This window comes from Bradyrhizobium sp. GW821-FHT12B03 (genome assembly GCF_058807535.1).
On the sequence record NZ_JBXAQU010000011.1, the window covers coordinates 56689 to 111887 of the forward strand.

The 55199-nt window shown below is 64.6% G+C and carries 56 protein-coding genes, 2 tRNA genes and 1 pseudogene (1 of these 59 running past the window's edge); 27 read left to right on the plus strand and 32 right to left on the minus strand.

What is annotated here, in order from left to right:
* Positions 1-256: 256 nt before the first annotated feature.
* The 3 genes from AC1RUR_RS21275 to AC1RUR_RS21285 form a co-directional block, all read right to left on the minus strand.
* On the minus strand, positions 257-892 hold the full coding sequence (locus AC1RUR_RS21275; RefSeq protein ID WP_492847507.1) for an ATP-dependent Clp protease proteolytic subunit: 636 nt from the start codon (positions 890-892) through the stop codon (positions 257-259).
* Positions 893-1275: 383 nt separating this feature from the next.
* Positions 1276-2637, minus strand: coding sequence for a trigger factor (gene tig, locus AC1RUR_RS21280; RefSeq protein ID WP_492847509.1), 1362 nt, complete (start codon positions 2635-2637; stop codon positions 1276-1278).
* 178 nt (positions 2638-2815) lie between these two features.
* Positions 2816-2900, minus strand: a tRNA-Leu gene (locus tag AC1RUR_RS21285).
* Positions 2901-3055: 155 nt separating this feature from the next.
* On the opposite strand from AC1RUR_RS21285, the gene AC1RUR_RS21290 reads away from it, so the two are divergent.
* Positions 3056-4372 (plus strand): multicopper oxidase family protein, encoded by a 1317-nt coding sequence (locus AC1RUR_RS21290; protein ID WP_492847863.1) that lies wholly within the window; start codon positions 3056-3058, stop codon positions 4370-4372.
* A 9-nt stretch (positions 4373-4381) separates the two neighbouring features.
* Here AC1RUR_RS21290 and AC1RUR_RS21295 read toward each other — a convergent pair whose 3' ends face one another.
* From AC1RUR_RS21295 to AC1RUR_RS21310, 4 genes and pseudogenes are all read right to left on the minus strand, one after another.
* Entirely contained in the window at positions 4382-4669 is a 288-nt protein-coding gene (locus AC1RUR_RS21295; RefSeq protein ID WP_492847511.1) for an addiction module antidote protein, read from the minus strand.
* A gap of 1 nt (position 4670) precedes the next feature.
* Positions 4671-4964, minus strand: a pseudogene (locus AC1RUR_RS21300) (type II toxin-antitoxin system RelE/ParE family toxin); the annotation flags it as partial.
* A gap of 42 nt (positions 4965-5006) precedes the next feature.
* Positions 5007-5441 carry a GNAT family N-acetyltransferase gene (locus AC1RUR_RS21305; RefSeq protein WP_492847513.1) on the minus strand — a complete coding sequence of 145 codons (435 nt, stop codon included), beginning with the start codon at positions 5439-5441 and terminating at the stop codon, positions 5007-5009.
* Entirely contained in the window at positions 5441-6940 is a 1500-nt protein-coding gene (locus AC1RUR_RS21310; RefSeq protein ID WP_492847515.1) for an NAD(P)H-hydrate dehydratase, read from the minus strand. The genes AC1RUR_RS21305 and AC1RUR_RS21310 overlap by 1 nt, the downstream gene beginning before the upstream one ends.
* Positions 6941-7320: 380 nt before the next feature.
* Here AC1RUR_RS21310 and AC1RUR_RS21315 point away from each other — a divergent pair, with 380 nt between their 5' ends.
* The gene (locus AC1RUR_RS21315) at positions 7321-7659 is read left to right on the plus strand and encodes a P-II family nitrogen regulator (protein WP_007603495.1); all 339 of its coding nucleotides are present in this window, start codon (positions 7321-7323) and stop codon (positions 7657-7659) included.
* A 151-nt stretch (positions 7660-7810) separates the two neighbouring features.
* On the plus strand, positions 7811-9220 hold the full coding sequence (gene glnA, locus AC1RUR_RS21320) for a type I glutamate--ammonia ligase (protein ID WP_492847517.1): 1410 nt from the start codon (positions 7811-7813) through the stop codon (positions 9218-9220).
* A 69-nt stretch (positions 9221-9289) separates the two neighbouring features.
* On the opposite strand, the gene AC1RUR_RS21325 is transcribed toward glnA, so the two are convergent.
* Positions 9290-9553, minus strand: coding sequence for a tautomerase family protein (locus AC1RUR_RS21325; RefSeq protein ID WP_492847519.1), 264 nt, complete (start codon positions 9551-9553; stop codon positions 9290-9292).
* A gap of 152 nt (positions 9554-9705) precedes the next feature.
* Between AC1RUR_RS21325 and AC1RUR_RS21330 the strand changes: the two genes are divergently transcribed.
* The 3 genes from AC1RUR_RS21330 to AC1RUR_RS21340 all read left to right on the plus strand — a co-directional run bounded on the left by AC1RUR_RS21330 (position 9706) and on the right by AC1RUR_RS21340 (position 12213).
* Positions 9706-10683 carry a GlxA family transcriptional regulator gene (locus AC1RUR_RS21330; RefSeq protein WP_492847521.1) on the plus strand — a complete coding sequence of 326 codons (978 nt, stop codon included), beginning with the start codon at positions 9706-9708 and terminating at the stop codon, positions 10681-10683.
* Between the two features lie 314 nt (positions 10684-10997).
* Positions 10998-11555 (plus strand): cytochrome b, encoded by a 558-nt coding sequence (locus AC1RUR_RS21335; RefSeq protein WP_492847523.1) that lies wholly within the window; start codon positions 10998-11000, stop codon positions 11553-11555.
* 247 nt (positions 11556-11802) lie between these two features.
* Positions 11803-12213 (plus strand): EF-hand domain-containing protein, encoded by a 411-nt coding sequence (locus AC1RUR_RS21340; RefSeq protein ID WP_492847525.1) that lies wholly within the window; start codon positions 11803-11805, stop codon positions 12211-12213.
* Positions 12214-12307: 94 nt separating this feature from the next.
* Here AC1RUR_RS21340 and AC1RUR_RS21345 read toward each other — a convergent pair whose 3' ends face one another.
* Positions 12308-13081, minus strand: a complete 774-nt coding sequence (locus AC1RUR_RS21345) for a gamma-glutamyl-gamma-aminobutyrate hydrolase family protein (RefSeq protein ID WP_492847527.1) — start codon at positions 13079-13081, stop codon at positions 12308-12310.
* 255 nt (positions 13082-13336) lie between these two features.
* Between AC1RUR_RS21345 and AC1RUR_RS21350 the strand changes: the two genes are divergently transcribed.
* Positions 13337-14485, plus strand: coding sequence for an AI-2E family transporter (locus AC1RUR_RS21350; RefSeq protein WP_492847528.1), 1149 nt, complete (start codon positions 13337-13339; stop codon positions 14483-14485).
* Between the two features lie 6 nt (positions 14486-14491).
* Here the strand turns inward: AC1RUR_RS21350 and AC1RUR_RS21355 are convergent, their stop codons facing one another.
* The 6 genes from AC1RUR_RS21355 to AC1RUR_RS21380 form a co-directional block, all read right to left on the minus strand.
* On the minus strand, positions 14492-14788 hold the full coding sequence (locus tag AC1RUR_RS21355) for an antibiotic biosynthesis monooxygenase family protein (RefSeq protein WP_492847530.1): 297 nt from the start codon (positions 14786-14788) through the stop codon (positions 14492-14494).
* A 101-nt stretch (positions 14789-14889) separates the two neighbouring features.
* On the minus strand, positions 14890-15126 hold the full coding sequence (locus tag AC1RUR_RS21360; RefSeq protein WP_492847532.1) for a hypothetical protein: 237 nt from the start codon (positions 15124-15126) through the stop codon (positions 14890-14892).
* A gap of 59 nt (positions 15127-15185) precedes the next feature.
* The gene (locus AC1RUR_RS21365) at positions 15186-16406 is read right to left on the minus strand and encodes a GGDEF domain-containing protein (protein WP_492847533.1); all 1221 of its coding nucleotides are present in this window, start codon (positions 16404-16406) and stop codon (positions 15186-15188) included.
* A 229-nt stretch (positions 16407-16635) separates the two neighbouring features.
* On the minus strand, positions 16636-17115 hold the full coding sequence (gene rpsI / locus AC1RUR_RS21370) for a 30S ribosomal protein S9 (RefSeq protein WP_007611021.1): 480 nt from the start codon (positions 17113-17115) through the stop codon (positions 16636-16638).
* Position 17116: 1 nt separating this feature from the next.
* On the minus strand, positions 17117-17581 hold the full coding sequence (gene rplM, locus AC1RUR_RS21375) for a 50S ribosomal protein L13 (protein ID WP_008137961.1): 465 nt from the start codon (positions 17579-17581) through the stop codon (positions 17117-17119).
* A gap of 159 nt (positions 17582-17740) precedes the next feature.
* Positions 17741-18169: a PaaI family thioesterase gene (locus AC1RUR_RS21380; RefSeq protein WP_492847535.1), complete on the minus strand. Its 429-nt coding sequence runs from the start codon at positions 18167-18169 to the stop codon at positions 17741-17743.
* A gap of 86 nt (positions 18170-18255) precedes the next feature.
* Between AC1RUR_RS21380 and AC1RUR_RS21385 the strand changes: the two genes are divergently transcribed.
* The 4 genes from AC1RUR_RS21385 to AC1RUR_RS21400 all read left to right on the plus strand — a co-directional run bounded on the left by AC1RUR_RS21385 (position 18256) and on the right by AC1RUR_RS21400 (position 21564).
* Positions 18256-19080 carry an enoyl-CoA hydratase gene (locus AC1RUR_RS21385; RefSeq protein ID WP_492847537.1) on the plus strand — a complete coding sequence of 275 codons (825 nt, stop codon included), beginning with the start codon at positions 18256-18258 and terminating at the stop codon, positions 19078-19080.
* A gap of 19 nt (positions 19081-19099) precedes the next feature.
* Positions 19100-19684, plus strand: coding sequence for a CoA-binding protein (locus AC1RUR_RS21390; RefSeq protein WP_492847539.1), 585 nt, complete (start codon positions 19100-19102; stop codon positions 19682-19684).
* Between the two features lie 138 nt (positions 19685-19822).
* Positions 19823-21103, plus strand: coding sequence for an O-acetylhomoserine aminocarboxypropyltransferase (locus AC1RUR_RS21395; RefSeq protein WP_492847541.1), 1281 nt, complete (start codon positions 19823-19825; stop codon positions 21101-21103).
* A gap of 116 nt (positions 21104-21219) precedes the next feature.
* Positions 21220-21564: a hypothetical protein gene (locus tag AC1RUR_RS21400; protein WP_492847543.1), complete on the plus strand. Its 345-nt coding sequence runs from the start codon at positions 21220-21222 to the stop codon at positions 21562-21564.
* Positions 21565-21583: 19 nt separating this feature from the next.
* Here AC1RUR_RS21400 and AC1RUR_RS21405 read toward each other — a convergent pair whose 3' ends face one another.
* A complete protein-coding gene (locus AC1RUR_RS21405) occupies positions 21584-22666 on the minus strand; it encodes a COX15/CtaA family protein (protein WP_492847545.1) in 1083 nt (360 codons plus the stop codon).
* Positions 22667-22774: 108 nt separating this feature from the next.
* Here AC1RUR_RS21405 and AC1RUR_RS21410 point away from each other — a divergent pair, with 108 nt between their 5' ends.
* On the plus strand, positions 22775-22993 hold the full coding sequence (locus AC1RUR_RS21410) for a DUF2842 domain-containing protein (protein ID WP_492847547.1): 219 nt from the start codon (positions 22775-22777) through the stop codon (positions 22991-22993).
* A 5-nt stretch (positions 22994-22998) separates the two neighbouring features.
* On the opposite strand, the gene AC1RUR_RS21415 is transcribed toward AC1RUR_RS21410, so the two are convergent.
* Positions 22999-24039, minus strand: a complete 1041-nt coding sequence (locus AC1RUR_RS21415) for a polysaccharide deacetylase family protein (protein ID WP_492847549.1) — start codon at positions 24037-24039, stop codon at positions 22999-23001.
* A gap of 130 nt (positions 24040-24169) precedes the next feature.
* On the opposite strand from AC1RUR_RS21415, the gene AC1RUR_RS21420 reads away from it, so the two are divergent.
* Positions 24170-25351 (plus strand): GNAT family N-acetyltransferase, encoded by a 1182-nt coding sequence (locus AC1RUR_RS21420; RefSeq protein WP_492847551.1) that lies wholly within the window; start codon positions 24170-24172, stop codon positions 25349-25351.
* A gap of 80 nt (positions 25352-25431) precedes the next feature.
* Here the strand turns inward: AC1RUR_RS21420 and AC1RUR_RS21425 are convergent, their stop codons facing one another.
* The gene (locus AC1RUR_RS21425; RefSeq protein WP_492847553.1) at positions 25432-27705 is read right to left on the minus strand and encodes a GumC family protein; all 2274 of its coding nucleotides are present in this window, start codon (positions 27703-27705) and stop codon (positions 25432-25434) included.
* Between the two features lie 200 nt (positions 27706-27905).
* Between AC1RUR_RS21425 and AC1RUR_RS21430 the strand changes: the two genes are divergently transcribed.
* From AC1RUR_RS21430 to AC1RUR_RS21440, 3 genes are all read left to right on the plus strand, one after another.
* Positions 27906-29039: a glycosyltransferase family 4 protein gene (locus AC1RUR_RS21430; RefSeq protein ID WP_492847555.1), complete on the plus strand. Its 1134-nt coding sequence runs from the start codon at positions 27906-27908 to the stop codon at positions 29037-29039.
* Between the two features lie 120 nt (positions 29040-29159).
* Positions 29160-30710, plus strand: coding sequence for an undecaprenyl-phosphate glucose phosphotransferase (locus tag AC1RUR_RS21435; protein ID WP_492847557.1), 1551 nt, complete (start codon positions 29160-29162; stop codon positions 30708-30710).
* A gap of 155 nt (positions 30711-30865) precedes the next feature.
* Complete coding sequence (locus AC1RUR_RS21440; protein ID WP_492847559.1) at positions 30866-32119, plus strand: O-antigen ligase family protein; 1254 nt, start codon at positions 30866-30868, stop codon at positions 32117-32119.
* Here AC1RUR_RS21440 and AC1RUR_RS21445 read toward each other — a convergent pair.
* A complete protein-coding gene (locus AC1RUR_RS21445; RefSeq protein ID WP_492847865.1) occupies positions 32094-32564 on the minus strand; it encodes a MarR family transcriptional regulator in 471 nt (156 codons plus the stop codon). The genes AC1RUR_RS21440 and AC1RUR_RS21445 overlap by 26 nt on opposite strands.
* Positions 32565-32711: 147 nt before the next feature.
* Here AC1RUR_RS21445 and AC1RUR_RS21450 point away from each other — a divergent pair, with 147 nt between their 5' ends.
* Positions 32712-33908: an FAD-dependent monooxygenase gene (locus AC1RUR_RS21450; RefSeq protein WP_492847561.1), complete on the plus strand. Its 1197-nt coding sequence runs from the start codon at positions 32712-32714 to the stop codon at positions 33906-33908.
* A gap of 153 nt (positions 33909-34061) precedes the next feature.
* Here the strand turns inward: AC1RUR_RS21450 and AC1RUR_RS21455 are convergent, their stop codons facing one another.
* From AC1RUR_RS21455 to AC1RUR_RS21465, 3 genes are all read right to left on the minus strand, one after another.
* Complete coding sequence (locus AC1RUR_RS21455; RefSeq protein WP_492847563.1) at positions 34062-35240, minus strand: saccharopine dehydrogenase family protein; 1179 nt, start codon at positions 35238-35240, stop codon at positions 34062-34064.
* 9 nt (positions 35241-35249) lie between these two features.
* On the minus strand, positions 35250-36032 hold the full coding sequence (locus AC1RUR_RS21460) for a DUF169 domain-containing protein (protein ID WP_492847565.1): 783 nt from the start codon (positions 36030-36032) through the stop codon (positions 35250-35252).
* Between the two features lie 61 nt (positions 36033-36093).
* On the minus strand, positions 36094-36888 hold the full coding sequence (locus AC1RUR_RS21465; RefSeq protein ID WP_492847867.1) for a YdcF family protein: 795 nt from the start codon (positions 36886-36888) through the stop codon (positions 36094-36096).
* 137 nt (positions 36889-37025) lie between these two features.
* On the opposite strand from AC1RUR_RS21465, the gene AC1RUR_RS21470 reads away from it, so the two are divergent.
* The 3 genes from AC1RUR_RS21470 to AC1RUR_RS21480 all read left to right on the plus strand — a co-directional run bounded on the left by AC1RUR_RS21470 (position 37026) and on the right by AC1RUR_RS21480 (position 38926).
* Complete coding sequence (locus tag AC1RUR_RS21470) at positions 37026-37967, plus strand: acetamidase/formamidase family protein (protein WP_492847567.1); 942 nt, start codon at positions 37026-37028, stop codon at positions 37965-37967.
* 200 nt (positions 37968-38167) lie between these two features.
* Positions 38168-38365 carry a hypothetical protein gene (locus AC1RUR_RS21475; RefSeq protein ID WP_007603456.1) on the plus strand — a complete coding sequence of 66 codons (198 nt, stop codon included), beginning with the start codon at positions 38168-38170 and terminating at the stop codon, positions 38363-38365.
* Positions 38366-38437: 72 nt separating this feature from the next.
* Positions 38438-38926, plus strand: a complete 489-nt coding sequence (locus AC1RUR_RS21480) for a GcrA family cell cycle regulator (RefSeq protein ID WP_492847569.1) — start codon at positions 38438-38440, stop codon at positions 38924-38926.
* A 268-nt stretch (positions 38927-39194) separates the two neighbouring features.
* Here AC1RUR_RS21480 and AC1RUR_RS21485 read toward each other — a convergent pair whose 3' ends face one another.
* The gene (locus tag AC1RUR_RS21485) at positions 39195-40751 is read right to left on the minus strand and encodes a porin (protein ID WP_492847571.1); all 1557 of its coding nucleotides are present in this window, start codon (positions 40749-40751) and stop codon (positions 39195-39197) included.
* 406 nt (positions 40752-41157) lie between these two features.
* On the opposite strand from AC1RUR_RS21485, the gene AC1RUR_RS21490 reads away from it, so the two are divergent.
* The gene (locus AC1RUR_RS21490; RefSeq protein ID WP_492847573.1) at positions 41158-41664 is read left to right on the plus strand and encodes a MarR family winged helix-turn-helix transcriptional regulator; all 507 of its coding nucleotides are present in this window, start codon (positions 41158-41160) and stop codon (positions 41662-41664) included.
* 15 nt (positions 41665-41679) lie between these two features.
* Here the strand turns inward: AC1RUR_RS21490 and AC1RUR_RS21495 are convergent, their stop codons facing one another.
* Together AC1RUR_RS21495 and AC1RUR_RS21500 are read right to left on the minus strand one after the other, a co-directional pair.
* Positions 41680-42795: an alpha/beta hydrolase family protein gene (locus tag AC1RUR_RS21495; RefSeq protein ID WP_492847575.1), complete on the minus strand. Its 1116-nt coding sequence runs from the start codon at positions 42793-42795 to the stop codon at positions 41680-41682.
* A 298-nt stretch (positions 42796-43093) separates the two neighbouring features.
* On the minus strand, positions 43094-44065 hold the full coding sequence (locus tag AC1RUR_RS21500) for an SDR family NAD(P)-dependent oxidoreductase (protein WP_492847869.1): 972 nt from the start codon (positions 44063-44065) through the stop codon (positions 43094-43096).
* A gap of 497 nt (positions 44066-44562) precedes the next feature.
* Here AC1RUR_RS21500 and AC1RUR_RS21505 point away from each other — a divergent pair, with 497 nt between their 5' ends.
* The gene (locus tag AC1RUR_RS21505) at positions 44563-44730 is read left to right on the plus strand and encodes a hypothetical protein (RefSeq protein WP_231088410.1); all 168 of its coding nucleotides are present in this window, start codon (positions 44563-44565) and stop codon (positions 44728-44730) included.
* Between the two features lie 344 nt (positions 44731-45074).
* Complete coding sequence (locus AC1RUR_RS21510) at positions 45075-45845, plus strand: EAL domain-containing protein (protein WP_492847578.1); 771 nt, start codon at positions 45075-45077, stop codon at positions 45843-45845.
* 106 nt (positions 45846-45951) lie between these two features.
* Here AC1RUR_RS21510 and AC1RUR_RS21515 read toward each other — a convergent pair whose 3' ends face one another.
* The gene (locus AC1RUR_RS21515) at positions 45952-46926 is read right to left on the minus strand and encodes an alpha/beta hydrolase fold domain-containing protein (RefSeq protein ID WP_492847580.1); all 975 of its coding nucleotides are present in this window, start codon (positions 46924-46926) and stop codon (positions 45952-45954) included.
* A gap of 120 nt (positions 46927-47046) precedes the next feature.
* Between AC1RUR_RS21515 and AC1RUR_RS21520 the strand changes: the two genes are divergently transcribed.
* A complete protein-coding gene (locus AC1RUR_RS21520) occupies positions 47047-47670 on the plus strand; it encodes a TetR/AcrR family transcriptional regulator (RefSeq protein ID WP_492847582.1) in 624 nt (207 codons plus the stop codon).
* A gap of 26 nt (positions 47671-47696) precedes the next feature.
* On the opposite strand, the gene AC1RUR_RS21525 is transcribed toward AC1RUR_RS21520, so the two are convergent.
* Both AC1RUR_RS21525 and AC1RUR_RS21530 read right to left on the minus strand, forming a co-directional pair.
* Positions 47697-48557: an RES family NAD+ phosphorylase gene (locus AC1RUR_RS21525; protein ID WP_492847584.1), complete on the minus strand. Its 861-nt coding sequence runs from the start codon at positions 48555-48557 to the stop codon at positions 47697-47699.
* Between the two features lie 193 nt (positions 48558-48750).
* Positions 48751-49503, minus strand: coding sequence for a GntR family transcriptional regulator (locus tag AC1RUR_RS21530; RefSeq protein WP_492847586.1), 753 nt, complete (start codon positions 49501-49503; stop codon positions 48751-48753).
* 124 nt (positions 49504-49627) lie between these two features.
* On the opposite strand from AC1RUR_RS21530, the gene AC1RUR_RS21535 reads away from it, so the two are divergent.
* From AC1RUR_RS21535 to AC1RUR_RS21545, 3 genes are read left to right on the plus strand one after another with little or no spacing between them, the layout of a single operon-like run.
* Entirely contained in the window at positions 49628-51016 is a 1389-nt protein-coding gene (locus AC1RUR_RS21535; RefSeq protein WP_492847588.1) for an MFS transporter, read from the plus strand.
* On the plus strand, positions 51013-52122 hold the full coding sequence (locus AC1RUR_RS21540; protein ID WP_492847590.1) for an FAD-dependent oxidoreductase: 1110 nt from the start codon (positions 51013-51015) through the stop codon (positions 52120-52122). The genes AC1RUR_RS21535 and AC1RUR_RS21540 overlap by 4 nt, the downstream gene beginning before the upstream one ends.
* A complete protein-coding gene (locus AC1RUR_RS21545) occupies positions 52119-52646 on the plus strand; it encodes a hypothetical protein (protein ID WP_492847592.1) in 528 nt (175 codons plus the stop codon). Before AC1RUR_RS21540 ends, AC1RUR_RS21545 begins: the two co-directional genes overlap by 4 nt.
* Before the next feature lie 352 nt (positions 52647-52998).
* On the opposite strand, the gene AC1RUR_RS21550 is transcribed toward AC1RUR_RS21545, so the two are convergent.
* From AC1RUR_RS21550 to AC1RUR_RS21565, 4 genes are all read right to left on the minus strand, one after another.
* A tRNA-Pro gene (locus AC1RUR_RS21550) sits at positions 52999-53076 on the minus strand.
* Positions 53077-53187: 111 nt separating this feature from the next.
* Positions 53188-53766, minus strand: coding sequence for a MerR family transcriptional regulator (locus tag AC1RUR_RS21555; protein WP_492847594.1), 579 nt, complete (start codon positions 53764-53766; stop codon positions 53188-53190).
* Between the two features lie 24 nt (positions 53767-53790).
* Positions 53791-54132 carry an integration host factor subunit alpha gene (locus AC1RUR_RS21560; RefSeq protein WP_492847596.1) on the minus strand — a complete coding sequence of 114 codons (342 nt, stop codon included), beginning with the start codon at positions 54130-54132 and terminating at the stop codon, positions 53791-53793.
* Between the two features lie 134 nt (positions 54133-54266).
* A protein-coding gene (locus tag AC1RUR_RS21565) for a beta-ketoacyl-ACP synthase III (protein WP_492847598.1) crosses the window boundary here: on the minus strand, positions 54267-55199 show its 3' portion. 48 nt of this gene lie beyond the right edge of the window; only the last 933 of its 981 coding nucleotides appear in the window; its start codon lies off the right edge, out of view — the gene reads right to left on this strand; the stop codon is at positions 54267-54269.

Sequence of the window (55199 nt, forward strand, 5' to 3'; positions counted from 1 at the left end):
GACTATCAAGAATTCGCTAATCGGGGGTCGCCGGCTACCCGTGACAATACCGTGATTTCAGGTCTTGGCACGGGCGAAGTGATCGAAATCACCCCGGCGTTGCTGGATTGCCACGAAAAACAAGCACGAAAGCGGAACTTTCTGCCTGTCGCAGGGCGCAAAACAGCGTTTTGCGACGCGTCCACGAGGCCTAAACGTGAACGCGCCCCGGAAGGTCCAGGCGACCCCTGGGGATCGCCGTCACAGACCAGTAGTGCTACGGGGTCTTGGCTGCCGCCGGCTCTTCGGCGCGCTTGTCGATGACCCTGTCGACCAGGCCGAACTCCTTGGCGTCGTTGGCGGTCAGGAACTTGTCGCGTTCCAGCGCGTCCTCGATCGTCTTGTAGGTCTGGCCGGTGTGCTTCACGTAGATCTCATTGAGCCGCTTCTTCAGGTTCAGGATTTCCTGGGCGTGCAGCATAATGTCGGTGGCCTGCCCCTGGAAGCCGCCGGAGGGCTGATGCACCATGATGCGCGCGTTCGGCAGCGAGAAGCGCATGTCCTTCTCGCCGGCGGCGAGCAGCAGCGAGCCCATCGAGGCGGCCTGGCCCGTGCACAGCGTCGAGACCGGCGGGCGGATGAACTGCATGGTGTCGTAGATCGCAAGGCCCGACGTCACCACGCCGCCCGGCGAGTTGATGTACATCGAGATTTCCTTCTTCGGATTTTCCGCTTCAAGGAACAGGAGCTGCGCGACGACCAGCGTCGACATGCCGTCCTCGACCGGTCCGGTCAGGAAAATGATGCGCTCTTTCAGCAGGCGCGAGAAGATGTCGTAGGCGCGCTCGCCACGGTTGGTCTGCTCGACCACCATGGGCACGAGGTTCATGTAGGTTTCAACCGGATCGCGCATGAGTCACCTAGGGTTTTCGGAGGCGGACATCGCCAGACTTGGCTGCCAGTTTGGCTGGGTTCGAAGGCCGATGGACGCCCGTGATGCAGGAAGTTGGTAGCGGTAGAAGATTGGTACAGGGTGTACCGACAGATATAGCCCAATTCGCGCCAGACAAGTGCGGAGCGAATTAAGGCTTAATCCACCGGGCACTTGAAGCTGATTCTCGCAAAGAGGCCCAGCCAGCCACATGGCTAGCCGGGCCCTTCCACTGATCATCCTTAATGGAAGACTGCCTCGGAGCCCCGTTCCGATGAAATCGGAACGGGGCTCCGGATTCTAGTTTTGACGCGATTTCTTGACGCGAACCGGTAGCCACTTCGCTCGAAAACGCTCTAGAGCCTTCAGGCCGCGGTCTTTTCCGCCTCGTCGTCCTTGTAGAGGTCCTCGCGCGAAACCTTCTTCTCGGTCACGTTGGCGAGCTCGAGGATGAAGTCGACGACCTTGTCCTCATAGATCGGTGCACGGAGCTGGGCCAGCGCCTGGGCGTTGCTGCGGTAGTAGTCCCAGACTTCCTTCTCGCGGCCGGGCATCGAGCGCGCGCGCTCGATCACGGCGCGACCGACCTCGTCGTCGGTCACGGTGATCTTGTTCTTCTCGCCGATCTCGGAGAGCACGAGGCCGAGACGCACGCGGCGGTCGGCGATCTTGCGGTATTCTTCCTTGGCGGCGTCTTCAGTGGTGTCCTCGTCGGCAAAGGTCTTGGCCGCGGAGTCCATCTCGGCCTTGACCGAGTTCCACATCAGATTGAACTCCTCGTCGACGAGCGAGGGCGGCGCCTCGAAGCGATGCGCTTCGTCGAGACGGTCGAGCAGCGCGCGCTTGACGCGCTGGCGCGTCGCAGTCGCGAACTCGGCAACCAGACGCTCGCGCGCGGCTTCCTTCAGCTTGTCCAGCGATTCGAGGCCGAGCGTCTTGGCGAACTCGTCGTCGATCGCGACATCCTGCGGCGCCTCGATCGAGGTCGCGGTCGTCTCGAACTCGGCGGGCTGGCCGGCGAGCTTGTCGTTCATGTAGTTCTTGGGGAACGACACTTTCAGCGTGCGCGTCTCGCCCGCGCCGATCCCGGTGAGCTGCTCCTCGAAGCCGGGAATGAAGGTGTTGGAGCCGATCACGACCTGGATGCCCTCGCCGGTGCCGCCTTCGAAGACGTCGCCGTTGATGGTGCCCTTGAAGTTGATCGTGACGCGGTCGCCGGACTCGGCCTTGGCGCCCTCGGCCTTGGCGGCGTAGCCGCGATTGCTGTCGGCGATGCGCTTGATCGCCTCGTCGACGTCGGAATCGGTGACGTCAGCCACGGGCTTCTCGACCTGGAAGGTCTTGAAGTCGGCCAGCGCGATCGACGGCACCACCTCGATCGCGACCGTGTAGGTCAGATCGGTCTTGCCGCTCAGCAGCTCCTCGACCTCGGCCTGCTCGCTCGGCATGGTGATCTTCGGCTCGGTCGCAAGGCGGAAGCCGCGCTCGGAGAACAGCTGCGTGTTGGTGTCGCGGATGGTCTGGTCGATGGTCTCGGCCATCACCGAGCGGCCGTAGACCTTCTTCAGGTGAGCGACCGGCACCTTGCCGGGACGGAAGCCGTTGATGCGGACCTTGTCCTTGAGGTCGACGAGCTTGGCACCAGCCTTGGCGTCGAGATCAGACGCGGGAACGCTGATCTTGAACTCGTGCTTCAAACCTTCCGAGAGGGTTTCTGTGACCTGCATGGCGTCCAATCTTCTTCCCGTTCGGTCCCGGCACGCATGCGTCGGGACGCTGTCATTAATCGATCCGGCGCGAGGCAAACGCCTCAACGCCGGTGGTTCATCAGAGCCCTGCTCCAGACGGAAAAACATCCGTGCGGCGCGAGGCCCTTCGGTAATCCGTGCAAACGCTGAAAGCGCTTGGTGCGGGCGGAGGGACTCGAACCCCCACAACTTTCGTCACTGGAACCTAAATCCAGCGCGTCTACCAGTTCCGCCACGCCCGCGTGAATTTGCATCAAGACCGGCCGCGATGCCGCGGGCGGCCGGGCTTATAGCATGTGCCTGACTGTTCGCAGCAAAAAAATGGCTTGATGGAGGCAGGCTTCAAGTAGGCACGATGGCTGGACTTATCCAGCGCGGCGTGGTCCGGATCGGCCTCATGAAACCGCGGATTTTTGCCCCTGATCGGCGCGAGGTTCTGGCCGGACTTCTGACCGGTCTTGGCGCCTCGGCGGCCGGGTTGATGGCGGGCGGCGCAGGCCCGCTCGTGACCGCCCAGCTCGCCCTCCAGGCACGGGCAGTAACCCTGGCTCTCAGGCCGGGTCAGCCGGCTACACCAATTTGGGAGCTGGCTGCCGTAAGCCATATCGGAGACGTCCGTCTCAAGCGTTTCGACCGCTGCGAGGTGGTGTTCCGGAACAACCTGCCTGTGCCACTTGCGCCAGTCTGGTACGGCCTGATTGCCCCGGCTACGGCCGACCCGCTGCGGGGCCGTGCGCCGGCGGCGCCGGACACAACAGAAATATCAACGATTTCAATACCAAATGCGGGAACCCTGCTGGCCGACTTTCGGCTCTTCGAGGACGGCCAGAAGCAGCCCGCGCGCCCGCTCCCGATCATCGCCGCCGAGTCCGGCCGGGTTGCCGTCGATCGCGACGTGATCGTCTTGATCGAGGAATGGCACCTGCGGCCGGATGGCTCCGCCGTTCCGCCGGGCCAAGACCCAAAGGAAACAAAGCCGCTCTATACGATCAACGGACAGACTTCATTCGAACTCTCAGCTTCGGCCGGCGAGCGGCTGCGGCTGCGCTTTATCAACGCCTCCCAACGTTCTGTTCTCGCGATCAAATTGGAAGGTCACGAGGTCCTGATGATGGCGCTGGATGGGCAGCCGGCCGAGCCGTTCCCGGCACGTAACGGTGCCCTGGTCCTCGCCCCAGGCGCACGGGCCGACGCCTTCGTGGATGCTGCCACATCGGCCCCTTTCCTGCTGCATGACGGCAAGGAGGCGCGCCAGATCGGGAACCTCGCGATATCAGGCAAACTGGAGCGGCGCGCGCCATTGTTGCCGCCACAGCCGCTCCCTCCGAACGATCTGCCCGAGAAGCTCGATCTGAAAGGCGCCCTGCGGTTCGATGTCGCGCTCGGTGCTCCCGAGACCGGCTGGGCGCGGCCTGCGAATTTCTCCACCGCCTCCACCCCCGCCTTCCGCGCGAGGACCGGCCGCACCGTCGTGCTGGCCCTCAGGAACCCCGCTCCAGTCACCACCGTCTTCCATCTGCATGGCCACCATTTCCGCCTGCTCGACAAGCTCGACGACGGTTGGAAGCCCTACTGGCTCGACACGCTCGCGATCGAGCCAGGCCAGACCCAGCGCATCGCGTTCGCGGCGACATCACCCGGACGCTGGCTGCTCGAATCCGTCGTGACCGACTGGGCCGCGCCGCGGCTGGTGCGCTGGTATGGGGTGGAGTGAGATTGCCGGCTAGGCGTGCGGCTTGGCCGTCAATTCGATTCCGAGAGCCTTCATCACCGCGATCGTCGTTTTGAGCGTCGGATTGCCGTTGGCACTGAACGAGCGATAGAGCTGCTCGCGAGAAAGACCTGTCTCCTTGGCGATCTGCGTCATTCCCTTGGTGCGAGCGACGACGCCAAGCGCGTGGGCGATATAAGCGGCGTCCTCCGTCTTGAAGGCCTCTTCCATGAAGACGGCAATGGCCGCGCCGGACTGAAGGTCCTCGGCTGGATCATAAGTCGTCAGCTTCTCGGCCATGTCACTCGCTCCACATCGCGGCAAGGCTCTTTGCCGCCTTGATGTCTTTCGCCTGCGTGCTCTTGTCCCCACCGCACAGCAAAACGATGATCGTGTTGCCCCGCTTCTGAAAATAGATGCGGTAGCCGGGGCCGTAATGGATACGCAGATCACTTACTCCATCGCCCACCGGCTCCACATCGCCGGGGTGCCCTTGAGCCAACCGATCCAAGCGAGACGCGATCAGCGCTCTGGCGCGCTCATCCCGGAGACGCGATCGCCACTTCCGAAACGTCTCAGTCTGCTTGAGCTCGACCGCGTGTAGTTTTTAGACGACAATCGGCAGCGGATCAAGTGGTCAGCGCGTCCAGACGTAGCGGGCGTCCGGCTCTTTCTCCTCATTTCGCGCCCCATCCGTCTGCTCGACCAACGTAAAGCCGCGAGCTTCATAGAAGCGCCGCGCCGGCGCGTTGCGCTGGAAGGTCCAGAGCTCCAGCCGCTCGCAGGCACGCTTGGCGATGTCGAGCAGCTCGGTGCCGACGCCGCGGCCCTGGACTGCGGGAAGGACATAGAGCTGCTCGATCCAGCCTGCGCGGAAGGCGATGATGCCGCTCAATTCGTCATCGTCGAAGCGACCCCACACGTGGCACGCCGGAAAGACACGCTCGCGGTGGAACCAGTGGTCCTCCTCCGGCGTGTGCAGCCCAACCAGCCACGGCATCGCCTGGTCGAACGCAAGCCGATGGACCTGCGCAGCCGCGCCCATGTCGGCGAGCGCGAGTTGCCTCAGCACTAATACTCGACCCCGAGCGCATGATAGATCCGCCGGTGCACGGCCGGCAGCGTTTCGGTCAGGTCCTCCGCGATCAGGCCCGGCCCTGCCTCGCTTGCCGCCTCGCCATGCATCCAGACGGCGATGCTGGCGGCTTCGAAAGCCGGCACGCCTTGCGCCAGAAGCCCCGCGATGATGCCGGAGAGCACGTCGCCGGCGCCCGCTGTGGCGAGCCAGGGCGGCGCGTTGGCGGCAATGGTGACGCGACCGTCGGGCGCAGCGATGGTGGTGTCCGGCCCCTTCAGCAGCACGACAGCGCCGCAGCGTTCGGCGGCAGCGCGCACGCGCTCCAGCTTGGAGCGGCCGGGGTGCTTGTTGCTGAGATCGGAGAACAGGCGCGGAAACTCGCCCTCGTGCGGCGTCAGCACCACCGCACTGTCCTGCGAGGACTTGATCGATTCGAACAGGCGCTCCGGGATCGCGGCAAAGCTCGTCAATGCGTCGGCGTCCAGCACCAGATGCCGCTGCGCGCTCAGCGCCGTGTGGACGAGATCGCAGGTGCGATCACCGACGCCCGCGCCGGGGCCGACGATGCAGGTGTTGTAGCGCTTGTCGCCGAGCAGCTCGCCAAACTCGATCGCGGTATCGACGGGGCGAACCATCACCGCCGTGAGCGCGGCTGCATTGATCGCGAGCGCATCGCGCGGGCTCGCCAACGTCACGAGGCCCGCGCCGGCGCGCAACGCGCCGCGCGCGGCGAGCCGCGCGGCACCGGTCGCCGCCGCATCGCCCGAGACCGCCAGCACATGCCCGCGTGCATATTTGTGGCCGTCAATCCGCGGCACCGGAAAGGCCGCGCACCAGAAATCCGGATCGTTCTCGAAGATCTGCGGCCTGATCTCGTCCAGCACCTGTGCGTCGATACCGATTTCGGCAACGCGCACGCGGCCGCAATGCATCCGTCCCGGCAGCAGCAGGTGCGCCGGCTTCTTGCGGAAGAAGGTGACGGTCTCGGTGGCATTCACGGCAACGCCCAGCACGGCCGCGCTGGTGCCGTTGATGCCGCTCGGCAGGTCGACGGCGAGCACCAAGGCGCCGTTGGCATTGATCGCCTCGATCATCGCGCGCGCCTCGCCGTCAACGGGGCGGCTGAGGCCCGCGCCGAACAGCGCATCGATGATCAGCGCCGGCTTTCCGATCGCCTGCGGATTGAACGGGAGCACCGGGTGCTTCCAGCCGCGCGCGGCGGAGGCCGCGTCGCCCTGGAGCTGATCGCGCTCGCACATCAGGATCACCGAGACCTCGCGCCCCTGGGCGGCGAGCTCGGCGGCCGCGACAAAACCGTCACCGCCATTGTTGCCGGGGCCGGCCACGATCAGGATCGGCCCCTGCTCCACCAGCGCGTTGGCGGCCTCAGCGACCGACTGGCCCGCACTCAGCATCAGCTTGAAGCCGGGCGTGCCGGCCGCGATCGAGAGCTGGTCGGCGCGTTGCATTTCGGCGTTGGTCAGAACTTCCATGCCACTTCCCTGTACAAACGCCTCTTCAACAGGCATCTTCCGTGCCGATCCGACCTTGGGAACATCGATCTGCACACAGATTGAACCATTTGCCTATTTCGTAGCCTTCGGTATTTTGAGCCCGTCGGCTCCACCTATCAGAGATGCTCGTTAAAAGGCTGATAACGCTCCAATAATCAGGGCATTTGCAACTTGGCATAGACCCTGCTTTCGAGGAAGCCGCTTCGGTTCGTCGTGCTCACTGACGTCTATCAGGGTGTGGCCGGCCGTGGGTGCCGGGCTGGTCAGGGATCCCGGCATAGCGAAGACAAGATCGTGCGTGAGAAAAGCGCATCCTGACGAAGACGTTGCTATTTGATCGAAATGCCGGGAGGCGCGCAGTGAAGAAAATCGAAGCCATCATCAAGCCGTTCAAGCTCGACGAGGTGAAGGAAGCGCTTCAGGAAGTCGGCCTTCAGGGCATTACCGTCACCGAAGCCAAGGGCTTTGGCCGGCAAAAGGGTCACGCCGAACTCTACCGCGGCGCAGAATACATCGTCGACTTCCTGCCGAAGGTCAAAATCGAGATCGTGATCGGCGACGATCTGGTCGAGCGTGCCATCGACGCGATCCGTCGCGCCGCACAGACCGGGCGCATCGGCGATGGCAAGATTTTCGTCTCCAACATCGAAGAGGCGATCCGCATCCGAACCGGCGAATCCGGGCTGGACGCTATCTGAGCCGGGTGCTATCCCGAATCTTGCGACACTCTGAAAGAAAAAAGGCTGCTTCGGCGGCCTGATTTCGTTTGTGCGGTTGCGCCAAACTCGCCGAAAGCGAGAACGAATCTGCTCATCTGGAAACCGACCCGCAGAGCCAAAAGGGGTATGCATGAAGACCGCCAAAGACGTCCTGAAATCGATCAAGGACAACGACGTCAAATACGTCGACCTGCGCTTCACCGATCCGCGCGGCAAGTGGCAGCATGTCACGTTCGACGTCGGCATGATCGATGAGGACATTTTCGCCGAAGGAACGATGTTCGACGGCTCCTCGATCGCCGGCTGGAAGGCGATCAACGAGTCCGACATGTGCCTGATGCCCGATCCGGTGACCGCGACGATCGATCCGTTCTTCGCCGAGACCACCATGGTCATCACCTGCGACGTGCTCGAGCCGACCACGGGCGAGCCCTACAACCGCGACCCCCGCGGCATCGCCAAGAAGGCGGAAGCCATGGTGAAGTCGATGGGCGTGGGCGACAGCGTGTTCGTCGGCCCCGAAGCCGAGTTCTTCGTGTTCGACGACGTGCGCTATTCGGCCAACCCCTACAACACCGGTTTCCGGCTCGACTCCTCGGAGCTGCCGATCAACTCCGACACCGAATATGAAGGCGGCAATCTCGGCCACCGCGTCCGCACCAAGGGCGGCTACTTCCCCGTCCCCCCGCAGGACTCGGTGCAGGACATGCGCTCGGAAATGCTCGGCGCCATGGCCAAGATGGGCGTCAAGGTCGAGAAGCACCATCACGAGGTCGCATCCGCCCAGCACGAGCTCGGCATGAAGTTCGACACGCTGACGCTGATGGCCGACCACATGCAGATCTACAAGTACTGCATCCACCAGGTCGCGCACATCTACGGCAAGACCGCCACCTTCATGCCGAAGCCGGTCTATGGCGACAACGGCTCGGGCATGCACGTGCACCAGTCGATCTGGAAGGACGGCAAGCCGGTGTTCGCCGGCAACAAATACGCCGACCTGTCGGAGACCTGCCTCCACTACATCGGCGGCATCATCAAGCACGCCAAGGCGATCAACGCCTTCACCAACCCGTCGACCAACTCCTACAAGCGTCTGGTCCCGGGCTATGAGGCTCCCGTGCTGCTCGCCTACTCCGCGCGCAACCGCTCGGCCTCGTGCCGCATCCCCTACACCGCTTCGCCGAAGGCCAAGCGCGTCGAGGTGCGCTTCCCCGATCCGATGGCCAATCCCTATCTGGGCTTCGCCGCGATGCTGATGGCCGGCCTCGATGGAATCAAGAACAAGATCGATCCGGGTCCGGCGATGGACAAGGACCTCTACGACCTGCCGAAGGAAGAGCTGAAGCAGATCCCGACCGTCTGCGGTTCGCTCCGCGAGGCGCTGGAAAACCTCGACAAGGACCGCGGCTTCCTCAAGGCCGGCGGCGTGTTCGACGACGACTTCATCGACGCTTATATCGAGCTGAAGATGACCGAAGTCGCCCGCTTCGAGATGACCCCGCACCCGGTCGAGTTCGAGATGTACTATTCGGGCTAAGCGGCCCGCACAGTCCGCAAGAAGTAAAAGGCGCTCCGAAAGGGGCGCCTTTTCGTTTTGGGCGCGAACCTACATCTTCGGCCTCGCAACCCGCACCCCATCCGCTCCGATCGCGCCGAACGTACCGGCGATGATCTCAGCTGTCGGCTGCAGGCCGCCGAGCGACCAGTGCGAGGGGTCCTGCTCCTCGATCCTGACCCAGACGTTGCGGCGGAAGTCCGGGCTGCCCTGCCCTTCGACCTCGACCATCAGGTCGGTGACGCGTTCGAGCAGCGTCTTCTTCTGCGCGGCGTCCAGGATGCCGCGGACAGTGGAAATGGTGATGTAAGGCATGTCTTTCTCCAATCATGTCGTGTGACGACGGAGCGAATTTGGACCTGATGCCGCCGACAAGGCAGTGGCAGATAAGCCAGAGATCGGGCAATTTCCGCCACGCATCGCCGGCGCCGATCGGATAGGATCGCCGGCGGTTGCCCGGAGATCCCATGAAGCTCGCAGTTCTGGCGCTGGAAGGTTGCATGCATTCGGCGATCGCCGGAATCGCCGACGTGCTGTCGCTCGCCAATCACGTGATGCGGCAGAGCGGCGCGAAATCCCGCTTCACCTGGCAGACGCTGTCACTGGACGGCAAGGCCGTGCGCGCCGGCGGCGGCCAGATGGTGGCGGTCGACGGCGCGATCGGCAAACGCACGAGCTTCGATGCGATCCTCGTCCCCGGCAACCTCGTCGACCACGTCACGGCTGCGCGGCTGCAACCGCAATATGCCCGTGCCGGCGCCTGGCTACGGCAACAGCATGCGAACGGCCGGCTGATCGGCGCGTTCTGCAGCGGTGTGTTCCTGCTTGCAGGCAGCGGCCTGCTCGACAACCGCCGCGCCACCATCACCTGGTGGCTGCAAGGCGAACTGCGGCAGCGCCACCCTTCGATCGACCTCGCAGCCGACGCCATCATCACGGTTGCGGACCGCATCGTCTGCGCGGCCGGACCGATGTCGTGGGTCGACCTGCTGCTCAGGCTGATCGAGATGGTCGAGGGCAAGGCGATCGCAAAACTATGCGCGGACTACGTCGTCATCGACACCGCGCAGCGCACCCAGTCGATCTTCATGCCGGTCGGCTATCTGCTGTCGCAGGACCCGCTGCTGACCAGGGCCGACCTGCTGGTTCGCCGCACCGGCAAGAGGGCGATGACGGTCAAGCGCCTCGCCGGCGCGCTCGGCCTCAGCGAGCGCACGCTGAACCGCAAGTTTCAGGAGCTCACGCACGAGCCGCCGCAAGCCTTCATCATGCGTCGCCGCGTCGAGCACGCGCGCACGCTGCTGGAGACCACGACGCAGCCGGTCAAGACCATTGCGCGCACCGCCGGCTATGAGGACGAGAGCAGCTTTCGCAAGGCGTTCCGCAAGCTGACCTTGATGTCGCCGCAGGCCTATCGCGCGCGACGGACGGAGCGGACGGCGTAGCCGCGGACCAACGGTGTTCGGCCCGGCTGAGCGCCCTACTCGTCCGAAAGATCCACAACTGTGGTGACAGTGCACTCAGCTCTGCTCCGGCCGACGCCGCGAGCAGATCGAGCCAGGCAATACCGCAATACGTAATCATGGAACTCGCCTCGGGTGTCGCAAAATGCAGCTCCCGGCGAACCATCGGGATGCCGCCTCGCGCGAGATACAGGTCGCGCCATGAGGAGGATCAAGGAGGCGGCGCGACTTTTCTGGTGCAATGATCCTTGAAGCGATGGCCCGCGCCACCGGATCGAAGATGAAGGGAGGCGAAATTGACGAATTCCCCCGACCGATACGGTATTGTTCCCCAATTCCTCCACTGGGCGACGGTCGTTCTGGTGATCGTTGCGTGGACGCTCGGCTTATTTGGCGATGACTTGCCCAAGGGTGGCGCTCGCGAGACGGGCCTGCTTGTTCATATTTCCGCCGGCCTGTTGATCCTGGCGGCGCTGATCATGCGGCTGACATGGAGGGCGGCCGTTCCGCCGCCCCCTCCCGAGCCAAACGAATTCCGCAGATGGCTTGGCGCCTTCGCCGACCCATCCGCCCGTCTTTTTCATTATACGCTCTACGCCTTGCTCGTTGTCGTTCCGGTCGCCGGGATCGTGACGCAGTTTGCGCGTGGCGAGGCGCTGCCGCTGCTCGGCATCTACGAAATATCATCGCCGTGGATACGGGATAGAGCCTTCGCGCATTCGGTCAAGGAGATCCACGAAATTGCAGCCCACGCGCTTGTATTCGTCGCGTTCTTTCATGCTGGCGCAGCGCTGATCCATCATATCGTTTTTCGCGACAATACGCTGAACCGCATGCTGCCTCGCGGCAAATGATGGCGTACCACAGGAGCGCAAGCATCCTCGGCGCGTGATGCAACGATCGAGGCGCTCCGCTGTGGCGGCGGAATAACGTGCTATTTCCGGACCATTGTAGCGCGGCATGAACCGTGGGTGCTGGTTCGCGACCGGCACATCCAGGACATCGAGCGGCGTTTCCTGCCTACCATATTGACTTGGCTCAAGCCGAACCCGGTCCGGGTCGGCATCATGGTCATCTCGGATCAACGTCGGAGGAACAGCCATGCGACGTCCAACCATTGCTGCAGCGCTGTTGCTTGCTGCCCTGACCTATCCCGCGTTCGCTCAGACGGCATCTGATCACGAGGGCCATCATCCAGGATCGGAGCAAGCGCCGGCGCCCGCGCAAACGACGCCCCCCGCAAGCCCGTCCGGAGAACGACAAGGCATGATGAGTGGTGGGGGCATGATGGGCCCCGCTATGAAGGGGCGCGGCATGATGGGGGCGGACGCGATGGGGCCTCCGATCATGTTCCGCATGGTGTTTGCGCTGATGGACTCCGACGGCGACGGAGCCATCTCGTCGGCGGAGTTTCAGGCAGCCCACGAGCGAATTTTCAAGGCAATGGACAGCAACAAGGATGGCAAACTCACGCCGGAAGAGATGCAGGCGTTCATACAAGCTAGAAAATAGGTCTTACTGTCCGCCGAACGAGCTATCCCCCAGAGGACCTCCGAGCAGCGTGGGTCCGGATCTGCGCTTCGCTTCTCCGGGACACGAACGTGATCTACGCCGCCGCCTTCTGCCTTGCGACCAGCGCTTCGCCAAAGGCCTCGAACAGCTTGCGGTTGATTGGATTGTGCTGCGGATCGTATTCGGCGTGCCATTGCACGCCGAGCGCGAAGGTCGGGGCTTCCGCGATGCGGATCGCCTCGATGGTGCCGTCCTCGGCAATGCCTTCGATCAGCACGCGCTTGCCGGGATCGAGAATGCCCTGGCCGTGCAGCGAATTGACCCGGATCCTCTCGCAGCCGAGCAGCGTCGCGAACGCGCCTCCCGGCGTCAGATCGACGTCGTGACGGTCGGCGAACACCACGGTCGGATCGGGATGGATCTCGCCGTTCTCGAGCCTTGGCATGCGGTGGTTCATCCGGCCCGGAATTTCGCGGATCTCGGGATGCAGCGAGCCGCCGAAGGCGACGTTCATCTCCTGGAGGCCGCGGCAGATGCCGAACAGCGGGATGCCGCGGGCAACGCAGGCCACCGAAAGCGCCAGCGCCACCTCGTCGCGATGGATGTCGTAGGGCTCATGCTTTTCGCAGGGGTCCACGTTGAAACGGGTCGGGTGCACGTTGGCGCGGGCGCCCGTGAGGACGATGCCGTCGACGGCATCGAGCAGCGCGCCAATATCGGTGATGTCAGGCGAGCCCGCGAACATTACCGGCAAGCCGCCGGAGACCTCGGCCACGGCGCGCAGATTGCGCTCGCCGACCATCTGGACCTGAAATCGATTTTCGACGCGATGGGCATTCCCGATCACGCCGACGACCGGCTTTCTCATCTGTCGTTCCGACCTCCCCGCAAGAAGATTCTCCAAACATGCCCTTGGGGTGGAACAAATTCAACAGAAGGGATCGCGGGACGGCAATGCTATTTTCGCGGAAATGCCCGCCCGAGGAGCGGCCCGGCTCCTTGCGCTCCGCCGGAGTCGGCCTTTGAGGCCGGGGACGCGTCAAGTCGGCGCCCGAACCCGGCTTGATCCCCGTGCCCGTTTCGCGAAAGAGTGCCCGGCCCGCCGCTTCGAAAAGGACCCGATGTGACCATTCCCAGAGATGAACGGCCCCGGACCCGCAGCGACCTGGCCCGAGATCAGGCCTGGGCCATCTCGGTCGGCGGCAGCGGCGTGGTGCTGTTCACGGCGCTGCTGGCCTTCGCCTGGTATTTTGCCGCCACCCTGCTCCTGATCTTCACCGGCATGCTGCTCGGGGTCGGCCTCAACGCGTTGACCAATGCGCTCGGCCGCCGCGTGCACCTGCCCCATTCGGCTCGGCTCGCGATCGTCTGCATCGCGCTCGCGCTCATGCTCGCGGGCGTCGCCTATCTCGGCGGCGCCACCATCGCCGAGCAGGCCTCGCTGCTCAGCAAGACCATCAGGTCGCAGATCACCAACGTCCGGTCCTTCCTCGAGAGCCACGGCATCGACACCAGCGTGTTCGATCTCGGCAATGCCCCGCCGGCCGCCTCAACCGACGCTGGCCCGACGCCTGCCGCGAGCCCGGGCACGCACGGCGGACTGCCGGGCGGCGCGGGAGCGCTCGCCTCGAGTGGCGGGGCGATCGTGAGCCAGACCTTCAAGCTGCTGTTCGGCGCCATCAGCGCCGTCGGCAACATCTTCATCGTGCTGTTTCTCGGGATGGCCTTCGCCGCCCAGCCGGCCGTCTATCACGACGGCCTGCTGTTTCTCGCGCCGGCCAGGCATCGCACCCGCGTCACCCTCATCATCGACGGCATCAGCGAGACGCTGGAACGCTGGCTGGTCGCGCAGATCATCGTCATGATTGCGGTCGGCATCGTGACCTGGATCGGGCTTGCCATCATCGGCATCCCCAGCTCGTTCATCCTGGGCATCCAGGCCGGCCTGCTCGCCTTCATCCCGACCGTCGGCGCCATCATCGCCGGCGTCGTCGTGGTGCTGGCAAGTCTCGCTTCGGGCTGGATCGCGGCGCTATCCGCACTGATCCTGTTTCTCGGCGTGCATGCGATGGAGAGCTATGTGCTGACGCCGCTGCTCCAGCGACAGGCGCTCGATATCCCGCCGGCCACGCTGTTCGCGTTCCAGATCCTGCTCGGCGTCGTGTTCGGAATCTGGGGCCTGGCGTTGGCGCTGCCACTGGTCGCCATCGCCAAGGTCATGATCGACCATTTCAAGACGTATGAGGTGCCGCCCCTCGCCGAGGCGGCGTAGTTCAGCTCAGGTCGCCAGCACCGTCTCGGTGTGCTCGACCTCCGGGGGCGAAGCAAAATACTGGCCGACGAGGCCGCGCCATTCGGTGAAGTTCTCGGAGCCGCGGAAATCGACGGTGTGGTTCTCCAGCGTCGCCCACTTCACCATCAGGCGATAGCGCTGCGGCTTCTCGATCGACTTGTGCAGCTCGAAGCCGTGAAAGCCCTTGGAGCGACCGAAGGCGGCCTTGGCCTTGGCGACCGCGGCCTCGAAATCCTTCTCGCTGCCCGGCTTGACGTCGATTTGCGCGATCTCGGTGATCATCGGTTTCCACCCTTCTTGTTTGATGGGCGTGTCTACCGCACCCCGTCGAAAAGAAAAAGGCGCCGAAACGGCGCCCTGGCTGGCCGGAAACTGCAGGTCTCTCAGGCGAGCAGCAGAACGGTGCCTGCCACAATCAGGGCGCACCCGACGAACAGCGCGAGCGGCCAATAGCTGCGGCTCTGAGTGTAGCGTCCCTGGGCGCGGCGCTCGGTGATCAGCGCCGTCTCGTATTCCTCGGCGGTCGAGAACAGACAGGCGAAGCCGCCGCGCGCCGAGGCGGCGTGGGCTTCGAGCGACATCAGGGCGGCCTGCGGGGTCTGTCGACGGATCGATTCCATGCCCGGAATGGTAGGGACCGAATGGTAAACAGGGGATTACCGCAAGACCGCCCTTGGCCTCAGGCCGTGGCCGGCTGGGGCCGCGGCGCACTGACCCGCGCGGCGCTCTGGCGGCGCCAGTTCTCCAGGGACAGCGGCAGCTCCTCCGCGGCTTCGACGCGGTTACGGCCGCCGCGCTTGGCCTGGTAGAGCGCCGTGTCGGCCGAGGCCAGCAGCACCTCGAGCTCGGTGCCGGCCGGACCGCCGGCCACACCTATGCTGACGGTGGTGTCGACCGGGCCTTCATCGACCACGACGCCGGAGGTCTCGAAGGCTTCGCGCACGCGCTCGGCAACCAGCACGCCCTCTTCCAGCGCGCACGGCAGCAGCGCCGCGAATTCCTCGCCGCCGATCCGGCCCGAAAGGTCGGTCATGCGCAGATTGCTGACGACGACGGTCGAGAACAGTTTCAGCATCTCGTCGCCGGCGGGATGGCCGAAGCGGTCGTTGATCGACTTGAAGTGGTCGATGTCGAAGATCATCACGGTGACGGGACGCCCCGCCTTGGCCTCGCGCTCGATCACGCGGCTGCAGGCTTCCGAGAAACCGCGGCGGTTGAGCATCCCGGTCAAGGGATCGGTCGACGCGGCGGTCCGGTGCGCGGTGACGGTGCGCTCCGACACCAGCATGAAGATCACGAACACGGTGCCGACGGCGTAGAGCACGAGCTCGACCGCGAACACGGTGACCCAGATGCTCGAGGAGAAGCCGGCATCGTGCGGGCGCAGGAAGCTGCCGAGCAGGATCGGCAGCATCAAGACGCAGCCGTGCATCACCGGGACCACGACGGCCGGCCAGTGCCGCTGCTGGCTCTTGCGCCGCTCGGTCCAGAGCTCGCTGGCGGTCAGTGCCGCATAGACCGAGACGATGCCGGCGCCGACGATCATGCGCAGCATGGACGCCGCGGGATCGAGCAGCGTCACGGCGGCGACCCAGGCCAGCGCACCGAGCACGAGGCCGGGCCAGTTCGGCTTGCGGCCGTGGAAGACGCGCGCCGCATTCCACACCATGCCGCAGGCGACGAAGCCGACCGCGTTCAGCGCCAGGTAGAGATGCGGCCCGAGCTTGTCGCCGGTCGCAGTCCACAGCGCGACGGAGGCCGCACCGAGCAGATAGGCGGTGCCCCACCACTTCAACGCGGGGCTGTTCTCCTGCCTGCCGAAAAACACCATCATGGCGCCGAGCAGTGCGGCAACCATGGTGGCGACCAAATAGAGCGTGATGCTATCGAGCGACGTCATGTCGGCCCCCTCTTAAACATAGCAGTTACGCGACCGGCCCAGCCGATTTGCGCGCCCTTCCAAAGGCGACGCTATGTCCCGCGGGTTCCATTCAGGTTTTCGCGGACGCCCAAGTTTTCCTGAAACACGCCATCAATTTGCATACAAACGAACAACAAAAAGGGCGCTGAAATCAGCGCCCTTTTGCATCTCATTGAAGCCGCTTTCGCGGCGAATGTGACCGAAGCGATTAACGCTTCGAGAACTGGAAGGACCGGCGGGCCTTGGCCTTGCCGTACTTCTTGCGCTCGACAACGCGGGAGTCGCGGGTGAGGAAGCCGCCCTTCTTGAGCACGGTGCGCAGCTCCGGCTCGAAATAGGTGAGCGCCTTGGAGATGCCGTGACGGACGGCGCCGGCCTGGCCGGACAGACCGCCGCCGGCGACGGTGCAGATCACGTCGTACTGGCCGGACCGCGCGGCCACGGAGAACGGCTGCTCGATCATCATGCGCAGCACGGGACGGGCGAAATAGACCTCGACCTCGCGCGAGTTGACCGTGACCTTGCCGGCACCCGGCTTGATCCAGACGCGGGCGACCGCGTCCTTGCGCTTGCCGGTGGCATAGGCGCGGTTGAACTTGTCGACCTTCTTCTCGTGCTTGGGCGCGTCGGGCGCGGCCGCCGTCTTGAGCTGCGAGAGCTGGTCGAGCGACTGAATGGATTCGGCCATGTTATGCGGCCCTCGTGTTCTTGCGGTTCAACTTGGCGATGTCGATCTTCTCGGGCGTCTGGGCCTCGTGCGGATGATCGGCGCCGCCATAGACGCGGAGGTTGCCCATCTGGACGCGACCGAGCGGACCACGCGGGATCATGCGCTCGACGGCCTTCTCGAGCACGCGCTCGGGATGCTTGCCCTCGAGGATCTGGCGCGCGGTGCGCTCCTTGACGTGGCCGACATAGCCGGTGTGCTTGTAATAGGTCTTCTGTTCGCGCTTGCGACCGGTGAGGACCGCATGCTGCGCGTTGATGATGATGACGTTGTCGCCGCAATCAACGTGCGGGGTGTAGGTCGGGAGGTGCTTGCCGCGCAGGCGCATGGCGACGATGGTGGCGAGGCGGCCGACGACCAGACCCTTGGCGTCGATCAGCACCCACTTCTTCGTCACCTCAGCCGGCTTTGCCGAAAAGGTTTTCATATCGGAGCTTCCGTGGACGGGGAGATATCGGCGCGAACACCGCACCGGACTGCGCGGTTTTCTAGAGAAGAGACGCGCAACGGTCAATGCCCGAAGACGGAAATTAATCCCATAAAATCAATGGCTTAAAAATATGGTGCTATATTACCTGCCAAAAGATCAAACATTTGGAATGGAATAGGTCGAGGTGACGTGGGCGATCGGGTCGGGCGAGGTGCCCGACAGCAGGTTCACTTCCCCGACCGCCAGCCGTTTGCCGAGCTTGAGGAGCCGCGCCTCGGCCAGAACGTCCTGGCCAGGCTGGCCCTTGCGCAGGAAGTTGATGTTGAGATTGGTGGTGACCGCGAGCCCGATCGGCCCGATCGCGGACAGAAGCACCACGTACATCGCGAAATCGGCCAGCGCCATCAGCGTCGGGCCGGATACGGTTCCGCCCGGCCGCAGCATCCTTTCGCTGTAGCGCTGGCGCAGCAGGCAGGTCTGGCCGTCCGTGCTCTCGATCGTGATGTCGTCGCCACTGAAGGCCTGGGGAAACTCGTCGCGGAGAAATTGCTCGACCTCCGCCACGCTCATTTTCGCTAACGCCATGTCGTTCCCCACTCTCGCTTCACTGGCCCTGTTACATTAAGTTATCTGCGTCATCCAATTGCAATGATCCAGCGGAAATAGCGTCAATGTCCGTCCAGGCCGCCCGCGCCCCCTCCCCACAACCGCCGATCCTGCTGCGCGAGACCGTCGGCAGCATCGCAATCCTGACGCTGAACCGGCCGGCCGCGCGCAACAGCCTGTCGGAGGCGATGATCGCGCGCCTGCATGCCGAGCTCAATGATATCAGCAGCGACAAGACCGTCCGCGGCGTCGTGATCGCCGCCAACGGCCCCGCCTTCTCCGCCGGCCACGACATGAAGGAGCTGACCGCGCACCGCGCCGACCCCGATCGCGGCCGCGCCTTCTTTGCCGAGATGATGAACGCCTGTAGCGCGATGATGCAGGCGATCGTGCATCTGCCGAAGCCCGTGGTCACCGCCGTCCAGGGCATCGCCACGGCAGCCGGCTGCCAGCTCGTGGCGAGCTGCGATCTCGCCATCGCCTCCGAAGCTGCGAGCTTCGCCACGCCGGGCGTCGACATCGGCCTGTTCTGCTCGACGCCGATGGTGGCGCTGTCACGCAACGTGCCGCGCAAGCAGGCGATGGAGATGCTGCTCACGGGCGAACCTGTCACGGCCGACCGCGCCCGCGAGATCGGGCTCATCAATCGCGTCGTTGCAGCGGGGACCGAGCGCGGCGCCGCCATCGCGCTGGCCGAACAGGTCGCGCTGAAATCCGCCTACACCGTCAAGCTCGGCAAGGAGGCGTTCTATCGCCAGGCCGAGATGAGCCTTGCGGACGCCTATCGCTATGCGGCAGAGGTGATGACCGAGAACATGATGGCGCGCGACGCCGAGGAAGGCATCGGTGCCTTCATCGAGAAACGCGCGCCGACCTGGCGGGATGAGTGACAACAAGAAAAGATAAGTGATGAACCACGACGCCTATCCCGACAATTACATCCGCGCCATCCTCAACAGCGTGAAGTCGATCGCGATGGTCGGCGCCTCGCCGGTCAACGTGCGTCCCAGCTATTTCGCATTCAAATATCTGGCGCAGCGCGGCTATGACATGATCCCGGTCAATCCCGGCCATGTCGGCAAGGAGCTGCTCGGAAAGCCCTTCGTCGCCTCGCTGTCCGACATCGGCCGCCCCATCGACATGATCGACATCTTCCGCAACTCCAGCCACATCATGCCCGTGGTCGAGGAAGCGCTGACGCTCGATCCGCTGCCGAAGGTGATCTGGATGCAGCTCGGGGCGCGTGACGACGTTGCGGCCGCGAAGGCGGAAGCTGCCGGTATCAAGGTCGTGATGAACCGCTGCCCCAAGATCGAATATGGCCGCCTGTCGTCCGAGATCTCCTGGATGGGCGTCAATTCGCGCACGCTCAGTTCCAAGCGTCCGCCGGCGCCGACGCAAGGCATGCGGCTATCCCTCAATCGGATGAGTGTCGGCGGTGGCGACACCGCGGCATCCGATCGCGCCGCCAAGAACAAGAGCGAGCAAAGCTGACGCAATTGCGAAGGATTCGTTTCGCGAACGCGACAATACGCAGCACGATCGTTCCGATGTGAAGCCGCGCCTTGACGGCAGCCACGGCGCCGATCAGCATGCCGCGCGATTTCAGACCACAAGAACAGGACGCCCTCAATGAGCGATCGCCTTCCGGGATTTTCAACCCTCGCCGTGCATGCCGGTGCACAGCCCGATCCGACGACCGGTGCGCGCGCGACTCCGATTTATCAAACGACCTCTTTCGTCTTCAACGACGCCGACCACGCCGCCTCGCTGTTCGGCTTGCAGGCGTTCGGCAACATCTACACCCGCATCGGCAATCCCACCAACGCGGTGCTGGAAGAGCGCGTCGCCGCGCTCGAAGGCGGCACGGCCGCGCTTGCGGTGGCCTCCGGCCACGCCGCACAGGTCGTGGTGTTGCAGCAATTGCTCCAGCCCGGCGACGAGTTCATTGCCGCGCGAAAACTCTATGGCGGCTCGATCAACCAGTTCACGCATGCGTTCAAGAGCTTCGGCTGGAACGTGGTGTGGGCGGATTCCGACGACATCGCCAGCTTCGAGCGCGCCATCACCCCACGCACCAAGGCGATCTTCATCGAGTCCATCGCCAATCCCGCCGGCAGCATCACCGACATCGAGGCGGTCTCGACGGTGGCGCGCAAGGCGGGCGTGCCGCTGATCGTCGATAACACGCTGGCCTCGCCCTACCTGATCCGCCCGATCGACCACGGCGCCGACATCGTCGTGCACTCGCTGACGAAGTTCCTGGGCGGCCACGGCAACTCGCTCGGCGGCATCATCGTCGATGCCGGCACCTTCGACTGGTCGACCGGCGGCAAATATCCGATGCTGTCGGAGCCGCGGCCGGAATATCACGGCATCAAGCTTCAGGAGACCTTTGGCAATTTCGCCTTCGCGATCGCCTGCCGCGTGCTGGGCTTGCGCGACCTCGGGCCGGCGCTGTCGCCGTTCAACGCCTTCATGATCCTCACCGGCATCGAGACGCTGCCGCTGCGCATGCAGAAGCACTGCGACAACGCCAAGGCGGTCGCCGAATTCCTGGCCGGCCATCCGGCGGTGGCCTCGGTGAGCTATGCGGGCCTGCCCAGCGACAAATACAACCAGCTCGCGCGCAAATATGCGCCGAAGGGCGCGGGCGCCGTGTTCACCTTCAGCCTGAAGGGCGGCTATGACGCCGGCGTCAGCCTGGTGTCGAAACTGCAGCTGTTCTCGCATCTGGCCAATGTCGGCGACACCCGCTCGCTGGTGATTCATCCGGCCTCGACCACGCACAGCCAGCTCGACGACGCCGCCAAGATCAAGTCCGGCGCCGGCCCCGACGTGGTCCGGCTCTCGATCGGCATCGAGGACAAGGAAGATCTGATCGCGGACCTGGAGCAGGCGCTGAGCGCGTGATTGTTGTCGGCCGGGGCGGTGCGCAAAGCCGCCCCGGAACCGGCCTCAGTTAACAGTCATTAACCATATCTGCCGCATACATCGTGTTTGGATCGCCCCTTGATTCGGAGCCGACGATGCTGCGCTGGATGGTGCCTGCCCTTGCGGCGATGCTGACGCTCTCGAGTGCGCTCGCCGCCGATCTTCCGGCGACGCCGAAGCGGCGGGGCGCCGCGCCGGCACAGGAGCCGCCCAAGGTCTATGTCGAGACCGATCCGGATGCGCTGATCTCGCCGGCCTATGGCATCGGCAGCTACATCCGCAATCTGCCGGGCACGCCGCTGCTCCCGGGCGCGCACACGCTGCCGGGCTATTACGGCCGCCCCTGGGACTACGACTATCAAGGCTCGTATTACGGCGGCAAGCAGGTCGACTATTTCTGGCGCCTGCCCTACTCGTGCGGCATCTACGGCTATTGCTGATCCGCCGGGCCGATGGTGATCAGCCGGGCTGACTGGCCGGAACCACGCGCGGCCGCACTTGCGCAGTCTGCCGCAAAGACAGCCGCTCCACCTGCATCACCGCAAGCGTCAGCACCACGATCGCAACCGCCTGATGCGACAGCGCGAGGTCAATCGGCACCTGATTGAGCAGCGTGAGGATGCCGAGCACAACTTGCAGGCTCACCGCCGCGAACAGCCAGAGCGCGCCGCTCGCAGCCAGCCCCGCGCGCGAACGCACCGCGTCGAACGCGTGCAGCGCCGCCAGCACGAACAGCGCATAGGCCGTCATGCGGTGCTCGAACTGCACCGTCAGCACGTTGTCGAACATGTTGCGCCACCACGGCGTCTCGAACCACAGCCGCTCGCCTGAGGGAATGAACGCGCCGTCGATCTGCGGCCAGGTGTTGTAGGCGCGACCGGCGCGCAGGCCCGCGACCAGCGCACCGAAATAGATCTGCACGAAGGTCACGACGAGCAGCAGCGCACTGACGAACCGCAGCCGCGCAGGTGCCGCAATCTGCGGCCGCTCTTTGAGCCGCCGCACCGTCCAGACGATGCCGGCGAAGATCAGCAGCGCCAGCACCAGATGCGTCGCCAGCCGATATTGCGACACCTCGACACGTTCCGTCAGGCCCGAGGCCACCATCCACCAGCCGACCGCGCCCTGCAGCCCGCCGAGCGCGAACAGCAGCCACAGCCTGCGCTTCAATTCACCGGACAGGCCGCCGCGCCACAGGAAGAACAGGAACGGCAGGAGATAGGCGACGCCAATGAAACGGCCGAGCAGGCGGTGGCTCCACTCCCACCAGAAGATCTCCTTGAACTCGGACAGGCTCATGCCCGCATTGAGCTCGCGATATTGCGGGATCTTCTTGTAGGCCTCGAACGCCTCGGTCCACTGCGCCTCCGAGAGCGGCGGCAGGCTGCCCGTCACCGGCTTCCATTCGACGATCGAGAGACCGGATTCCGTGAGCCGCGTCGCGCCGCCGACCAGCACCATCAGCGCGATCAGCGCGGCCACGGAGATCAGCCACCAGCGCACGGCGCGATACGGCTCGGACGGGGCGGAAATCGGCGTCATCAGGGGCGAAACCAGGACCTGGACCAAAGAGGCTTGAACCGGACTGCGTGCCCCTTATAGTCCCCCGCTTCCGCAGCGCAAGTTACGCGAAAGCCGCAGTATTCCCTCATGACGATCCGCACCCGCAAGTTCCTCGGCGCCGTCCTGCTCCTGGTGCTTTGCACCGTCTGGGCCCTGCTCGGCATGGCGGCGGCGCAGATGCCGTGGATCGCCGAGTCCGGCTGGCGACAGGCGATCTACTACGTGGTGGTCGGCATGGGCTGGGTGCTGCCGGCGATGCCGATCGTCAGCTGGATGCAGCGGCCGGATCGCGCCAAGTCGGCGTAACGCGGCTACGCAGCGCTGCCCGTCGGTTTCACCGGCGCAAAGGCGATACCCGACACCAGCACGCGCAGCATGCGCAGCGAGCGCACGCGGCCGTCCCAGGAAATCCGCGGCAGCGCGCGCAGATTGGTGCGCCCTTCCGCGTCCACGATACCCGATATCGTCGACACCGCGCTGGCAAAGCCGGCCTCCTCCGCCATCACGACGTGGCTGCGGCGGAAGGACGAGCGATCGCCGAACGGAAAGGCCAGATGCCTGATCTCGCGGTGGAAGGCCGCTTCCGCCACCACCTTGCCCATCGTCATCTCGCGCAGCGCAGCCGTGTCCTTCATGTTGGCGAGAACCGGATAGTTCACGGTCGCACTGCCGACCGTGACGAGCGGATCGGCCGCAAGCTTCGCCAGGTCCTCCCAATCCATCGACGCCTCGCGCGAGAGCGCGGCGAGATCGATCCGGTAGCGCGTGCAGAGATCGGCGATCGCAGCCGACAGATCCGCCGGCGGCAGCGAGCGCAGCCAGCTCTCGAGATGCGAGAACAGCGCCTGCTTCTCGGCATTGCCTGCGACGGTGAAGCGCTGCTCCTTCTCGCCCATCATCAGGCTGATGCGGCTCTCGCGCGCGATCACCTGCTCGAGCCCGAGCCACCAGGCTTCGCCGACGCCGTCGGGAAACGCAGTGGGCACATAGATCGTGAACGGCACGGCGTGGCGCGCCAGCACCGGATAAGCGAACGTGATGAGATCCTTGTTGGCGCCGTCGAAGGTGAGCGCCGCGAAGCGCCGCTTCTCCGGCAGCGTTACGGCGCGACGGCAGACCTCGTCCATGCCGAGAAAATCATAACCCCACCGCTTCAGCGCCCGAACGGCACGGTCGAGGAATTGCGGCGTGATCTCGTTCTCGCGCAGCGGCTGAAAGCCGCCGCGCCGCCGTGGCCGCACGTGCTGAAAACGCAGGATGGCGCCGGCCCCGCGACTGCGCAGCGCAGCCTGGCCGGTGAACCAGGTCAGCTCAAGGTGCAGCCGTTCCAGCCATCTGTCGTCGGATGCCAATATCCCACCTTCGCGCTCGCCGGCGGCCCGTTCCCTCGTCCATTGTCATTACCCTTTGTTGACATTTCTTTGCAAAGGTCGGCCACAGGCCGAAATACCTATATTTTTGATTTCTCGACAGGTTTCGCGAATGACCATGGCTGCGGCGATGCAAAGCCGGACGGCAGAAGCGCCAGCGCGGTCGAAAGCGAGCCGTATCGTGCATGTCGATATCGTCACCGATCTCGATGAGGCCGAGCCGGTCTGGCGCGCCTTCGAGGAGAGCGGCCACCTCTTCACGCCCTACCAGCGCTTCGACCTGCTCAGCCCCTGGCAACGGCTGGTCGGCGGCTGCGAAGGCGCGCGCCCCTTCATCGTGATCGCCCGCGACGCCGATCGCCAGCCGCTCGTGCTGCTGCCGCTCTCGCTGCGCCAAAGCCACGGGGTCCGCACCGCCTGCTTCATGGGCGGCAAGCACACGACCTTCAACATGGGGCTGTGGGACGCCGAGTTCGCCGCCGAGGCCGTCGCCGCCGATCTCGACGCCCTGCTCGTGCTGCTGCGCGAGCATGTCGACGTGCTCTCGCTGACGCAGCAGCCCAAGCGCTGGCACGATCAGCAGAATCCGTTCGCGGCTTTCCCGCGGCAGAGCACGGTCAACGGCTGCCCGCTGCTGGTGATGGAGCCGGGCGGCCCGCCCGCGTCGCGGATCAGCAACTCGTTCCGCCGCCGGTTGAAGAGCAAGGAAAAGAAGCTGCAGGCGCTCGCAGGCTATCGCTATCACCTTGCCACCACCGACGCCGACGTCACCCGCCTGCTCGACTGGTTCTTCCGCGTCAAGCCGGTGCGGATGGCCGAACAGAAACTGCCCAACGTCTTCGCCGACCCCGGCGTCGCGCAGTTCATCCGCAGCGCCTGCCTGTCGCCGCGCGGCGAGGGCCGTGTCATCGACATTCACGCGCTCGAATGCGACGAGGAGGTGATCGCCATCTTCGCCGGCGTCGCCGACGGCCAGCGCTTCTCGATGATGTTCAACACCTACACGATGTCCGAGCACGCCCGCTACAGCCCGGGCCTGATCCTGATGCGCTACATCATCGACCGCTACGCCGAGCGCGGCTACCGCTCGCTCGACCTCGGCATCGGCTCGGACGACTACAAGCGGATGTTCTGCAAGGACGACGAGGACATTTTCGACAGCTTCGTCCCGCTGACCTCGCGCGGCAGGCTTGCAGCGATGGCAATGTCCTCGCTCAGCCACGGCAAGCGCCTGGTGAAGCAGAACCAGATGCTGTTCGACCTGGCGCAGCGGCTGCGGCGAGCGTTCGGGTAAACGGTCGCCCCCTTCTCCGAAGATCGAACTACTCGCGGAGCTGTCCCTTACCCTCCCCTGGAGGGGGAGGGTAAGAGAGATCACGCCGCGACCACGCGCGGGGCTTCCATCGCATCCGACGGCTGCACCGGCTTGCTCAGCATCGTCACCTCGCCGAAGCCGACGGCCTTGAGTTGCTCGCACATCAGCGTGCGCGCATCCGGCTCCATCGACACATCGGGCACCACGACGGCGCGGGCATTGGCGGTCAGCAACTCCGCCGGCAGGTCGGAGGCGCTGCCGGCGTCGAGCAGCACGTGGTCGTAGGCCCGCAGCAGCGCGTCGATCGCGAGCGTCACGCGCGGCGATTGCAGCAGGCTGCGATCGAAGCCGGGACGGCCGGCCATGACCAGATGCAGCCGCGACAGCTTGTCCCTCGTGATCACCTGTGCGAACGAGGCTTCGCCCTGCATCAGTTCGGCAAGGCCCGGCGCCGAGGCATCGACGGACACCGCGGCGATCGTCGGCGAGGACGCGGCGAGATCGACCACGACGACACGCGCATCGCGCGCCAGATGGCGGGCCAGCGTCAGCGCCGACAGCGTGACGGCTTCACCCGAGGCGGTGCCGAGCACCGTGATCTTCTTCGCTGCCGCGCCCGCGGCGCGCAGGCTGCCGGCCAGATGCCCGATCTCGGCGAATTCGCTGACACCGTCTTCGGCCATCATCTCCGGCTGCAGCGGCGCCGGCTCTTCCATGACCGGCTCGACGAACGGTTCGACGAAGGCTTCCCGGCGAACCGCCGCCTGCGTTTGCGTCTCCGCCGGTGCAAAGACGGCGGCGGCGCGCGGTGCGGTCTGACGCAGCAGCTCGCCGGTGACGACGACGCCGGACGAGAGCAGCAGCGTCGCGATGGTCGCGATCAGCACGATCGGCAGCTTCTTCGGATAGGCCGGCGTGTTCGAGACGACGGCGCGCGAGATGATGCGGCCCTCCGCCGGCGCCGTGTCGATGGTCTCGCGGGTGCTGGCCTCGCGGTACTTGCCGAGATACGTTTCCAGCAGGTCGCGCTGCGCCTTGGCCTCGCGCTCGAGCGCGCGGAGCTGGACGTCCTGTCCGTTGGTCGAGGTCGCCTGCTTCTTGAGCTGCTCAAGGCTCGTCGTCAAACCGTCGACCCGGCCACCGGCGATGCGCGCATCGCTTTCGAGCGAGCGGGAGATCTTGGCCGCCTCGTCGCGAATCTGGTTGTCGAGGTCGCCGAGCTGCGCCTTCAGCTCCTTGATCCGCGGGTGATTGCCGAGCAACGTGGACGACTGTTCGGCGAGCTGCGCCCGCAGCGTCACCCGCTGCTCGGACAGTCGGCGCATCAGCTCGGAGTTCACCACTTCGGACGCCTCGATCGGCTTGCCGCTCTGGAGCATCTCCTTGATCAGCCGCGCCTTGGATTCCGCATCCGCCCGCATCGAGCGCGCATTGTTGAGCTGGGTGTTGACCTCACCCATCTGCTGGTTCGACAGCGTCGTGTTGTTGGTGCCGACGAAGAGCGACGATTTGGAGCGGAAGTCCTCGACCTTGGCTTCGGCGTCGGACACCTTCTTGCGCAGATTCTCGATCTCGCCCGCGAGCCATTGGCTGGCATTGCGCGCCTGGTCCTGGCGCGCATTCTGCTGGAGCACGAGATAGCCGTCGGCGATCGAATTGGCGACGCGCACCGCGAGGTCGGGATCGGCCGACTGGAATTCGATCACGATCACGCGGGACTTGTCGACGGCATAGGCCTGGAGGCGATCGTAATAGGCATCCAGCACCCGCTCTTCCGGCGTCATCGAGAACGGATCGCGGCCGATGCCGATCAGCGCCGCCAGCGATTTCAGCGGCGAAATGCCCTGCAGCACCGGATCGAATTCTGGGCGCTCGGCGAGCTTGTTCTTCTTGATGATCTCGCGCGCAAGATCGCGCGACAGCACGAGCTGGACCTGGCTGGTGACCGCCTCGGGGTCGAGCGCCTGCCGCTCCTCGGTGCTGCGGTCGCTACTCGGACGCAGGAACACGTTCTCGCGACCGTCGATCAGGATGCGCGATTCGGACTTGTAGCGCGGCGTCACGAGATTGACGGCGGCGACGGAGGCGACGAGCGCAAGCACCGTCGGCACGATGATCCAGCCGCGCTTGCGCGCAAGCGCGCCACCGAGCGCGTGAAGATCGATGTCGCCGGATTCGCCGGACGCCTGCCTGGTGACGACGGGCGCAGGCCTTGCTTCAACCTTGGGCTGGGCTTCGGCTTTGGCCTCGACCTTGGCTTCGGCTTTGGACTTCGAAACAGCCCGCTCGACCACAGCCTTGTCCTTGCCGGCACGCCAGAACGCTAAACGCATCGAACACTCCCGCAGGGCAACGCCGCCAGGCTACCTCAACCGGGGCGATTACACTCCATTAAGGTTGCCGCTGGGTTAATCACCCGATCCTGCGATCGGCCCGCACGCACTCGTCACCGTTTGTTAACCACGAGGCCTCTTAATCCGTCTCGATATTTCGAAAATTGTTCGGCATTCGCCGTCGAGCGCTGGTTCAGATCATGCCCCCCTCTCCCGACCGGCCGCTTCGCATCCTGCACGCCGTGCGTGCTCCCGTGGGCGGCATCTTCCGCCACATCCTCGACGTCGCCAACGGCCAGGTCGATCGCGGCCATCATGTCGGGATCCTCGCCGACAGCCTCACCGGCGGCGAGCGCGCCGACAAGGCGCTGACCGAGCTCGCGCCGCGGCTGAAGCTCGGCGTGCACCGTATGGCGATCCGCCGCGAACCGTCGCCCGACGATGTCCTGGTGTGGCTTCGGATGCGGCGCCTGATCGCGGAGCTCAAGCCCGACGTCATGCACGGCCATGGCGCCAAGGCCGGCGCTTTCGTCCGTCTGCGCCGTCGCTCCGACGACACCATCCGCATCTACACCCCGCATGGCGGCTCGCTGCACTATCCGCTCCACACCTTGAAGGGCGAGTTCTACGCGCGGCTCGAACGTTCGCTGATGGACGCGACGGACCTGTTCCTGTTCGAGAGCGCGTTTGCCCGCGACACCTATCAGCGCATCGTCGGCACCCCCAAGGGCGTGGTGCACTGTGTCTTCAATGGCGTGACCCCGGAGGAATTCGAGCCTGTCGTCACCACCGAGGATGCCACCGACCTCTGCTATGTCGGCGAATTCAGGCACATCAAGGGCGCGGATCTGCTGGTCGATGCCGTGGCGCGCCTGCACGAAGGCGGCAGGAAGGTCACCCTCACGCTCGGCGGCGACGGCGAGGAAACCGCGGCGCTGAAGGCGCAGGTCGAAAGACTAGGCCTCTCCGGCGCGATCCGCTTCATCGGCCACGTCAAGGCCCGTTACGGCTTTTCCAAGGGGCGGCTGCTGGTCGTGCCTTCGCGCGGCGATTCCATGCCCTATGTGGTGATCGAGGCGGGCGCGGCCGGCATTCCCATGATTGCCGCGTGCGTCGGCGGCATTCCGGAGATCTTCGGCACGGAGAACCCGGCCCTGTTCACGGCAAGCAATTCCGAAGCGATGGCGGAAGCGATCGCGGCCGCACTCGACGATCCCCAGACGACAGCGCAACGCGCATCCGCACTTCGCGAGCGCATCTCCGCACATTTCTCCCAGCAGGCGATGGTTGACGGCGTGATCGCGGGCTATCGCGACGCATTTGCCAATCATTAACCATCCTCAGGGCCGCTTTAGAGAATCTTCCGATTTGTCCGTTAATCCAGGTGCCAGGGGATGATCATCCGGGGGTGCAAGCTCGCGCCCCGCGGGTTTTTCGAATGGACGTGGACACCCGTGGAACCGCTCAACGCACGCTCGATGTTCGATGCCGCGACCAGTGCTGCTGCGGCCAAGCCGGCTGACCAGCCCTTTGTGGAACGCCGCCGCCGGCTCACGCCCGCCGCGCTCGACGTCGTCAACCAGAAGGTCGCCCGCGCCTATTCGCCGATCGTGATCACCGGCTTCGTCCGCTTGGCCGACTTCGCGCTGCTGAGCCTCGTCGGCATTGCGGTCTATGTCGGCCATGTCATGCCGCTTGCCGGCTTCAGCTGGGCTTATCCGGCGGAGATCCTCGCCGTCGCGGTTGCCGCGGTGGTCTGCTTCCAGGCCGCCGACATCTACCAGGTGCAATTGTTTCGCGGACAGCTCCGGCAGATGACGCGGATGATCTCGTCCTGGTCGTTCGTTTTCCTGCTGTTCATCGGCATCTCCTTCTTCGCCAAGTTCGGCAGCGAGATGTCGCGGCTGTGGCTTGCCGCCTTCTACTTCCTGGGGCTCGCCGCGCTCATCGCCGAACGCCTGGTGCTGCGCTCGCTTGTGCGTGCCTGGGGGCGCGAGGGCCGGCTCGACCGCCGCACCATCATCGTCGGCTCCGACAGCAACGGCGAGCAGCTGGTGGAAGCATTGAAGGCGCAGGAAGATTCCGACATCCACGTGCTCGGCGTGTTCGACGATCGCAACGACAGCCGCGCGCTCGATACCTGCGCCGGCGCGCTCAAGCTCGGCAAGGTCGACGACATCGTCGAATTCGCCCGCCGCACCCGCGTCGATCTCGTGCTGTTCGCGCTGCCGATTTCGGCGGAGACGCGCATCCTGGAGATGCTGAAGAAACTCTGGGTGCTGCCGGTCGACATCCGCCTCTCCGCCCACACCAACAAGCTGCGCTTCCGTCCGCGCTCCTATTCCTATCTCGGCGAGGTGCCGACGCTCGACGTGTTCGAAGCGCCGATCACCGACTGGGATCTCGTGATGAAATGGCTGTTCGACCGCATCGTCGGCGGCCTGGCACTGCTCGCAGCCCTGCCGGTGATGGGGCTGGTGGCGCTGGCTGTGAAGCTCGACAGCCCCGGCCCGGTGCTGTTCCGCCAGAAACGCTTCGGCTTCAACAACGAGCGCATCGACGTCTACAAATTCCGCTCGATGTACCATCACCAGGCCGACCCGACGGCGTCGAAGGTCGTGACCAAGAACGACCCACGCGTCACCCGCATCGGACGCTTCATCCGCAAGACCAGCCTCGACGAGCTGCCGCAGCTCTTCAACGTGGTCTTCTCCGGCAACCTCTCCTTGGTCGGCCCGCGCCCGCATGCGGTGCAGGGCAAGCTCCAGAGCCGGCGGTTCGACGAGGCCGTCGACGGCTATTTCGCCCGCCACCGCGTCAAGCCCGGCATCACCGGCTGGGCCCAGATCAACGGCTGGCGCGGCGAGATCGACAACGAAGAGAAGATCCAGAAGCGCGTCGAGTTCGACCTCTACTACATCGAGAACTGGTCGGTGCTGTTCGACCTCGTCATTCTCCTGAAGACGCCGGTCTCGCTGCTGACCAAGAACGAGAACGCGTATTGAGTTGATTTTCTCCGTCATGCCCCGGCTTGACCGGGGCATCCAGTACTCCGCAGCGCCAGCCGTTTTCTGCAACGGACGCCGCGGAATACTGGATCCCCCGGTCAAGCCGGGCGATGACGGCTGTTTTTGTGGCGTACCAGTAGCGTGAGCGTGTGATGGCGTATGCGGCGACAGCCGGGGAGATGAATGCAGCGGTTCGCGCTGCGCCCGGCGTGCTGGCCCTCCAGCGCGCGCTGGTGTGGCTGGTCGGCGCTTCCGGCGCCATCGTCTTCATCGAGCCCAGCCCCTACGAGATCGCGACGCTGCTCGCCACCGTCACCTTCTTCGCCACCGGCCTGCGCCTGCGACTCGCGCTGATGCCGCTGCTGCTGCTGCTGGTCCTGCTCAATGTCGGCTACACCATCAGCGCGATCCCGCTGTTCGATCAGCCCGAGGTGGTGAGCTGGATCGCGACCTCCTGGTACATGGCGGTAACCGTGGTGTTCTTCGCCATGATCACGTCGGAGGACACCGCCGCCCGGCTCGACATGCTGCGCCGCGGTCTGGTGGTTGGTGCGATGATTGCCTCGCTGTCGGCCGTCGCCGGCTACTTCCACCTGGTTCCCGGCGGAGACGACCTCCTCACGCTCTACGGACGCGCGCGCGGCACCTTCAAGGACCCGAACGTGCTCGGCGCCTTCCTGATCCTGCCGGCGCTGTTCGCGCTCCAGAGCGTGGTCTCGGACAAGCTGGCCAAGGCCTTCCGCAACGTCATCGCCTTCGGCATCATGTCGCTGGCCATCCTGCTCGCCTTCTCCCGCGCCGCCTGGGGCGGGCTGGTGCTGACCTCCGCCTTCATGCTGGCGCTGATGGTGCTGACCAGCCGCACCAACGCCCAGCGCTCGCGCATCGTCGTCATGGCGATCGTCGCCGCGGTGCTGGGCGTTGCGCTGATCGCGGTGCTGCTGTCATTCGATTCCACCGCCGAGATGTTCAAGCAGCGCGCCAGCTTCGACCAGAGCTATGACGAAGGCCGCTTCGGCCGGTTCGGCCGGCACATTCTCGGTGCGGAGATGGCGCTCGACCTGCCGTTCGGCATCGGCCCCCTGCAGTTCCACCGCTTCTTCCCCGAGGACACCCACAACTCCTATCTCAACGCCTTCATGTCCGGCGGCTGGCTCTCCGGCGTCTGCTATCCCGCGCTGGTCTTCACCACCGTCATCATGGGCTTCCGGCACATCTTCGTCCGTGTGCCCTGGCAGCGCGCATATCTCGCCGTCTTCTCCGCCTTCGTCGGCACCGTCGGCGAAAGCTTCGTGATCGACACCGACCACTGGCGGCACTTCTGGATGATGCTCGGCGCGATGTGGGGCATGTTCGCGGCCGCGCAGATCTATGGGAAGACTACTGACGACGCTTCTTCAGCTTGAGATCGGGACGCTTTTCCGGCGGCGTGTCGAGCAGGCTCTTCAGCGCTTCGGTGGCTGCGAGCACGCCCTTGTAGCCCTCGGTCGCGAAGCGCAGCAGCAGGCGCAGCTCCTCGTCGGAATAGGCACCAAACACCTTCTCCATCGCCTGCTGCATCGGCACGTAGAGCTGGCCGATCTTCATCGCCTTCTCGGGCACCACCGAAATGAAGACCTTGCGGCGATCCTTCTCATCCCGCTCGCGGCGCACCAGGCCCGCCTTCTCGAGCCGGTCGATCACGCCGGTGATGGCGCCTGTCGTGAGGCCCGTCACCTCGGCGAGCCGGCCCGCGGTAACGCGTCCCTCGAGATAGAGGATGTCCATGCATTCGAGGTCGGAATTGGCAATTCCCGCCACGTTCGCAACGGTTTGGCCATAGAGCACGCCCTGCGCCGACGATCGCCGCATCGCCTCCTCGAGCTCCTGCAATAGCGCCGCGCGCGCCTTCGTCCTTGACAAGGCCAGCCTCATATCTTAGTCGATATATATCTTAGTCACTAAGAGATTTAGCGACCATAATTTCTCCTAGCACCACGGAAACGTCGGGAGCAAGCCATGCCCAACCGTCCCCGCAAGGCCCTGATCATCGGCGCCGGCATCGCCGGGCCCGTCGCCGCGATCCTGCTGCGCCGCGCCGGCATCGAATCCGCGATCTACGAAGCCTGGCCCTATTCGAAGGGCATCGGCGGCGGCCTTCAGATCGCGCCGAACGGCATGCATGTGATGGACGAGATCGGCCTGGCGAACGAGCTGATCGGCCGCGGCTCGGTTGCGGAGGCCTTCGACTTCTATTCGCAGAGCGGTGAGCGGCTCGGCTCGATCAACCGCGACATGGCGCGGCGCTTCGGCCAGCCGGCGGTCAACGTCTGCCGCGCCACGCTGAACGAGATGCTGATCGACAAGGCCTGGTGCGCCTGCGTCTCGCTCTATTTCGAGAAGCGCCTGATCAAGATCGAGGACCGCGGCGACCAGCCGATCATCGCTTATTTCGCCGACGGCACCACCGCCGAAGGCGACTTCCTGATCGGCGCCGACGGGGTGCATTCGATCACGCGACGCCAGGTGGTGCCGGACGGCCCAACGCCTTTCGACACCGGCCTGATCGGCTTCGGCGGCTTCGTGCCGCACGCCGTGCTCGACGGCAGGCCGATCGGCCGGCATGTCGAGACCACGTTCGGCCAGAGCGGCTTCTTCGGCTACGGTTATTGCAGCCCGGATCCGAACGACGGCGTGATGTGGTGGAGCACGCAGCCCGCGCACGGCATGGACGCGGCGATGTTCCGCGCGCTCGATGCGTCGACACTGAAGCAGCATCTGCGCGGCTTCCATCGCGGCTGGCACGATCCGATCCCCGACATCATCGAGGCGGCCGAGAACATCGTGGTCACCGACACGCTCGACGTCGCGACCCTGCCGACCTGGTCGCGCAAGCGCTCGCTGCTGATCGGCGATGCCGCACACGCGACCAGCCCTCACGCCGGCCAGGGCGCCTCGCTGGCGCTGGAGGACGCGATGCGGCTTGCTCGCCTGATGCAGGAGGGGCAGGAGCTCGGCGCCACCTTCCAGGCCTTCGAGACCGAGCGCCGACCGCGCACCGAGAAGATCGTCGCGATGGCCCGCCGCAACGGCAACAGCAAGCGCGAGTTCAGCGCCACCGGCGCGTGGATGCGCAATCAGATGCTGAAATGGCTGTTGCCGCTGGGCTCCAAGAGCATGGAGTTCATGTACGCGTATGATGCGCGGGCGGTGTAGCTTTTTTCTCCCCCTCTCCCCGTTCTTACGGGGAGAGGGCTGGGGTGAGGGGCTGCCTCCACAAAACGGTGAGAGTAGGACTCGCGGAGACTCCCCCTCACCCACCGCGCTTCGCGCGTCGGCCTCTCCCCGCAAGCGGGGCGAAGAAAGCGCCTACTTCTCCACCTTGAACGTCAGCCCGGCATTGTCCTGCAGCCGCTTGATCAGCTTGTGCTGCATCGCCGCCCCCGGAGTCCAGAAGCCGGCGGCGACGTCCGGCGTGTCGCGCAGCAGGCAGATCGCGCATTCCGAGATCATCTTCGAGGTCGAGCCGTAGCCGGGATCGCGGTCGCCGGTGACGCCGGCGCGGACCGTGCGGCCGTCGGGGGCGATCGCGATATAGAGCAGATCGAAGAGACCGTTTTCGCGCTCTTCCTTCGATGGCCCCTCGCCCGGCTTCGGTGCGTCGGGGCCGGTCTTGCCCGCATTGGCAGCCATCACGCGCTTCGCATTGGCCTCGCCCTTCTCGCCGGGGCCGGTCAGGACCATCTCGTCGTAGACGAACTCGCGGCCGTAGGGAAAGCCCATCAGCATGTTGGAGCGATGGACGTTGCGCGTGTTGATCAGCGCCATCATGAACGGCGCGGTCCAGGATTGCAGATCCTCCTCGAACGCCGCCCGGTTGCCCTTCGGCTGCTTCGGGCCGGCGAATCCCGGCGTCAGCGCGAAGTGGTCGTTGAGGATGGCGACGAGGCTGAGATCCTTGGCGACGGCGTCGAAGGTCGCTTTCGCGCTCGCCGCGGTGCCGCCCGACAGCGTGCCGCGCATGTCGCGCACTCGCCCCTTCACGCGCGAGGCCGGCGCGCCGAGCACGCGCCTTGCCTCCTCCTGGACGAAGAACGTACCGAGCTCGAACGGCACGGAATCATAGCCGCATGAGAACACGATGCGCGCGCCGCTCGCCTTGGCCGCTGCCTCGTATTTGTCGATCATCTGGCGCATCCAGACCGGCTCGCCGCAGAGGTCGAAATAATCCGCACCCGCAGCGACGCAGGCCGCGAGCAGCTCTTCGCCATAGAGTTGATACGGCCCGACCGTCGTGATCACCGACCTCGTCTGCGCGACCATCGCCTTCAGCGAGGCGGCATCGGACGCATCGGCCACGATCAGCGGCGTGTCCGCGGGCGCGCCGATCGCGTCGCGCACCGCTTTCAGCTTGTCGAGGCTGCGGCCCGCCATCGCCCATCTCAGCGCCTTGTCGTCCCCGTATTGCGCCGCCAGATATTCGGCGACGAGCTGGCCGGTGAAACCGGTCGCGCCGTAGACGACGATGTCGAATTTCGCAGAACTCATGACAGGCCTTTACTTTTTCGCGTAACTCACGCCCATGCCGGCACGGACGTCGCTTTGAATGCCATAGGGCGGAATCGGATAGCGCAGGCCGTTCTTCGCCAGCGCCTTCATGCCCAGGGTCGCCTTGGCGAGATGCTCGGGCTTCAGGGCCATCAGCATCTCCTCGTCCGGCACGCCGCCATAGCGCCGTTCGGCATAGCATGGCAAGGACAGGCTGGGCTCCCCGGTCTTGAGCGCCCGCCCCCAGGAATCCGCGCAAGCGGTCTCCCCGACCACGCCCCATTCGAACTTCTTGTAGCCGGTATATTGCAGGCCGTTGATCAGGATGATCATCTGCCCGGGCGTCGCGTAGACGAGGCAGATGTCGGGCGGATCGAGCCGGCCGCTGGCGAGCGGGCTGACCGCGAGCGCCTGATAGTGCCCGAACGGCACGACGTCCAGCGCCTCCTGGCGCTTGCGCGCGTCCTCCGCCGTGCCGTGCCAGACCCCGACATAGCTTTCGCCGGCGAGCCATTTGTCGTCCTGGGGACTGAGGCCGATCACTGCGCGGCACTGCGCGCCGACCAGGTCGTCGGCGGTGATGCCGACGGTCCAGCCCAGACGCGCCGCCATGCTGACGATCTGGTCGGTGGTGTGGACCGCGTTCGGCCGCCGGATCTTCGGGATCGCTTCCATCTCCGCGGCGCGTGCGAACAGCTTCATGCCGATCACCGTCGTCTTGAGCCGCAACAGGCTGTTGAGATCGGCGACGAGGCCGGCAAGATCGATCTTCTCTGCGCTCTGCTGCTGCATGGCGTCCTCCGGGCCGACGAACGTGCGCCGGTGCTGTGTTCTTGGTTTTGCGCCTCTCGTTCTAGTCCTTGCCCGGTCCCGGAAGCAACTCGCTGGTTCGGCCCGCGAGCCGGTAGGCGACCAGACCGATCCATTCCCGGATCGCAAGATCGGTGCGGAACAGCCCGCTCGACGCCATCGTGTCGATCCCGAGGATTTCGCCGACGCGCCAGTCGACCGGATAGGGCTCGACGGCAAACCCGGCCTTGCGGAAGATGCCGTAGGAGCGCGGCATGTGATAGCCGGACGTCACCAGCAGCCAGCGTTCGCCGGGCTTCGGCGTGACCAGAGCTTTGGTGAACTCGGCGTTCTCGAACGTATTGCGCGAATCGCGCTCGATGATCAGGCGTTCCTTCGGAACGCCGAGATTTTGCAGGAGCGTCGCGGCATAGTCGGCCTCCCGTGCGTCACCGGAGACCAGATTGGCGCTACCGCCGGTGAAGACGATGCGCGCATTCGGATAGCGCCGCGCAAGCTCGACGGCGGCGAAGATGCGGTCGGCGGCGTTGTGCACCACCGGCACGCCCCGGAACGCCGACATATCCGGATTGATCGGTCCACCCAGCACGATGATGCCGTCGGGTGCGCCGCGCGAGGCGTCCCACGGCGCAAAGCGCGATTCCAGCGGATACATCAGAAAATTGCTGAGCGGCGTGAAGCCGCACAGCACCAGCAGCACGATCGAGGCCGTGACCAGCTTGCGGCCGAACCTTGCGAAACGCGTTGCGAGCAGGAGAACGCCGACGACGCCGAGTTCGATCATGAAATTCGTCGGCAGAAGCGCGATGCCGATCGTCTTGGAGAGAGTAAAGAACAGGGGGAGGCCTCGTGGTGCGGCAGACCGCCGGCGGGCTGGCCCCGCCGATCCATCCGCCTTCGACAGACGTTTCGGGGAGATAGATTGCCGGGTCAAGCCCGGCCATGGCAAGTTGCGAGGCAAACCGGATGAGCCGCATGACCCATCACCACCTGCATTCCAGCCCCGCAACCTGCCATTGGGGCTTCTTCGAAGCCGCGCTCAAGCCGGTCCTCACCATCGCGAGCGGCGACGAGGTGACGGTCGACACCATCAGCGGCGGCCCGGACATGCTGCCCGACCGCGACACATTTCACATTCCGCCGGAGATGTTCGAGGTTCATGCCAAAAACGAGCGCATGCTGCCCGGTCACATCCTCACCGGCCCGATCGCGGTCGCGGGGGCCGAACCCGGCGACGTGCTCGCGGTCGAGATCCTCGACGTCCAGCTCCGGCAGGATTGGGGCTGGAACATGATCAAGCCGCTCGCCGGCACCCTGCCAGACGATTTCCACGAGACGCGCATCCTCAACATCCCGCTGGACCGGACGCGGATGGTCGGCCGCATGCCCTGGGGCCTCGACCTGCCGCTCAAACCGTTCTTCGGCGTGATGGGCGTGTCGCCGCCGCCGAGCTGGGGCCGCATCTCCTCGCTGGTCCCGCGCGCCATGGGCGGCAATCTCGACAACAAGGAGCTCGGTGCGGGGGCAACATTGTATCTGCCGGTGTTCGTCCCCGGCGCGCTGTTCTCCTGCGGCGACGGCCATGGCGTGCAGGGCGACGGCGAGGTCTGCGTCACCGCGATCGAGACCGCGCTCCAGGGCCGCTTCCGCCTGACGCTGCGCAAGGACCTCCGGTTCGACTATCCCCGCGCCGAGACGGCGACGCACTACATGACCATGGCGATGGATCCGGACCTCGATCAGTGCGCGGTACGCGCGCTGCGCGACATGATCGTGCTGCTCGGCGAGAAGCGAAACCTGTCGCGCGAGGACGCCTACACGCTGTGCAGCCTGGCCGCCGATCTCAGGGTGACGCAGACCGTCAACGGCTCCAAGGGCATCCATTGCATGATCGAAAAGGCGATCGTGCACGGCTGAGCCGGCCCGCACCTCCTGCCCCGCTGACGCCACGCCGCTGCACGGACTCCCGCGCGGCGCGCTGCGTCGCGCTTAATTTCTCAAGCGATTCCAACGAGCTGAAATACCGCTTCAGTCCGGATTTGACTTCCGGCCCCGAACCTAAATAGAGTCTTAATCGTTACTTTTATGTACCTGAGTATGAGGTTAGCGTTCGGACCATGGCCACCGAAAAAGCCGAGACTGACCGCATCCCCGTAACCCTGGCGCTCTCGACCATCACCTATCTGGAGAAACTGGTGAGACAGGGCACCCACGGCACCAGCGTTCCCGGCGTCGCACGTACCCTGATCGAGGAAGGCATCCGTCTCGCCATCAAGGACGGGCTTTTGTCGATCCGCGACAATGGCAGGACGTGAGCGCGCGCCGGACGTGAGGCGGACGGATCTCGGTCAGCGGATGGCCGACATCTGCAACCTGGGACCGTTACAATGCCTGTTCTCTCACCGACTTCTTCACAGACTTGGACTGACGAACGAATTGAACTTCTGAAGCAACATTTCGAGGCCGGCCTCTCCTGCCGCGAGATCGCCGCCGACATCGGTGTCAGCCGCAACGCAGTGATCGGCAAGCTGTCCCGGCTCAATCTGACGCGCAGCCGCGCGGTCGAGGACCGCAGGCTCGAGCGGAGCCTTGCGCCGCCGCGCGCGCCGAGGGCGGTGCCGCGGCTGCAATACGAGATGCTCGCCACCATCTACGGCGAGACCGACGCGCCAATGGTCGCAGGCCCGATCGACGATGCCAATCGCTGCTCGCTGCTGGAGCTTTCCGAGAACCGCTGCCGCTGGCCGATCTCGACGCCGGGCGCCGAGGATTTCTGCTTCTGCGGCAATACCGCGCCCGACGGCCAGTCCTATTGCGCCGGCCACAGCCGCCTCGCCTACCGGCCGAACTCGCGCGCCCGCGCAATGCGCGGCTGAAGGCGGCATTCGCCGAAACGAAAAACCTCCGGCAGGGCACTACCGGAGGTTTCTGGAGGCTTAGCATCAAGCTAAGAGCCGCGACTTTCGTAATCGGCTGAGGGACATATAGCTGATCAGATCAGGTAAGTAAATAAGCTTGAGGGCGGTCGAGTCGCATGGCTTGCCTTCGCCCCCTGCACGGCCGGACCGGATTTTCCGAAAAAGCCTTGCAAGAAAGCCCCGGCGGTTTCCCGCCGGGGCTTCGTCACGTCCGAAGACCTCGCGCTTACCAGTTGCGCTGGGCGCGCAGCAGCAGGCTGTAGGTGTCCTGGTCCTTCAGCTCATAGGTTGCCGCAGGCTTGGCAACACTGGTGAGCGCCGGGGTCGTGATCACGCCGGAGTACTTCTGGTCGAGATGGCTGTAGGTGAAGTCGGCCGAGAAGGTCAGGTTCTTCACCGGCGTCCAGCGGGTGATGACGCCCACCTGGCCGATGTTGAAGTCCGGGTTGCAGGAGCCGGTCAGGGTGGCGAACGCGGCGCTGCCGCAGATCAGGCTCTTCGCCGTGCCGCTATAGTTGACCGCGGCCCACGCGCCGTAGAGCGCCGTGTTCCAGTACGGGCTCCAGTTGTGGGTGTAGGCACCACGGAAGCCGTAGGTCTTGGTCAGCTCGAGGTTGCCGCCCGGACCGAACACCGCGTCAGAGACGCCGGCAAAGCCGATGCTCTGATACGCGCCGCTGGAGCTGCCGAACATCGAGTAGCTGGTCGCAGCCAGCTCCTGGAAGTTGTAGCGGCTCGCGCCCTCGGTGTAGACGCCCGAGAGGTTGATCACGTCGCCGGCACCGGTCGGGATGTTCTTGATCTGCAGAGCGAGCTGAACCGCCCAGCCCCACTTGTCTTCGGGGTGACCGGTGGTCTCGGTCGCGCCGTAATAGCCGACGTGGTTGTCGTGCGCGGCAACCGACGCCTGGAACAAGCCCCAGGCCTGGTCGACGCGAACCGCGCCGACGATGTCGGGAGCGCGGCTGCCGCCGAGATCGTTCGAGCCGTAAGCACCGCCGAGAACGCCCGTCGTGCTCATGCCGGCAGTGTTCCAGATGTTGGTCTGGAAGACCTGCGTCTGGTCCTGCACCGAGAAGATCGCCGTCACGCCCTGGCCGAAATCGGCCGTGTAGGTGAACTGGGTGACACCGTTGGTGGTGCCGCTGCCGCCGACGAGCTGGTCGAAATTGTTGCCGGGATAGTTGATCCAGGGCGCGTCGAACTGCGACACCGCCTTACCCATGGTGAAGCCGGCGAACTGGATGAACGCGTAGTAGACGCCGAGCGAGCCGCCCGAGACGTTGCCGTCGGTGCCGTTGACGTTGCCGCCGCCGGAACCGGTGAGGCCGGTGCCGGCCGCGTTGAGGCCGATCGTGCCGCTGTACTGGGTACCGCCCGTCGCGCTGCCGGTGCCGCCGTAGTTGCCGGTCGTCCAGGTGAAGACCGCATCGAAATAGGTGCGGACGACGCCGTATTCCGTCGCCGTGCGCGTGTCGATGTTGAGATCTTCACGAGCGCGCATCGAGTAGTAGTTGGTCAGGCGGTTGTTCGCCGCAAACACGCCGTTGTACTGGGCGCTGTAGTTGCCGCCGGCATTGAGCGCGACTTCGGCACGCAGGTAGCCGCCCAGCTTGATGCAGGTGTCGCTGCCCGGGATGTAGTAGAAGCCCGCGCCGTACAGCGTGCAGATCTTGACGTACTCGACCGCCTTGGCCTTGACCGGAAGATCGGCCGCCTGGGCTCCACCGACGGCGATCAGACCCGCCGCAGTGCCGAGCAAAAGGCTCTTCACCACTTTCATATAAAACCTCCAAGTTGCTCATTTTTCGGAGACCGGACCGTGAGGCCCCCCAGATCCCCGTCTCTTCAAATCCGCTCGGCCGCTTTGCGCTTTCGGACACACCCGCCTTCGACGCGAGGGACGTGAGCGAACCACCTGCAACGGGACGATCGAGTACCCCCCACCGTCACGGGTCAATATGCCTGCGTCATTACGCTAATCAAAATAGTTTATTTGGTAAGCTTTGTGGTTTCACTAAACCTGTGCCCCGGACGCAACACCCGGGCCGCGCGAAATGCTGACCTGCTCAGCTTTGTAATTTTAGTGACAAAATTAGCATGCTCTGCACTTGCGTCAGGGCAGGCTTGCGTGGACTATGGCCTTCCACGAACACCGGCCTGACGAATCAGTTCACGGGAGTGACGCTGTGTCCGCGACGAGGAAAGAGGGAGCGCGCCTGCGCCCCATCGGCAATCTGGATCTCATCAGGCGCTTCACCTGGGAGATATCGTCGATCAACATGTACCTGGAGGAGCTGCGTCAGTTCTGGGCGAGGACGCTCGGCATCAGCGGCCCGCAATGGCTGATCCTGATGGCGATCTCCGACCTCGACAAGGACGACGGCGTGCCGGTCAACGTGGTCTCCAAGCTGCTCCACGTCGATCCCTCGTTCGTCACCACCCAGTCCAAGCTCCTCGAGAAGAAGGGCCTGCTCCGCCGGCGGCCCTCGCCGACCGACGCCCGGGTCGTACGGCTGTCGCTGGTCGACAAGACCCAGAAGCACATTGCGAGCCTCAACGACCAGTACAAGACGATTCGCGAATTCGTCTTCCAGGAGTTCGACGAGAACGAGCTGACCGAATTCACCACCAAATTGGCGACCCTGAAGACGCGGCTCGAAAAGGCCTGCGTCAGGATATCGCTCGACTTCTGAGACGCGAGGCCGCGTTCAGCTCCGCCGACCGGCAGCGCCCAACCGCGATTCCAGCCAGTCGAAGATGTATTCGTTGGCGAGACTCGGATTGTCCGCATGGGCCTGCGCCGCGCCGGTCTCCGCCGCGGTGAACACCTTCAGCATGATATCGGAGCTGCCGAAGCGGGATTTCTGCACGATCTGACGCGCCCGGTCGGCCTTGAGCCAGCCGTCCTCGCCGAGCGTGATCAGCACCGGACAGTCGGCGCTGGAGGCCATCAGCGGCGCATGCGGCACCGGGACGATGCTGAGGTCGCTCATCGCGAAGCGGCTGGCGAAGAAGGATCGTTCGTGCAGATCCCACAGGCCGCCGTCGCAGACCGCGGCGGCGAGCCGCGGCTCCTGCAACACCGCGCGCGCCACGAAGGATGAGCCCCACCCGTCAGCCACGATGGCGACGCGATCGAAATCGACGTCGCCGCGCGTTTCCAGATAGTCCATGACGCTTGCAATCGAGCTCTCGAGATCGCGGCGCTGCAAGAGCGTATCGGCATAGTCGTCGCGCTCGTCGCCGAGCAGGTCCAGCGCGAGCATCGACAATCCGCGCTCGCGCGCATGCGGCGCGAGCTTGAACAGGAATTCTTCCTTGCGATGTCCGGGCTCGCCGATGCAGATCACGGTCGGCGCCCGCCCGCCCGCGGACTGCGCGGGCAGGAAATAGCCCTGCAAGGCGTGATCGTGGACCCAGGGAATCGTCACGACCTCGCCGGCCGGCGCGCGCGCCGTGAGGTAGCGGCGGGCGCATTCCTGCATCGCCAGCACCGCGACCCAGCGGCGCTCGTCGGCCTGATCGAGCGGCATCGCCGCGGCGCCGTAGTAGTTCATGGCCCGCAGCCAGTTGCGTTGCGCGGTCGCCATGTGGCCCTCCGCGAACGCAGCCTCGGCACGCTGCCGGCTGACTTGCGCGAGCTTCTTCCACGCGCGATGCCAGGATTGTTCGTCGCTGCGCTTGAGCTGCCGCGCGATCATCAGGCATTCCGCGATCGTGGCTCCGCCCTCCTGGGCTGCGGTGAGGAGCCGCGTGAATTCAGCGGAGATGTCCTCTCTTTCCGGGCAAAGGATCCAGTCGTCGGAAAGGCATGCGGGTATCATCGGAGCTACGCTCTGTCATCGCGTTACCTCTGATTCAGTAAACCATTTTGGTTCGCCTACCAAGCTGCGGCGTGCCGAATGCGCCCCGTTTGCCATCACCATCGCTTGAACGATGCTTGAATGACGGACGATGCCGCATGCGTGACATTCCAATTCGTCATACGCAACGACATTGGCAAGAGGTGGCACGTCAAATGACCCCGCGCGCCTCTTGCCATGATGATCATCATGCCTATATCGGCGCGCGTTTGTTGACAGTCTCAGCCAACCGGATTCAGCCGGACAGACTTGGCCAGACTTAGCCGAGCCGCCAGCCGACCTCCTGCGTAAAACTTTCGTAGAAGTCGCGGTCGTAGGCCTGCTCCGGCGTGGCGCGGACACGCTCGTCGAGGCGCCTCGCGTCCTCGCCCACGAGAATGCGCCAGCGTTCGGCCTTGACCCCGTCGAGGATGATCTTGGCGGCTTGCGCAGCCGTGGTCGGCGCGTCCTCGAGGAAGCTGCGGGCCCGCTCGGCGAACGCGGCCTGGACGTCCTCGTCCGACATCTTGTCGGCATCCGGCACGCCGGCGGCGACCATGCGCTTGCGGGTCAGCGCGACCTCGTCGGCGTTGAGCCGTTCCGATCCGTCCATGCTCTGCACCTTGCGCGAATTGGAGACGATCGAGGTGCCGATATGGCCGGGCATCACCACCGAGCATTTGACGTGCGGCGCGTGCAGGCGCAGGTCGTTGATCAGCGCTTCGGTAAATCCTTTCACCGCGAACTTGGCCGAGCTGTAGGCCGTGTGCGCCTGGCCCATGCCGATCGAGGCCCAGAAGCCGTTGACGCTCGCGGTGTTGACGATGTGGGCCTCGTCCGCCGCCACCAGCATCGGCAGGAAGGTGCGCACGCCGAGATAGACCCCGCCCCAGCAGATGTTGAAGGTGCGCTCCCACTGCTCGCGGGTGTTGGTGAACAGGCTGCCGCCGCCGCCGATGCCGGCATTGTTGAACAGCAAATGGATCCGGTCGGTCTTCTGCTGTTCGGCGAGCTCGTCGCGGAAGCGCTTGAGATGATCCTCGATCGCGACGTCGGCGACATGCGTCGTGACGCGCAGGCCCTGCGGCAGCTTCTCGACCTCGCAGAGCCGTTTGGTCTCGGCCATCGCGGCCTCCGAGACGTCGCACATCGCGACATTGCAGCCCTCGGCGACGAGCTGCCGTGCGAGCTCGCGCCCCATCCCCGTGCCGCCGCCGGTGATGACTGCGATCTTTCCAGCAAAATCCTTCATGGGACTTCGGTCCCTCCCCTTGTCGGTCTGTTTCTTCGTCACCGCGCCGCTGACGCGGGCGCGCGCAAAATGTAGCAGCGCCGCATCCGCAGGTAAAAGCGGATCGGCGCTGCCATTGAACATCGATTATTTCGGCCGGCGGACTATCCGGCCGCCTCGATGCGCGCCCCGTTCACGGCGCCGAGCGCCTCCGGGATCGCGGCCTGCGGGCCCTCGCGGGCGGCGACGCCCTGTGTCGGTCATTCCTGCGGGTTCCCCGTATTCGCCCGGCTTCGGGTTAGGGGCAATTTTTTTACAATCCGAATCGCCAAATGGAGGCGGACGCTGGGTCGAGTCGGCCAGGCCAGCGTGTTGTTTGTGTCACAGGCTCTGGCACTCCGCTTGCATCCTCTTCGTGGTCAGAAACTACCGATGAGGTGACAGGAATGTTCGTGACCGTCGTAGCCGTGCTCTGCCGGCTTAGCGCAGCTAGCTCAGGCAGTTGCGTCGAGGAAATCGTGACCGACAGCAACATGACGCCCGAAATGTCGATGATGCAGTGTGCAATCGGCGCACAGGCACCCCTCGCAAAATGGATGGGCGAGCATCCGATCTATCACGCCAACTGGCGCCTCGAGCGCTACAAATGCGTGCCGGGCCACTACGAGATCAAGGGCCACGCCTAAGGCCCCGCAGAACTACGGATAGCGAGGAAACGCCCCGGGGGCCGCCTTGTCCCTCCGCATGGGCTCAAGCAGCGCCAGACCCATTGCGTCAGCGCTTTGTGACAATCGTCACGCTCTCCAATTGAGCAATCTCACGCAAAATAATCGCACCCGCGTTGCGCGTCCCTCCGCCGATCAACAAGGCTGTGCGCAAGCCCGTGACCGTTGCGATCGATGCCTCACCCCGAAGCTGCACCGCGTCCTCGCTGAGCCGGTCTCGCGCCGTTGGTTGGAACGCCGCGACCGGATCGCACCGATCCTTAATCCCTCGCCCCTATCGTGAATTCTCCACGAAGGAGAGATCGATGGCGGGGGTCTGCAAAGGATGCGGCGGCGGCGAGGGACTGCCGTTCGAATTCAAGATGGCGTTTCAACCGATCGTCGCGGTGAACGAACAGCGCGTCTGGGGCTATGAAGCATTGGTGCGCGGGCCCAATGGCGAAAGTGCACAGAGCGTCCTGAGCCAACTGACCGAAGACCAGCTTTACCGCTTCGACCAGGCTGCAAGAGTCATGGCGATCGAGACCGCCGGAAAGCTGTTTGACGATCCGCATGCTCGACTGTCCATCAACTTCATGCCCAACGCAGTCTACGAGCCGCAGGCGTGCATCCAACAATCCCTGGCGGCGGCGCGCCGTTCGAACTTCCCGCCCGCGAACCTCATGTTCGAGTTCACCGAAAACGAACGCATGAGCGATCCTGCGCATGTCGAGCACATCGTGCGGACCTACAAGACGCTCGGTTTTCTGACCGCGCTCGATGACTTCGGGGCCGGCTATGCCGGGCTCAGTTTGCTGGCGAGGCTCCAGCCGGACCTCATCAAGATCGACATGGAGCTCTTGCGCAACATCCACCTCAGCCGCCCGAAGCAGGTCATCGTCGCCGGCATCGCGTCGATGGCCCGCGAACTCGATATCAAGCTCCTCGCCGAGGGCGTCGAAAGCGAAGCCGAACTGACGGTGCTCCGGGCTGCGGGGATCGACCTCTTCCAGGGATACTATTTTTCCAAGCCGGGGTTCATGAGCTTGCCGGATGTGCACGCATTCTCCGCAACGGCAGCGGCCCTCGTCGGCTGACGGTCGCCGCGTCGATGACGAGCCGCCTTCACCCGCCCGAACATTGCAGTCGCCAGCCCCGCCAAGGCTGCGTCAATCACAGCTTTCTTCCTCAAGCTGTTGCCCCCTAAGCGATCGCGCGCATGATGAGCGCACGCGCCTGCCGCCCCTCCGGCGTCGGCATCAGCGCATAATTGTGCGGCTGGTCGCGCAGCAGATGCAGCTCGACCGGCACGCCGACCGCCCTCGCCCGCTCTGCAAGACCGACGCTATCGGGGTACAGCAGATCGCGCGTGCCCGAGAAGATCGTCATCGGCGCCAGCGAACGGAAGGTGCCGTTGAGCGGGCTGACGAAGGGATGGCCGACATCGAGCTCGCCGGCATAAAGCCGTCCCGCCTCGACGATCCCCGGAATGTCCTGGACCGGATCGCGCACCGCGATCGCAGCCTGCTCCGGACGGCTGACCGATGCATCGGCCGCGGGCGAGATCAGCATCAGGCGGTCTGGCTGCCGATGCCCGCGATCGCGCAGCCACTGGCAGGCGGCGAGCGCAAGGCTAGCTCCGGCGGAATTGCCGACCACCGTGACCTTTGCCGAACCCGCATCCTCGAGCAGCATGCGCAACAGCTCGGCCGTCTTCGGGACGACCTCCTCGGCGGTGGCGCGCGGCGCAAGCGGATAGACCGGCACGACACAGCACACGCGCGCCTGCCGCGTCATCTGGCCGACGAAGCGCCAATGCGCCGGCACGATCTCGTTGATGAAGCCGCCGCCATGCAGGAACATGACGTAGTTGCAGCCTTCATGTCCCGACGACGGCGCGGTGTAATAGACCGGCCAGCCGCCCATCTTCGTCAGCGTCGCCTCGACGCCGCGGCCAAGGCCCGTCGGCTCGAACGAGGCCGGCTCCAGCGCGAGCTTCTGCACATGCGCCTGCACCGCCTCGGCTGAGGCCAACTGCTCCTTGTACGGAAGCAGCCGCAGTAACATGTTGAAGGCGCGGCTTTGCAGGCTTGGTGCGGGATCGCGTCGGGATCGCGTACTGAACGCGCAACCGCCCGGACAGAACTGCAAGGCCGACACAAGTCTTGCGACGCTCATGGCCACATCCCCATCTGGCGCTTTCGACACGGCGACAAGAGGCTTGCCCACCCGCCGCCGCTTGCGGATATAATGCGAGCATTCACTCGCTTTTTCTACTCGCATTCAGATCACAAGGCCGTGGCCCGCAAACCGCCCACAAGACCCCGGAAAAATGCCTCGCAGCAGCGCTCCCGCGTCACCGTCGACGCGCTGGTCGAGGCAACCGCTCGCATTCTGGTCAAGGAAGGTTTTGAGAAAGCCAGCACCAACCGCATCGCCGAACTCGCCGGCGTCAGCGTCGGCTCGCTCTACCAGTATTTTCCGGGCAAGGAGGCCCTCGTCGCCGCCGTGATCGACCGCCACAACGAGGCGATCATGAATGTCGTCCGCGCCGCATTCGCGGAGGTCGCAGACCTGCCGATCGAGAAAGCCGTGCGCCGCCTCGTCACGGTCGCGATCGAGGCCCATCACATCGACCCGAACCTGCATCGCGTCCTCGCCGAGCAGATCCCCCGCTCCGGCCACCTCGCCGAGGTCGAAGCCTACAGCCACGAAATCCGCGCCCTCGTGCGCGCCTATCTCGAACGCCACCGCAAGGAGATGCGCAAGCTCGACCCCGCGCTCGCCGCATTCATGTGCGTGAGCACGATCGAAGCCATCGCGCACAACACGGTGCTGAACGGCGCCGAGATGCTGTCGGAGAAGATGGTGAAGGTGTTGGTGGACGAGACGACGCGGATGGTGGTGGGGTATTTGAGGTAGGAGGGGCGCTTTACTCGAACGCGTTCTCAAGATTGAGATCTAGATCGGGTTTGATTTTTACCGCTTAGTCCTCTTGATTTTCCGTTTTCCACTCTTCTGGATCGAAACCAGCGGTTTCCTATTTCCTTGAAGGAAACTTCGAACCCCGTAACCTTATAGGGTGCGCAATTGATCACATTCGCATCGTCGGGATTGAACACCACGATGTTAAACCCCTTCTCGCCAAACTGGCTCTTGTACAAGATGGCTTCATAGCCTGCATCTCTGAACACCTCCGCCAAAATTTGGGTCGGGATATAATCGCCTGCATCGTCTGACTTAGTTACCGGCTCTGAGAACGCATTATCAATATCGATCCAAACCGCTCGATTGCGTTGCTCCGGAGTCAACGGCTTCGCTTCAAGGAGCTGATCAAACGTCAGGACGCCTATCGAAGATTGGCCATGACCACGAGATAGGTCGAGCGCGCGCAACTTCCGCTTCAGCACAAACTGAGCCACGGATATTTCGGCGCCTACCCAAGGCCGAACCTCCGAAATAACCGTCTGCTCGGTTGTCCCAAGATAAAGAACTGGAACGCCGACTGCGTTGGCCCGACCTTCTGAGGCTTTGCTCCGACGCGGCTTCATGCGCTCGCGCCCGTAGCCGACGGGCTCTTCCGGGTAGTTCTTGCTTCGGGAGACATAATCGATGCCACGCTGCGCCCTAAACAGGACCATGCCTTTTGGCAGAGTGATATCTCGCTCCTTGACAGTCGCGAGCACGGCCGCGATGAAAACCTTGATATGATCGTCCCAAATGTATCGGCGCTGATGCCTCACTCGCTCTGCGAAATCTCTATAGCTATTCCACCCAGCAAATTCCGGCGCATCGGCGTCATCGATCATTTTTGGCAGTCCCGGGTACTGTTACGGTGCCAGCACACTTATTGGTCGAGGCTGAGCCTTGCGACACAATCCAAGAAAGGCGCTTTAATTTAGGTGCACACTGTCATCGCAATCTAGTGAAACGACAAGGATGATGGTGGGGTATTTGCGATAGACGTCCTGGCTGAAAGGTCGCCATCCGGCAGCCACATCATCATTGCCTCAACATCGCAATCGGATGATCGAGCGCGATATCTAGCGAACTGCTCACCCCTCGCGTCATCACATCCTGTATCCGCTGCCGCCCAAGGTCAGCATGCGTGCGCCCCAAGGCATCTGCCTTGTCCGCGTCCCTGTCCCTGATCGCCGCGACCATCGCGATGTGCTCCGTCAAAATCGTATTCATGTGCTTCTGATACGCAGCCTTCGAAGCAAAATGCTCCACATTGTAGGCGAGATAGGCGATGCGCAGCGCGAGCGTGAGCAAGTGGAGGTAGTTGCGCTCGATCAGCTTGTTGCCGCAGGCGGCGGCGATCAGCGCGTGAAAGCGCCAATTGCTGTCGTTCATCTCCTCCGTGCGGCCCGCGGCTTCATGCTGTTCGAAGGCGACCCGTTCGGCATCGATCTCGGCGAGCTGCGCATCGGTCCGGCGTAGCGCCGCCCATCTGGTGACGAGCCGCTGGGTGATATCGAGCGCCTCGAACATCTCGCGAAGGTCATCCCAGTTGAGGCTCGCGACGCTGGCGCCGCGGTTCGGCAGCAGCACCACCAGCGATTCCGAGGCCAGCCTGACGAGCGCTTCGTGCACGGGCGTGCGCGACAGCCCCAGCCGTGCAGCGAGGACCGCCTCATCGAGCGGCGTCCCCGGTCGCAAGGTGAGCGAAACGATCTCGCGCCGGAGCGACGCGTAGGCGAACTCGACGCCCTTCCCTTTACCCGGCGGCGGAGGTGGTCTGCTGGCCATCATGAAATATCTTGCCTTGCTTTATACACCGTGCATAAACTGTGCATGCACGGCTATCCTATCATAGGTGCCGCGCCAAGCGAGGGCGACTGCCGGGCCGTTTTCGCGCAAGCAAAGGATCTCGTCCATGAGCATCACTGCCCAAGGGCTCGTTGCCCGAATCGACCGGCTACCTCCCTCCCGCTTTCACATTCAAGTCCTTATCATTGCTGGGCTTTCGCTGTTCTTCGATACGCTGGACACGGCCGTCACCGGCTTTGCCTTCGCAGCTTTTCGCACCGAATGGAACCTCGGCCCGCTCGCGCTCGGCGTCACGTCGGCGATTGGACTGAGCGGCTATCTGATCGGCTCCCTTCTGGTCGGCTTCGTCGCCGACAGGTTCGGGCGCAAGGCCGTCATGACCTGGAGCCTCGGCCTCTACTCGCTGTTCTCGGCCTCCCGCGCGCTTTCTCCCGGCATCGAAATCTTCTGCCTGCTGAACTTCTTCACATGGATCTTCGTCGGCATGGAGAGCTGCGTGGTGCCGCCTTATCTGGCGGAGCTGTGGCCCTCGCGGCTCCGCGGCCGCTTCAACGGCTGGATGATGGCGTTCTTCGCGATCGGTATCGCCCTGTCCCCGGTTTGGGCGCTCCTGCTGATCCCGACAGTCGGCTGGCGCTGGACGCTCGCGCTCACCTTCCCGTTCGCGCTGCTGATCGGCCTGATGCGGACCTTCCTCCCCGAAAGCCCGCGATGGCTGGTGAGCCAGGGCCGCACCGAGGAAGCTGAAAAGATCGTCGCGTCGATCGAAGCGCAGGTGGCGCGGTCGAACGGCGGGACGCTTCCGCCCGTCGTTCCGATCCCGATGCCCGTCACCCGGCCGGTCAGCCGGCGCGAGATCGTCGCCCCCGCGATCCTGCCTGTCACCATCATGCTGTGGATGGTCTGGTTCACCGAGTACGGCGTTCTCTACACTTTCCAATCCGTGCTTCCGACGTTGCTCGCGATGGACGGTTTCTCCATCGTGCGATCGACCGAGTTCACCGTCGTGATCTTTTCCGGCTTTATCCCCGGCTATATCGGTGCGGGCTACTTCCTCGATCTGGTCGGCCGGAAATACTGGCTGATGATCTGCTTCGCAGGGATCGGGGTTTCCAGCACGCTGTTCGGCCTTGCGAATACGCCCACGACGATCATGGCCTGTGCCTGGTTCACCGCCTTCTTCCTCGGCAACGGCTCGACCTGCATCTACACCTACACGCCCGAGCTCTACCCGACCGAGATCCGAACGACGGCGATGGGCATGGCCTCGGCCTGGGGCCGCGTCGGCGGCATCCTCCTGTTGCTGGCGTTCGGCATCTTCGCCGTGCTGCACGGCCGGCTCGCGCTCTTCCTGGTGAGCGACGGCCTCTTGATCGCGAGCATCATCGTGGTGGCGCTGGTCGGCCCCAACACGAAGGGCAAGACGCTCGAGGCAACGTCGGCGGCGCGCGACGTCGCAGCGTCGCCGAAGGGCATCGAGGCACCGGCCGAATGACCCGTACAGCAGTGATTGCCGGGGCCGGCTATGCCGGCCTCGCCGCGGCGGCCGTGCTGGCGCGCGCCGGATGGCGCGTGACCGTCTACGAGGCCGATCCCGAGCCAAGAAGCGTCGGCGCCGGCCTTTATGTCCACGGTTTCGTCCATGATGCCCTTCGCAAGACCGGTGCCTACGACGATTTCATGCGTGGAGCATTCAAACCTGCCGCGCATTGCGTCTATATCGACGGCGCACGTCAATCGAATGCATCCACCGACGGAAACATCGTCACCACGACCCGGGCGGCTCTTCATGTCGCGCTGATCGATGCGGCGAGACGCGCCGGCGTCAGCATCATCGGCGGATCGCGCGCCGTTGCGGCGAATCCGCGTGGCGCGTTGATCCTCGCGGACGGCACCCGGCTCGCCGCCGATCTGGTCATCGCCGCCGACGGCGTGAGATCGACCATCACCCAAACCTTGGACATTCCAATCACGCGCGTCGCGCACCAGGACGGCATCACGCGGATCCTTCTCGATCGCGACGGACTGCGCGACAACACATGGAACAGCATTCACGACTTCTATGATTACCGCGGACGTCCGTTGCGGGTGCTCTACACGCCGTGCGGTCCGGACGCCTTCTATTTCTGCCTGATGGCGCCGATCACCGATGTCGAGGCGACGTCCGTTCCGATTGCCGGCGCGCTTTGGACCGCAAGATTTCCAGATCTCGCACCGACATTGCGGCGGGTTGGCAACGCAGGCCGCCACGACCGCTACGCAACAACGACGCTTTCGACCTGGTCGAGAGGACGCGCGGCGATCGTCGGCGATGCCGCCCATGCGATGCCCTCGAGCCTGGGGCAAGGTGCCGGCGTCAGCATCGTCAACGCCGTCGCGCTCGCGCAGGCCGTTGCGCACTCTGACGATATCGATGCCGCGCTTGGCGACTGGGAAGCAGCGATGCGCCCGATGGTCGAGGGCTGGCAGCGCCGGGTCGAGGACGTCGCAAGCCAGCGCAGCCTCAGCCGCACCGTTCGCCCGAGCGAGCAGCGGCTCGTCGAGCTCTCCTCCGAGGATTCGGATCGCAAACACACAAGACGAGAAGGGACCAACGCATGACGCTCGTTCCAAGCGCATCCTGGTACACGGACATCATCGCGGCCGTGGACCAGCAGCAGGCCGGCATCAGGGATCATCTCGGTCGCCCCTGGGCGCAGCATTTCGAGCGCGTCGCGCTCCGCCTGATCTTCCGCAAGCCGGATGCGACGCGCGCCCACATCGAATCCGCCCTCCTGCACGATGCGATGATGGAGCGTGGCGGCGGCCGCGAGATGCTCAATTCCCTCGGCATCAGCCAGGAAGCTTGCGAGATCATCGACATCACGACCCCGCCGCCGAACGCGGACTATTATCGCCGCTTCCAGGAGGTCGGCCCCGCCGAATGCGGGATCTATCTCGACTATGTCCGCAAACTCTGCGCCTCCGGCAACCGCGCCGCGATCCAGATGAAGCTCGCCGACATCACCGACACCATCGAAGCCTGCCGCACCGGCTTGACGCCACTGCTGATCGACCAGTTCGTCAACCGCTACGAGCCGAGCCGGAAGCTGCTGGAGCAGGCACTGGGGTCGGAGCTGGGCTGACGGGGAGCCTCGCCGCTCGTGGCCGGGTGCCGCAAGGAGATGCGCAAGACCTTCGGGACTGGCAGCCTTCAAGGGCGTTAGCGCGGTCGAGGCAGTGGCGTCCTGACCCACGCTGCATGATGACACCATACCCCTGTTTTGCCCGACGGGTCAAGTCGATTTCGGAAAAACATTACTCAACATCAAAAAGCATTATCCAGCAACGGCATCGCTACTGTGCATGGGGTTGTTTTCGGCATTTTGGTCTGCCGGCCACCACAGCAGCCACCCGCCACGACCGTCGCACATGCGTCAGCGCCGGCACGGGCTCTATCCCGACCGTCCAACCACCCGACAGATGCTTTGAGAAAAATGGTCGGAGCGAGAGGATTTGAACCTCCGACCCCTAGTCTCCCAGACTAGTGCGCTAACCGGGCTGCGCCACGCTCCGAACGTCGTTCCATTAGCTAGGATCGGCGCGATGCGCAAGGCAAGGCCGCAGCATTTTGGCGTCTCTGCTCGAGAGCCCCGGAACTGGCCGCAAAGCCGGCGGAAGGGGCCGCTAGGCGTCCTTCAGAGCCTGGTCGAGCATCTCCCTGATGGCAACGAGGTCGGCGAGCGCCCGGCCGAGGCGCTCCCGGTCCAGCGCGCTGGGGCCGGCGGGCGCGGCGGCGGTGCCGCCCTTGCGGAAGGTGGTGAGGATGTCCTCGTCGTCGGTCTCGGAGAAGCGGAAGTCGATGCCTTCCTCCTCCTCGCCCTGGTAGTCGTCATCGTCGGTGTCGCGGGTGCCGCGGACGCCGGTCTCCTCCTCGGGCTCCATCAGGCTCGCGCCGATGGCGTCCTCGATCGCCCCGAACGAGACCGCGGCTGCGCCGTCGGCGAGGCCCTGCACCGATTTGACGCCGTGCTCCTTGAGGATCCGCTGCACGCCGCGGATGGTGTAGCCCTCCCCGTAGAGCAGGCGGCGGATGCCCTTGAGCAGGTCGACGTCGTCGGGGCGGTAATAGCGGCGGCCGCCGCTGCGCTTCATCGGCTTGATCTGGGAGAATCGGGTCTCCCAGAACCGCAGCACGTGCTGCGGAATGTCGAGTTCCTGCGCTACTTCGCTGATGGTTCGGAACGCATCCGGCGCCTTGTCCAAAGGACAGTCCTTTTCGAAAGGCGGTTATGCCTCGGGTTGCGCCTTGCTGGCATCGCCATTGGCGCGGTGCTGGCCGTTGATCCGCTGCTTCAGGATCGCCGACGGCTTGAACACCATGACCCGGCGCGGCGAGATCGGCACCTCGGTGCCGGTCTTCGGATTGCGTCCGATGCGCTGGCCCTTCTTGCGGACCATGAAGGAGCCGAACGAGGACAGCTTCACCGTCTCGCCCTTCTCAAGGCAGTCGGTGATCTCCTTCAGCACGAGTTCCACGAACGCGGACGATTCCGTGCGCGACAGCCCCACCTTCTGGTAGACGGCTTCGCACAGATCGACACGCGTTACGGTTTTACTTGTATCGGTCATCGCCCTGCCCCACATCACGGCGAACAATTGTTGTCTGAAATTATGAGGTTACGATACAGCGGTCAACAGCGCTCATCAATGCAGACGCATCGATAATGGCGGCTGATTCCGGCAAAATTTTATCGACTGTGGCCTTACCAGCGCACGAGCGCGGAGCCCCAGGTGAAGCCGCCGCCCATCGCCTCCAGCAGAACCAGGTCGCCGCGCTTGATGCGGCCGTCCTTGCGCGCCACCGCCAGCGCCAGCGGAATCGAAGCCGCCGAGGTGTTGCCGTGACGGTCCACCGTCAGCACCACCTTCTCCGGCGCGATATGCAGCTTGTGCGCGGAAGCGTCGATGATTCGCTTGTTGGCCTGGTGCGGCACGAACCAGTTGATGCTGTCGGCATTGAGCCCGGTCGCCTCGAAGGCATCGACGATCACGTCGGTGATCATGCCGACCGCATGCTTGAAGACCTCGCGGCCCTCCATGCGCAGATGGCCGACGGTCTGGGTCGAGGACGGTCCGCCGTCGACGAACAGCTTTGCCTTGTGGCGGCCGTCGGAGCGCAGATGCGTGGTGACGATGCCGCGGTCGGTCGCAGCCTTGCCCGGCTGCTCCTGCGCCTCCAGCACGACCGCCCCGGCGCCGTCGCCGAACAGCACGCAGGTACCGCGATCGTTCCAGTCGAGGATGCGCGAGAAGGTCTCCGCGCCGATCACCAGCGCGCGCTTGTAGGCGCCGGTGCGCAGGAAATTGTCGGCGGTGGCGAGCGCGAACACGAAGCCCGAGCACACCGCTTGCAGGTCGAAGGCCGCGCCGTGATTGATGCCGAGCCCGTGCTGCACGGCGACAGCCGTCGCGGGGAAGGTGTTGTCGGGCGTCGAGGTCGCCAGCACGATCAGCTCGATCGACTGCGCGTCCACGCCGGCATCGGTGAGCGCGGCCCGCGCCGCCTTGATCGCCAAATGCGAGGTGAACTCGCCCTCGGCCGCAATGTGCCGCTCGCGAATGCCGGTGCGCTGGACGATCCACTCGTCGGACGTGTCGATGCGCGCCGCCAATTGGGCGTTGGTCACCACCTGCTC

Bases quoted from the DNA above. Each gene is read 5' to 3' on its own strand.
- tig (WP_492847509.1), bottom strand. From the start codon at position 2,637: ATGCAGGTCACAGAAACCCTCTCGGAAGGTTTGAAGCACGAGTTCAAG.
- AC1RUR_RS21525 (WP_492847584.1), bottom strand. From the start codon at position 48,557: ATGATCGATGACGCCGATGCGCCGGAATTTGCTGGGTGGAATAGCTAT.
- AC1RUR_RS21330 (WP_492847521.1), top strand. From the start codon at position 9,706: ATGAAGCTCGCAGTTCTGGCGCTGGAAGGTTGCATGCATTCGGCGATC.
- AC1RUR_RS21395 (WP_492847541.1), top strand. From the start codon at position 19,823: ATGAGCGATCGCCTTCCGGGATTTTCAACCCTCGCCGTGCATGCCGGT.
- AC1RUR_RS21405 (WP_492847545.1), bottom strand. From the start codon at position 22,666: ATGACGCCGATTTCCGCCCCGTCCGAGCCGTATCGCGCCGTGCGCTGG.
- AC1RUR_RS21275 (WP_492847507.1), bottom strand. From the start codon at position 892: ATGCGCGATCCGGTTGAAACCTACATGAACCTCGTGCCCATGGTGGTC.
- AC1RUR_RS21445 (WP_492847865.1), bottom strand. From the start codon at position 32,564: ATGCGGCGATCGTCGGCGCAGGGCGTGCTCTATGGCCAAACCGTTGCG.
- AC1RUR_RS21530 (WP_492847586.1), bottom strand. From the start codon at position 49,503: ATGATGGCCAGCAGACCACCTCCGCCGCCGGGTAAAGGGAAGGGCGTC.
- AC1RUR_RS21475 (WP_007603456.1), top strand. From the start codon at position 38,168: ATGGCCACCGAAAAAGCCGAGACTGACCGCATCCCCGTAACCCTGGCG.
- AC1RUR_RS21535 (WP_492847588.1), top strand. From the start codon at position 49,628: ATGAGCATCACTGCCCAAGGGCTCGTTGCCCGAATCGACCGGCTACCT.
- AC1RUR_RS21310 (WP_492847515.1), bottom strand. From the start codon at position 6,940: ATGGAAGTTCTGACCAACGCCGAAATGCAACGCGCCGACCAGCTCTCG.
- rplM (WP_008137961.1), bottom strand. From the start codon at position 17,581: ATGAAAACCTTTTCGGCAAAGCCGGCTGAGGTGACGAAGAAGTGGGTG.
- AC1RUR_RS21495 (WP_492847575.1), bottom strand. From the start codon at position 42,795: ATGATACCCGCATGCCTTTCCGACGACTGGATCCTTTGCCCGGAAAGA.
- AC1RUR_RS21480 (WP_492847569.1), top strand. From the start codon at position 38,438: ATGCCTGTTCTCTCACCGACTTCTTCACAGACTTGGACTGACGAACGA.
- AC1RUR_RS21355 (WP_492847530.1), bottom strand. From the start codon at position 14,788: ATGATCACCGAGATCGCGCAAATCGACGTCAAGCCGGGCAGCGAGAAG.
- AC1RUR_RS21560 (WP_492847596.1), bottom strand. From the start codon at position 54,132: ATGACCGATACAAGTAAAACCGTAACGCGTGTCGATCTGTGCGAAGCC.
- AC1RUR_RS21500 (WP_492847869.1), bottom strand. From the start codon at position 44,065: ATGAAGGATTTTGCTGGAAAGATCGCAGTCATCACCGGCGGCGGCACG.
- AC1RUR_RS21365 (WP_492847533.1), bottom strand. From the start codon at position 16,406: ATGACGTCGCTCGATAGCATCACGCTCTATTTGGTCGCCACCATGGTT.
- AC1RUR_RS21515 (WP_492847580.1), bottom strand. From the start codon at position 46,926: ATGAGCGTCGCAAGACTTGTGTCGGCCTTGCAGTTCTGTCCGGGCGGT.
- AC1RUR_RS21460 (WP_492847565.1), bottom strand. From the start codon at position 36,032: ATGCAGCAGCAGAGCGCAGAGAAGATCGATCTTGCCGGCCTCGTCGCC.
- glnA (WP_492847517.1), top strand. From the start codon at position 7,811: ATGAAGACCGCCAAAGACGTCCTGAAATCGATCAAGGACAACGACGTC.
- AC1RUR_RS21430 (WP_492847555.1), top strand. From the start codon at position 27,906: ATGCCCCCCTCTCCCGACCGGCCGCTTCGCATCCTGCACGCCGTGCGT.
- AC1RUR_RS21485 (WP_492847571.1), bottom strand. From the start codon at position 40,751: ATGAAAGTGGTGAAGAGCCTTTTGCTCGGCACTGCGGCGGGTCTGATC.
- AC1RUR_RS21290 (WP_492847863.1), top strand. From the start codon at position 3,056: ATGAAACCGCGGATTTTTGCCCCTGATCGGCGCGAGGTTCTGGCCGGA.
- AC1RUR_RS21545 (WP_492847592.1), top strand. From the start codon at position 52,119: ATGACGCTCGTTCCAAGCGCATCCTGGTACACGGACATCATCGCGGCC.
- AC1RUR_RS21390 (WP_492847539.1), top strand. From the start codon at position 19,100: ATGAACCACGACGCCTATCCCGACAATTACATCCGCGCCATCCTCAAC.
- AC1RUR_RS21440 (WP_492847559.1), top strand. From the start codon at position 30,866: ATGGCGTATGCGGCGACAGCCGGGGAGATGAATGCAGCGGTTCGCGCT.
- AC1RUR_RS21360 (WP_492847532.1), bottom strand. From the start codon at position 15,126: ATGGAATCGATCCGTCGACAGACCCCGCAGGCCGCCCTGATGTCGCTC.
- rpsI (WP_007611021.1), bottom strand. From the start codon at position 17,115: ATGGCCGAATCCATTCAGTCGCTCGACCAGCTCTCGCAGCTCAAGACG.
- AC1RUR_RS21295 (WP_492847511.1), bottom strand. From the start codon at position 4,669: ATGGCCGAGAAGCTGACGACTTATGATCCAGCCGAGGACCTTCAGTCC.
- AC1RUR_RS21540 (WP_492847590.1), top strand. From the start codon at position 51,013: ATGACCCGTACAGCAGTGATTGCCGGGGCCGGCTATGCCGGCCTCGCC.
- AC1RUR_RS21455 (WP_492847563.1), bottom strand. From the start codon at position 35,240: ATGAGTTCTGCGAAATTCGACATCGTCGTCTACGGCGCGACCGGTTTC.
- AC1RUR_RS21470 (WP_492847567.1), top strand. From the start codon at position 37,026: ATGACCCATCACCACCTGCATTCCAGCCCCGCAACCTGCCATTGGGGC.
- AC1RUR_RS21420 (WP_492847551.1), top strand. From the start codon at position 24,170: ATGACCATGGCTGCGGCGATGCAAAGCCGGACGGCAGAAGCGCCAGCG.
- AC1RUR_RS21400 (WP_492847543.1), top strand. From the start codon at position 21,220: ATGCTGCGCTGGATGGTGCCTGCCCTTGCGGCGATGCTGACGCTCTCG.
- AC1RUR_RS21425 (WP_492847553.1), bottom strand. From the start codon at position 27,705: ATGCGTTTAGCGTTCTGGCGTGCCGGCAAGGACAAGGCTGTGGTCGAG.
- AC1RUR_RS21345 (WP_492847527.1), bottom strand. From the start codon at position 13,081: ATGAGAAAGCCGGTCGTCGGCGTGATCGGGAATGCCCATCGCGTCGAA.
- AC1RUR_RS21385 (WP_492847537.1), top strand. From the start codon at position 18,256: ATGTCCGTCCAGGCCGCCCGCGCCCCCTCCCCACAACCGCCGATCCTG.
- AC1RUR_RS21380 (WP_492847535.1), bottom strand. From the start codon at position 18,169: ATGGCGTTAGCGAAAATGAGCGTGGCGGAGGTCGAGCAATTTCTCCGC.
- AC1RUR_RS21450 (WP_492847561.1), top strand. From the start codon at position 32,712: ATGCCCAACCGTCCCCGCAAGGCCCTGATCATCGGCGCCGGCATCGCC.
- AC1RUR_RS21410 (WP_492847547.1), top strand. From the start codon at position 22,775: ATGACGATCCGCACCCGCAAGTTCCTCGGCGCCGTCCTGCTCCTGGTG.
- AC1RUR_RS21325 (WP_492847519.1), bottom strand. From the start codon at position 9,553: ATGCCTTACATCACCATTTCCACTGTCCGCGGCATCCTGGACGCCGCG.
- AC1RUR_RS21510 (WP_492847578.1), top strand. From the start codon at position 45,075: ATGGCGGGGGTCTGCAAAGGATGCGGCGGCGGCGAGGGACTGCCGTTC.
- AC1RUR_RS21340 (WP_492847525.1), top strand. From the start codon at position 11,803: ATGCGACGTCCAACCATTGCTGCAGCGCTGTTGCTTGCTGCCCTGACC.